The following is a 57671-nucleotide window of genomic DNA, read 5'->3' as shown; positions in this document are numbered from 1 at the left end:
TCCGCCCGAAGGCGCGGACCATGGGCATCCGGGATACGACGCTGGACAGCGTTTTCCCGGGCCTGACCCCCAATCCCCGCGTGGTTCAGCTCGACCAGAACCAGCCTGGCGGCGGCGCCTACGCCCCCATTCCCAATTTCGAGCCATATCGCCGCCAGCATGTCGACGCGGCGCGCATCGGCCGGGGCCGCACGGCCTATCTCGCCAACCGCGCCCGGCTCGCCCGGATCGAGGCGGAGACCGGCGTGCCGGAGGAGGTCATGGTCGCCATTTACGGCCATGAGACAAATTACGGCGCCTATACCGGCGATTTCGACCTGATCCGCTCACTCGCGACCCTTTCCTATGAGGGGCGCCGCCGGACATTGTTCGAACCGGAACTGCTGGCGACGCTCAAAATGCTGGACAATGGCGTGCCGCGCAGTCGCCTGGTGGGCAGTTGGGCGGGCGCGACCGGTTATCCCCAGTTCCTGCCCAGCGTCTATCTGCGGTTGGGCAAGGACGGCGACGGCGACGGACGGGTCGACATCTGGAACAGCGAAGCCGACGCGCTCGCCTCCATCGCCAATTATTTCGTCCATGCCGGATGGCGCCGGGGCCAGCCGTGGGGCATTGCGGTGTCCGTGCCCGCCGGTCTCGACCGCTCCGGCCTTGCCGCCCGCACCAGCCCCGCCCGCTGCCCGCGCGTGTTCAACCGGCATAGCCGCTGGCTCAGCATGGCCGAATGGCGGCGCATGGGGATCGTGCCCAGCGGTGGCGGCTGGCCCGCCGACCGGGTGATGGCGACGCTGCTGGAACCCGATGGGCCGGGCAAGACGGCTTATCTGCTCACCAGCAACTACCGGGCGATCCTCGACTATAATTGTTCGAATTTCTACGCATTGTCGGTCGGCCTGCTCGCCGACGCGGTGAAGCAATAGAGCGCTTTGCTATTGGTCCTGCCATGGCTAATGAATGCGCTAGGCACTCGAAGAATCCACCAGTCCGAAGGCAATCCTGCATGAAGAAGTCCATCGCCGCCCTCCTGTTCGTCGGGTTGCTCTCCACGCCGCTGACCGCCGCCGCGCCGCCCTATAGCAGCGAAGCGCCGATCGCCTATATGAAGGACCTGTCGTCAGGCGCGGTGCTCTATAACAAGGGTGGCGACACGCGGATGCCGCCTGCCTCCATGGCGAAGATGATGACGGCCCATGTCGCCTTCCGCCTGATCCAGAAGGGCGACCTGAAGCTCGACCAGAAATTCACCGTCCGCCCGGAAACCTGGCAGCAATGGCATGGCCCGCAGGCCGGTTCGACCATGTTCCTGTCGCCGGGCGAGCAGGTGTCGGTGGAAAATCTGCTGCACGGCATCGTCACCCTTTCCGGCAATGACGCCTGCGTCGTGCTGGCGGAGGGCATTGCCGGGACCGAGCAGGCCTTCGTCGCGCTGATGAATCAGGAGGCGAAGCGTCTGGGCCTCAAGAACAGCAATTTCGGCACCAGCAATGGCTGGCCGGACGAAGGCGTCACCTATGTCACCGCCGCCGACCTGGCGACGCTGGCCGAAGCGACGATCGAGGAAACGCCCAACCTCTACAAGAAATTCTACGCCACGCGCAGCTTCACCTGGGGCAAGACGATGGGCGGCGCGGACATCGAGCAGGGCAACCGCAATCCCATATTGGGCAAGGTGGCCGGGGCCGACGGGCTCAAGACCGGGCATACCCAGGAAGCGGGTTTCGGCTTCACCGGATCGGCCGAGCAGGAGGGGCGTCGTCTGGTCATGGTCGTCGCGGGCCTCACCAGCTTCAATCAGCGGATTGCTGAATCCGTGCGCTTCATGGACTGGGGCTTCCGCGCATGGAAGGCGCAGCCGCTGTTCAGGAAGGACCAGACCGTCGAGACCGCCGAAGTGCAGCTTGGCAGCGCGACCAGCGTGCCGCTGGTGGCGCCGCAGGACATGGCCGTGACCCTGCCTCGCGCCGCATCGTCCAACATCTCGGTCAAGGTCGCCTATACCGGCCCGATCAAGGCGCCCATCGCCAAGGGGCAGAGGATCGCGCAACTGATCGTTTCGACCCCCGATACCCCGCCGCAGATCCTGCCGCTGGTCGCCGGCGAGGATGTCTCCGAAGCCGGCATTTTCGGCCGCCTGTGGAACGGGCTGAAGTCGTTCTTCGGGTGACCGACGCCCGGACGACAGGGGGGCGCTTCATCTCTCTGGAAGGCGGGGAGGGCGCGGGCAAGTCGACCCAGTTGAGCGCGCTTGCCGCGGCCCTGCGCGCGCGCGGCCTGGAAGTGGTGGAAACCCGCGAACCCGGCGGCAGCGAAGGGGCGGAGGCCATTCGGGCCCTCCTGCTGACCGGTGGCGCGGACCGCTGGAGCCCTCGCGCCGAAGCGCTGCTGTTCGCCGCTGCCCGTGCCGATCATGTCGAAAAGACGATCCGCCCGGCGCTGGAGCGCGGCGCATGGGTGCTTTCCGACCGCTTCCTGGACAGCAGCCGCGCCTATCAGGGCATGGGTTCGCTGACCGACGCGGACATATTGGCGCTTCACCGGATCGGCAGCGACGGTTTCCTGCCCGACCGGACGCTCTTCCTCACCCTGGCGGAGGAGGAGGCGAGCGCTCGCGCCCAATCCCGCGATGGAGATGCTGCGGACAGGATCGGTGGGCGTGACCGGGACTTTCACCGGGCCGTCTCGACCGCCTTCCATCGGTTCGCGCAGCAGGAACCGGCGCGCTTCTTGACCGTCGATGCCTCTGGCGAAGCCGAAGCCGTGACGGCAAGGCTGCTGCATGCCTTGCAGGACCTGCTGCCATGACGCCGCTGCTCGGCCATGACGGGCAGGCCCGCACCCTGCTCGGCGCGGCGCGAAGCGGCCGCCTGCACCATGGCTGGATATTGGCCGGCCCACGCGGCATCGGCAAGGCAAGCTTCGCCCGCGCCATGGCGCTGCGCCTGCTGGCGGAGGCAGCGGGCCCGGCCATCGCGGCCGACGGGCTGGACGTGCCGCACGACCACCCGATCCGCCGTCTGTTCGAAGCCGACGCCCACCCCGACTATGCGGAGCTTTTCTGCCTGGAAAGGGAAAGCGGCACAGCGCGCAACATCACGGTCGATCAGGTCCGGGGCCTGCAGCGCCTGATCCAGTCGGCTCCCTCCATGTCCTCGCGGCGGATCGTCGTCATCGACAGCGCCGACGATCTGGAGCGCGGCGCGGCCAATGCGTTGCTCAAGAATCTGGAAGAGCCGCCAGCCGACATGCTGTTCCTGCTGGTCAGCCATGCGCCCGGCCGCCTGCTGCCGACCATCCGCTCCCGCTGCCGCACCCTGCGCTTCGACAGCTTGGGTGAGGATGCCATGCGGAGCATCCTGCACAAGGCGGACGCACGCCTGTCTCCGGACGAACTGACGGCGCTGGTCCGCGCAGGCGAGGGGTCTCCCGGCAAGGCATTGCGCTATGCCGGCCTCAACATAGCGGACATCGAGCATTCGCTGGCGGCGATCGCCGCCGATGGCGACCCCGGCAATCGCCATCGGCTGATCCTGGCCAAGATGCTTTCATCAAAGAGCGCACGGCCCCGTTATGAGGCCTTTCTGGAGCGTGCCCCGGCCTTCATCGCGGCGGCGGCGCGCCAGCGGCAGGGGGACGATCTCGGCAAGGCGCTGGACCATTGGGAAGCCGCCCGTCAGCTTGCAGGCGGAGCCATCATCCTGTCGCTCGAACCGGGGGCGGTGGTTTTCGAACTGGCGGGGCATGTTGCGGCCCTTGCCCGCTGAAAAGCGGCTTTGCGCAAGGGCTAACACCCGCTAGGGAGGGCCCATGTCCAAGCCCTATACCATCACGACCGCTATCAGCTACCCCAATGGCCGCCCGCATATCGGCCACGCCTATGAAGTGATCGCCACCGATGCGATCGCCCGTTTCCAGCGGATGATGGGCCGCGACGTCTTCTTCCAGACCGGCACGGACGAACATGGCCTGAAAATGGCCCAGACCGCCCGCGGCCGGAACATGGAGCCACGCGCGCTTGCCGATGAAATGTCCGGATATTTCAGGGCTATGAACGACGGTCTGAATATCAGCTATGATCGTTTCATCCGCACCAGCGAGCCGGATCACCATCGCGCCAGCCAGGCGATCTGGCAGGCGATGGAGGCCAATGGCGACCTCTATCTCGGCCGGTATGAAGGCTGGTATTCGGTGCGCGACGAAGCCTTTTACGACGAAAAGGAACTGATCGAAGGGGAGGGCGGGCAGAAGCTCTCGCCCCAGGGCACGCCGGTGGAATGGACGGTGGAGGAAAGCTGGTTCTTCCGCCTGTCCGCCTATCAGCAGAAGCTGCTGGACCTCTACGCCAGCCAGCCTGATTTCATCCAGCCCGACAGCCGCCGCAATGAGATCATGCGCTTCGTCGAAGGCGGACTGTCCGACCTCAGCGTGTCGCGCACCAGCTTCGACTGGGGTGTGAAGGTGCCGGGGAGTGACGGCCATGTCATGTATGTGTGGGTGGACGCGCTCACCAATTACATCACCGGCTGCGGCTATCCCGACGATGCCGAACGCATGGCCCGTTACTGGTCGGAAGGAGGCGACATCACGCATATTATCGGCAAGGATATCGTGCGTTTTCATACCGTTTACTGGCCGGCTTTCTTGATGAGCGCGAAGCTGCCTTTGCCCAAGCAGGTGTTCGGCCACGGCTTCCTCCTCAACCGGGGGGAGAAGATGTCGAAGTCGCTCGGCAATGTGGCCGATCCGATGGAACTGGCGGAGCGCTTCGGCGTGGACCAGCTTCGCTATTTCCTGCTGTCGGAAGTCACCTTCGGCAATGACGGCAGCTACAGCGCGGAGGCGATCGTCGCCCGTTCGAACAGCGACCTCGCCAATAGTTTCGGCAATCTCGCCCAGCGGACGCTGAGCTTCATCGCGAAAAATCTCGAAGGCCGTCTGCCTTGGGGCGGTAGTTCTGAAACGCGCGAAGATATCGAACTGCTTTCAACCGTTCGCAGGGAGATCGTTTCGCTGGAGAGCGAATTTGCAAGTCTTGCTCCTTCGGACGGTATTCAATCTTGGATGCGCGCGGTCTTTGCTTGCAACGCCTACATAGATGCGCAAGCGCCTTGGTCGTTGCGCAAGACTGATCCTGCACGCATGGAAGCAGTTCTAGCTGTCCTCTATGTAGCTATAGGAGAACTTGCTGTAGCCATTTTGCCAGTTATCCCGGCGAGTGCGAACGCGCTACTTGATCAGTTGGGTATCCCGCCGAATATCCGCAACTATCAGGGTCTCCGCTCTCAGTGGTATCAGGCGCTCGTGGAACAAAGCTTTACGCTCACGCCGCCCAAGCCGCTTTTCCCGCGCCTCGAACTGCCCGTCGAAGAGGCATAGGCCATGTTCATCGACAGCCATTGCCACTTGAATTACAAAGGGTTGATCGAGGATCAGCAGAATGTGCTCGAACGGGCGCGTGGCGCCGGCGTAGGCCTGATGCTCAACATCGCCACGCGCGAAAGCGAGTGGGACGATGTGCTGGACACCGCGTTGCGCGAACCCGATGTCTGGGCGACCGTCGGCATCCATCCGCATGAGGCAGACGAGCATCCGCATGTCGATACGGCGAAGCTCGTTGAACGCGCTTCCCACCCGCGCATCGTCGGCATAGGCGAGACCGGCCTCGATTATTATTACGACCATAGCGACCGCGAGCGGCAGCAACGCAGCTTCCGCGCCCACATCGCCGCTTCCCGCGAAACCGGCCTGCCGCTGATCGTCCACACCCGCGATGCGGAGGAGGACACGCTCGCGATCATGCGCGATGAAATGGGGAAGGGAGCCTATGGCGGGGTCATCCACTGTTTCACCGCCAGCGGCGCCTTTGCCGATGCGGCGATGGAACTGGGTTTCCTTATCAGCATTTCGGGTATCGTGACCTTCAGGAACGCCAGGGATTTGCAGGAAACCGCCGCGCGCCTGCCGCTCGAAAGCCTGCTGATCGAGACCGACTCCCCGTTCCTCGCGCCGGTTCCCCATCGCGGCAAGCCCTGCGAACCGGCGTTCGTGGCGGACACTGCCCGTTTCCTGGCGAATTTGCGGGGCGAGAGCGTCGAGCAGTTGGCCGAGGCGACGTCAGCCAATTTCCGCAAGCTGTTCAGCAAGGCGGCATGAGCCTCAAGCTCACCATCCTGGGCAGCGGCACCTCTTCGGGCGTCCCCCGGATCGGCAATGACTGGGGCGCATGCGACCCGCAGGAGCCGAAGAACCGCCGCACCCGGGCGTCGATCCTGATCGAAAGCCCCACGACCCGGCTGCTGATCGACACATCACCGGATATGCGCGCCCAGTTGCTGGCGGCCGATGTCGTGCAGATCGACGCCATATTGTGGACGCATGACCATGCCGACCACAGCCACGGCCTGGACGATGTCCGTCAGCTTTACCATCATCGGGGCACGCCCGTGCCCGGCTATGCGCGCCCTCAGACGCTCCGCCTGCTCCGCGAACGCTTCGGCTATGCCTTCGAAGGGCGTCACGGTTATCATCCGACGATCGAACCCCATGCGCTGCCGGATGGCCTGCGCATCGGGGACATCGGCATCGCCTGCATGGATCAGCCCCATGGCGAGATATTCTCCACCGGCTTCCGCTTCACGCATGATGGTCATTCCATTGGCTATGCCACTGATTTCCATGACATAACGGTCGACATGCTGGCGCTGTACGATGGGCTGGACATCTGGGTTGTCGATGCCCTGCGGGAAAAGCCGCATCCGACCCACGCGCATCTGGCGCTTACCCTGGATGCCGTGCAGGCCGTACGCCCCCGCCGTGCCATATTGATCCATATGGACCAGAGCATGGATTATGCGACGCTCCGCCGGACACTCCCCGAAGGCGTCGAACCGGGCTATGACGGGCTGGTGGCCGAACTGGGCGCGACATAGGGGGCGGGGCAGGGGATGGATGGCGATCAGGCAATGTCCAGTCTCTGGTATGTGCTGGCGCTTGTCCTGGTCGGGTCGGCCTTGATTGCCCGGCGCGCCCCGATGGGCGGGCTCATGCGCATGGCCATGTTCTGGATCGTCATCTTCGCCGTCCTCCTCGGGCTGTTCAAGGCTGGCGAGAAGTTCGGTCTGTTTTCCAGCCGCTTATATGGGGCAGGGGACGAATCCCCTCCATTGTCGACCAATGCCGCGTCGACCAATGCCGCGCCGGCGGCCTTGCCGTCCGCGCATGTGGAGGGACAGGCCTTGCGAATCCCGGTCGCGCCCGACGGTCATTATTGGGTGGAGGGAATGGTCAACGGGAACCCGACGCGCTTTCTGATCGACAGCGGCGCCAGCGTCACCGCCCTGTCGGTGGAGGCGGCCCGCAGTTCCGGCCTGAATTTCGACCTGAACGCGCCCGGCGTCAGCATGATGACCGCCAACGGCAAGATCGACGCCAAGCGCTCGACCATCGCCACGCTGGTGGTCGGCCCGATCCGGGCCAGCGATCTCGACATCGTCGTTTCCCCGGCTTTCGGAGAGGTCAATGTGATCGGCATGAACATGCTGTCGCGCCTGAAAAGCTGGTCCGTGCAAAATGGAGAGATGGTGCTGACCCCATGACGTCATCGACCGCAGCACCCGATCAGCGTCAGCGCCTGAAGGCCATCATCGGCGGCTCCACCGGCAATCTGGTCGAATGGTATGACTGGTATGCCTATTCCGCCTTCACCCTCTATTTCGCCCAGCATTTCTTCCCGAGCGAGGACCGCACGGCGCAATTGCTGAGTGCCGCGGGCATTTTCGCCGTGGGCTTTCTGATGCGACCCATCGGCGCGTGGCTGATGGGCGTCTATGCCGATCGCCATGGCCGGAAAAGCGGCCTGACGCTGTCCGTGGCCCTGATGTGCGCCGGCTCCTTGCTGATCGCCGTCACGCCCTCTTATGATAGCGTCGGCGTCGCCGCGCCCCTGCTGCTGGTGCTTGCGCGCCTGATGCAGGGACTGTCGATCGGCGGCGAATATGGCGCCAGCGCGACCTATCTGTCCGAAATGGCGGGGCGCAACCGCCGCGGCTTTTTCTCCAGCTTCCAATATGTGACCCTGATCGCGGGGCAACTTGTCGCCATCTGCGTCCTGCTGGCGCTCCAGGCCATGCTGACCGAGGCCGAACTGGATGCCTGGGGCTGGCGCATTCCGTTCCTGATCGGCGGAGCGCTGGCGATCATCGTCTTCTGGCTGCGGCGCGGCCTGGCCGAAACCCAGAGCTTTGCCGTGGCCAGGGCGGAGGGCGCCCCCAAATCCGGATTCATGGAACTCGTGACCCGGCATCCGCGCGAGACGCTGACGGTGATGCTGCTGACGGCAGGCGGCACGATCGCCTTTTACGCCTATTCCATCTACATGCAGAAATTCCTGGTCAACACCAGCGGGCTCAGCCGGGAAACAGCATCGCAAATCAATGGTATAACGCTTTTTCTTTTCATGCTGCTTCAGCCTGTCGCAGGGGCGCTTTCCGACCGCATCGGGCGCAAGCCGCTGATGATCGGCTTCGGCCTGCTCGGCGTCCTGTGCACCTATCCCATCTTCGCGACGCTGGCCGTCACCAAGGACCCGTGGGCGGCGGGGGTGCTCGTAATGGCCGGCCTGGTGATCGTGACCGGCTACACTTCGATCAACGCGGTGGTGAAGGCGGAATTGTTTCCCGCCCATATCCGCGCATTGGGAGTGGCTTTGCCTTATGCGCTGGCCAACACCTTGTTCGGCGGCACCGCGGAATTCGTCGCGCTCTGGTTCAAGCAGATCGGCGCAGAACAGGCATTCTACATCTATGTGACGGTGATGATCGGCATCTCCCTGATCGTCTATATCCGCATGCCCGATACGCGGCAGCATAGCCGGATAGTGGAAGATTGAGGATGCAAGGATCATCATATATTTAACATAATCCTTATTATCGAACTCAGATATTCTTGCCGAAAGCTGGCCTTGGCCCATCCGGCACCCTATCATCCTCCCAATCCCACCCACTTGATCCAGAGTCCTGCATGTCATCCAACAGCAAGGCGAGTCCCGCCGACATCATGCCGCTCGCCAAAGTCATGGCACGGCTGCGCGATCCCGACACCGGTTGCCCCTGGGATGTCGAACAGGACTTCGCCAGCATCGCGCCCTATACGATCGAGGAAGCCTATGAGGTTGCCGACGCCATAGAGCGCGACGATATGGCGGCCCTGCGGGACGAACTTGGCGATCTGCTGCTGCAGGTCGCCTTCCATAGCCGCATGGCGGAACAGGCCGGCCATTTCACATTGCAGGAGGTCATCGACGGCATCACGGAAAAGATGATCCGCCGTCATCCCCACGTCTTTGGCGAAGGAACCGGACGCACGGATGGCCATGCCCAATGGGAAGCCATCAAGGCCGCCGAGCGCGCCGAGAAGGAACCCGATCCAAGCGCGCTGGCAGGTGTCGCCATAGCGCTGCCCGCCCTGCTCCGCGCCGAAAAGCTTCAGAAACGCGCAGCCCGCACGGGGTTCGACTGGCCCGACATCGGCGGCGTCATCGACAAGATCGAAGAAGAACTGGGCGAGGTGCAGGCGGCGACTACCCAGGCCGAACGGGAGGAGGAAGTGGGCGACCTTCTCTTTGCCGTGGTCAACCTCGCCCGTCATCTGAAAGTCGATCCGGAAGTCGCCCTGCGCGCCGCCAATGGCAAGTTCGACAAGCGTTTCCGCATCATGGAAGGACTGGCCGGCGAGGACTTTCCCACGCTCCCGCTCGATGAGAAAGAAGGCCTGTGGCAACAGGCGAAGCGGCAGTTGCGACAGGCTTGATAAGGCGACATGGTCCTGGACAGGCCGGAACCCGGTTCCAGCATTTCGTCCAGTAAGGTTAATTTCCCCGGCGCTTGAGGAACCGCGCCAGCGCGGAATCGGACAGCCGGACATCCACCAGCATATCCTCGCCCTCCGCCCTGCTGCCGATCACCTCGCCATGTTCGTGCAGCCATGCCATCGCCGCACCGTCCGCCAGCGGCACATGCAAGTGATGGACCTGCGCCCCCGCGGTCAACCGGGTGCTGATGGCGCGCTGAAGGTCATCGACTCCCTCGCCGGTCAGGGCGGACAGGATCACCACATCGTTCCGCCGCGCCGCCGTCTCCCGCGCCAGCGTCGCCGCATCCTCGTCCAGCAGGTCCAGCTTGTTCCACGCTTCGATGATCGGCGGCGGTTCATCGCCCTCGCCCGCCTCCAGAGCCCCTTCCCCCGCGACGCCAAGCTCGCCCAGCACGTCCATGACGTCGTCGCGCTGGGCGTCGCTGTCGGGATGCGCTATGTCGCGGACGTGGACGATCAGATCGGCCGACAGCACTTCCTCCAACGTCGCGCGGAACGCCGCGATCAACTGCGTCGGCAGGTCCGAAACGAACCCGACGGTGTCGGAAAGAATGGCCTTGTCCAGTCCTGGCAAGGCGATCTGCCGCATCGTGGGATCGAGCGTCGCGAACAGCAAATCCTCCGCCATGACGTCAGCCCCGGTCAGCCGGTTGAACAGCGTGGACTTGCCCGCATTGGTATAGCCCACCAGCGCGATCACCGGCCAGGGTGCCCGCTGCCGCCGCGCCCGGTGCAGGCCGCGCGTCTTCGTCACCTGATCCAGCTCCCGCCTGATCTTCGCCATCCGGTCGCGGATCATCCGCCGGTCAGCCTCGATCTGCGTTTCGCCAGGACCACCCAGGAAACCGAAGCCGCCGCGCTGCCGCTCAAGGTGGGTCCAGCTTCGCACCAGCCGCCCAGCCTGGTAATCCAGATGCGCCAGTTCGACCTGCAGGCGCCCCTCATTGGTCGCGGCGCGCTCACCGAATATCTCCAGGATCAGGCCGGTCCGGTCGATGACCTTGGTTTCGGTCGCCTTTTCCAGATTGCTCTGCTGCACGGGGCTGAGCGCATTGTCGACGATGACCAGTTCCGCCTCTTCGGCCCGCGCCAGCGTTGCGATCTGGTCCACCTGACCGCTGCCGAACAGGGTTGCGGGCTTGCGGTCGCGCACGCGGAAGGCCTGCGCCGCGCGCACGTCGATGCCGATGGCAAGGGCAAGGCCCCTCGCCTCCTCCAGCCGCGCATCGCTGTCGCGACGTTCCGGACCATGGACATCGGCGCGCACGACAATGGCGCGCGCGCCGCGCGACACCTCGTCATCGGAATCTCGGTTGAAGACAGCCATGGTGGCTTAACGCTTCCGGCCCCCGCCGGCTTCATCGGAAACCGGGCGAGGACAAGAAAAAGCGTTCAATCCTCGCCCTCACCCTCGCCGGTGAGGTCCAGCGCGTGCAGCGGCTGCACGGTGGAAATCGCATGCTTGTAGACGAGCTGGACCATGCCGTCCCGCTCCAACAGCATGCAGAAGAGATCGAAGGCGGCGATTTCGCCCTGCAACATGACGCCGTTCACCAGGAACATCGTCACCGGGCTGCCGGACTTGCGCACCGCGCTCAGGAAGATTTCCTGGAGCAGCTTCGACTTGCCATTGCCGTCGCTGGCCTTCCGCAATTCGGTCAGATCCATGGATTGCGCGGGCATGACGGTCGAAATCGCATGCTTGTACACCAGCTGCGACTGTCCGTCCCGCCGCAGCAGCACGGAAAAATTGTCGAACCAGGTGATGATGCCCTGCAGCTTCACACCCTTGACCAGGAACATGGTCACGGGCGTCTTGCTCTTGCGCAGGCTGTTCAGGAAGATGTCTTGAAGGTTGTTCACTTTGTCGGCCATGGTCTTCACCAGTCCTTTATTGGCGGGACGTTACCCGCTCTCGCACCCTTAAGCAGAGTGTCTTGCCCGCCCCCGCCTGTCGGAAGCGAGGCAAGCCTACCGCAATTGCGAAGGGCCGTCCATGCCCTGTTTGGCTGAAGATCGTTCAGTTTACCTCAACCATCCTTGCCATCCGTAATTCCCAGCAGCTTCAACTTCCGGTGCAGGGCCGAACGTTCCATGCCGATGAAGGTGGCTGTACGGGAAATATTGCCCGAAAAGCGGCGGATCTGGATGCGCAGATATTCCCGCTCAAAGCTTTCCCGTGCCTCGCGGAGCGGCGCGCCCATGATCGCTGACTGCCCCATCCCCTCCGAACCGCCGTTGCTCGTCAGTTCGGCCGGCAGCATGTCCAGTTCGATCCGCCCGATCCGCTCGCCCGGCGCCAGGATCATCGTCCGCTCGATGACGTTGCGAAGCTGACGGACGTTGCCCGGCCATTCATTGGCCTGCAAGGCGGCCATGGCGTCACTGGCGATCTCCGGCGGCGGCACCCGGCGCTCCGCCGCGAAACGGGCGAGATAATGTTCGACCAGCGGTGGAATGTCATCCCGGCGCTCGGCCAGCGGCGGGATGATGAGGGGCACGACGTTGAGCCGATAGAAGAGGTCCTCGCGGAAACGCCGCTCCTCGATCTCCGTCGCCAGGTTGAGCGCGGTCGAGGAAATGACGCGGACATCCACCTTTACCTGCCGCTGCCCGCCGACGCGGGTGAAGCTCTGATCCGTCAGCACGCGCAGGATCTTCGCCTGCGTCGTAAGCGGCATGTCCGCGATTTCGTCGAGGTAGAGCGTGCCGCCATGCGCCTGCTCCAGATAGCCGGGACGCACCAGCCCGCTCGGGTCCTCGACGCCGAACAGCTCTTCCTCGACACGATCCGGGTCCATCCGCGCGGCGGCGACGATGATGAAGGGCGCGTCCGCCCGCCCGCTCCAGCTATGCAGCATGCGCGCGGCGACTTCCTTGCCGACGCCCGCCGGACCGGAAATCAGCACCCGGCTGCCCGTCCCCGCCACCTTCTTGATCGTGGCGCGAACGGCATTGATCGCCGCCGAAGTGCCGGTCAGTTCGTCATCCTGCCCGAAACGGGCGCGCAGCACCTGATTTTCGCGCCGCAGCCGCTCCGTCTCGGTCGCCCTGGAAACCAGATGCAGCAGCCGGTCCGCCTCGAACGGCTTTTCGATGAAGTCCGCCGCTCCCTTCCGGATGGCGGCCACGGCGGTATCGATATTGCCATGGCCGGAGATCATGAGCACCGGAATGGTCGCATCCCGCCGCTTGATCTCGTCCAGCAGTTCCAGCCCGTCCAGCTTCGATCCCTGCAACCACACGTCCAGCAACACCAGCGAAGGCCGCCGGGCGTCCAGCGCCTCGATCGCGCTGTCGCTGTTGGCGGCGGTGCGGGTGGTGAAGCCCTCATCCTCCAGGACGCCCGCGACCAGATCGCGAATGTCCTCCTCATCGTCGACTATCAGAATATCAAGCGCCATTGGCTGTCACTTTTCCAGTCGTTTTTCCATGGGGCAAGGCGATGACCTGCCCCTCTTCCAATTTCTCGAGCGCCGCCACCGGGAAGCGCAACGTCACGCGCGCGCCCCCGCCCTCGGCGTCGTCGAAGCGGATTTCGCCCATATGCTCCTCGACAATCTTCTTCACGATGGCGAGGCCCAGGCCCGTGCCCTTGGTCCGGGTGGTCATATAAGGCTCCAATATGCGTTCGCGTTCCGGCGGCAGGCCGATGCCATTGTCCTGCACCGCGATCAGCAGGTTGCCGCCGTCATGCTCCACCGTCATGGACACCTGCCCGCGCCAATGGTCGCCATCGGCGGCGGGCTTGGGCTCGATCGCCTCGACGGCGTTCTTGACGATGTTGGTGAGCGCCTGGCCCAATTGCCGGCGGTCGCAGACCATTTCCGCATCGCCATCCATGGAATGATATTCGAAGCGAATATCGGGATGGGCCACTTCGTGCAGGAACAGCGCGTGGCGGGCGATGTCGTCGATCCGCTCGCGCCGGAACACCGGCTTGGGCATGCGCGCGAAGGAGGAGAATTCGTCGACGATCCGCCGCAGGTCGCCCACCTGCCGCACGATGGTGCCCGTCAGGCGCGTAAAGGTGGCCTTGTCGCTCGTCACCTCCTCGGCGTAGCGGCGTTGCAGCCGTTCGGCGGCAAGCTGGATCGGGGTCAGCGGGTTCTTGATCTCATGCGCGATCCGCCGCGCCACGTCGGACCATGCCGCCCGCCGCTGGTCGGAAAGCTGCTGCGTGATGTCGTCGAAGGTCAGGATGTGGCGCGACGCATCCTCCGAAACCTTGACCGCCAGCGTCCGCACGTCGCCATGGGCGCGGATCTGGACGATGCCCGCATCCTCCTCCGAAGCGATCAGCGCCGCCAGCTCGGGCGACACTTCGGTCAGCGGACAGCCCACCGGATCGTCCCCCTCCCGCACCAATATGGCGGCCGCCGAACTGTTGAGCAGCAGGATGATGCCGTCGCGGTCCACCGACAGCACGCCGGCCGACACGCCCGACAGGATCGCCTCGATGAAGGCGCGGCGTTCATCGAGCTGGCTGTTCGCCGCGACCAGCGCGCCGGTCTGCGCTTCCAGCCTCTGCGTCATCCGGTTGAACGCGGCGGCCAATGTGCCGATCTCATCCCGCGCCTGGGGGCTGGTCACGCGGGCCGACAGGTCGCCCGCCGTGATCCGCCGGGCAGCCATGACCAGTTCGTTCACGGGCCGCACCATCCAGTCGGCGACCTTCAGCGCGATATAGACCGCCACGCCCACCAGCAGCAGCGATCCCACGAACAGCAATATGTTGAAGCGCAACTGCAAGGCGCGGGACTGTGCGGCGAAAATGTCGTAATCCGACAACACCTTCTGCGCCCGCTCGACATTGCTGAACGCCGTCGAACCTGAATCGCGGGTGGCGTAGAGATAGATTTTCGCGTTGGGATAGAGCAGCGTCACCGCCTCGATCTGGTTGGGCTTGGCGGCGACCACCACATCCTCGCCGGCTTCCAGCCGCTTCACCACGTCGGGCGTCAGCATCTCCGACGCCGGCCGGCTTTCCGGATCGACCGTCGCCGCCGTGCGCGCCACGCCGTCCTTGCCAATCTCGATGATCGCGGAACGGTTCAGCTTCCGCGTGACGACCTGATAGATATAACCTTCGGCAAAGCGCGGGCTGGAGACTTTCGACTGGCTCAGATAATCGCGCAGGTCGCTCGCCATGGTGACGGTTTCGTCACGCACGTCGCGCAGGTTCTGCTCATAATAGCCCCGCGCCAGGTCGCTCGCATTTTGCAGCATGCCCCGCGCGCTGTCGGAAAACCAAAACTGCACGCCATATTGGAACAGCAGGGAGGCGAAGATCACCACCAGCAGCATGGGCACGCTGGCGACGATGGAGAATATCGCCACCAGACGGACGTGCAACTGCCCGTCGCTCCCTATGGCGGACTGGGCCGCGCGCCGCTTCGCCACCCGCCGTCCCAGCAGCACCAGCAGCGCAATCGCCGGCACCAGATTGGCGACCAGCAGCAACGCCACGATGGGCGGGGTCAGCAATGTGTAGGATTGCCCCTGTCCCGTCAGCAGGAAATAGGTGATGCCCGCCATGCCCAGGAACAGGACAAGCGTCACCGCCTCCACCACCGCGGCAAGGCGGCGGCGCAGGAAAAGGGGGAAATGCCTTTTCCATGCCCGGCCCCGCGCCGGCAGAGTCACTGCGCCTTCCATAGTGGCTTGGTTACAACATTAATGTGCCCGATCAAACACAGTAATTGATGGGCATGGCGCTTCCGGTCGAAAAGAGCGGTCGGTTCGTCGCCGCCGCCCGGAACGGTCGATCCGAACGCATCGGCTTGACCGATCTTCCCCGCCGAATATTCTAATCGCCGATCCGAAGCTGCAAGGGATCGAGCCCATAGTCGGTCAGCTTCTTGCGCAGCGTGTTGCGGTTGATGCCCAACAGTCCCGCGGCGCGTATCTGGTTTCCGTCGACGCTGGCCAGCGTCTCCTGGAACAGGATCGGCTCCACCACGGCCAGCAGGTCGTCATGCAGGCTGCGGTTCGGCTGGGTCAGGCCGATGCCCAGTTGCCGCTTCGCCCATTCCCGCACCGCCTGGCCCAGCAGGTCGCCGGGGGCGGCATAATCGGCGGGCACGGCTTCCAGCGGCAGGCTGTTGCGCAGCATGTCAGCGGTGATCATGTTCTCACGGCTCAGAACCGCCAGCCGCTGCATCAGATTCTGCAGTTCGCGCACATTGCCGGGCCAGTGATAGGCCATCAGCAATTGCGCCGCATCGTCGGACAGCGACTTGCGCGGCAGCCCCTCCTGCGCCGCGCGGTCCAGGAAATGCCGGGCGAGCAGGATCACGTCCTCCCGCCGCTCGCGCAGCGCCGGAAGCGCAATGGGGACCACGTTCAACCGGTAATAGAGGTCCTGCCGGAAGCGGTTCTCCTCGATCAGCCTGGGCAAATCCTTGTTGGTGGCCGCGATGATGCGGACATTCACCTTGACCGATTTGGAGCCGCCGACGGTCGTGACCTCTCCGGACTGAAGGACGCGCAGCAGCCGCGTCTGCGCTTCCATCGGCATGTCCCCGATCTCGTCCAGGAACAGCGTGCCGCCCTGCGCCTGCTCGAACTTGCCTGCGGTGCGGGCATGGGCGCCGGTGAAGGCCCCTTTTTCATAACCGAACAGTTCCGCCTCGATCAGTTCGCGGGGGATGGCGGCCATGTTGATCGGCACGAACGGCTTGGTCCGCCTCTGTCCCAGGCTATGGATCGCCTCTGCCACCAGTTCCTTGCCGGTCCCGGATTCGCCCAGCACCAATATGCTGAGGTCGTTCGACAGGACCCGGGCGATGGTCCGATACACCTCCTGCATCGCCGGGGAACGACCCACCAGCGGCAATCCGTCATGCGGCAGGCCGGCATCGGCCGCTTCCTCGTCCGCTCCCTTCCCCGATCCCAGCGCATCCGACACGGCCCGCGTCAGCTCATTGAGATCGAAGGGCTTGGGCAGATATTCGAACGCGCCTTTTTCGGTGGCGCGGATCGCCGTATTCAATGTGTTCTGCGCCGACAGGATGATGATGCTGAGCGCCGGGCGCCGTTCCAGAATCTCCGCGACCCCATCCAGCCCGTCGCCGTCCGGCAGCATGACGTCGGTGATCAGGACGTCCGGCGAAAAGCTTTCCAGCAGGGCGCTCCGCTCCCGGATCGATGCGGCCGTCTTGACCCTGTATCCCTGCCGCCGCAGCGCTTCCCCCACGACCACGCAGATCGCCGGATCGTCGTCCACCACCAAAATCGAGCCCGTCACCGCCATCATCTTGCCGCCATCAACCCGTTCCCATCGGCAGCAGGATGCGGAAGGTCGATTCCCCTGCCTCATGATCGCGCGAATATTGCACGAACCCGTTCATGTCGCGCACCAGCTTGTCCACCAGCGCCAGCCCCAGCCCCGTCCCGTCCCGCCTGCCGGTGATGAAGGGATTGAACAGGTGATCCAATATATGCTCCGGCACGCCCGGCCCATTGTCGACCACCAGGATTTCGATGGGCAGCACCGCGCTGCCCTTCCCCTTGCCGACCACTACGGAAACGCCATGGCGAAACGCCGTTTCCACCCTTATCCGGGGCTTCCTGCTATGCTCCAGCGCCTCCGCGGCGTTTTTGAGCAGGTTGATCATCACCTGCACCAGCGCATCCTCGTTGATATTGGCGAATGGCAGGGATGGATCATAACTTTTTACGATCCTAATATCCTTTGCGAAACCGGCGGCGGCGATATTCGCCGCGCGGTCGATCAGCGGATAGATGTTGCCGCTGCGGCACTCCAGGGTCCGGTCCGTCGTGAAGTCCTGCATCCGGTCGATCAGCGCGGCGATCCTGTCCACCTCATTGCAGATGAGTTGCGTCAGCGCGGCGTCCCGTCCGTGATTGCCCGATTCCAGCAACTGGGCCGCGCCCCTGATGCCCGACAGCGGATTCTTGATCTCATGCGCCAGGATCGCCGCCGCGCCGATGGCCGATCGCGCGCCGCCAGCCGTACCGCGATGGCCGATCTTGCGCGCCTGGCTCTGGGTGTGGATCGATACCACGCGCCAGCCTTCATGATCGACGATGGGCGCGATCATCAGGTCGACCTCCATTTCCGCCGTGCGCCCCGCATGCACGCGGATGTCATAGGCGGCGATCGGCTTGTTGCTGTGCCAGATGTCGAAGCGCGCGCCCATTTCCGCCATGCGGATGGTTCGCGCTATGTCGCTGCCGACAATGGCCGATCGCGCCATGTTGAGCAGCGTTTCGGCGCGGACATTCGCATCGGCGATGCTGTTGTCCGGCCGCACCACCAGGGTCGCGACCGGCAACGCCGTCATCAGTTCGGAAAGCGAAGGCCCATCCTGTTGCGGTCGAAGCGACGGGATGGTCGTCATGGCCGCCGTCATGCCGCCTTGCGCGTCTCGACCGGCCCCTCGTCGGCGATCAGCGGTTCGTAGAAGCGCGCCAGCATGTCCAGCACGACATCGCCGTCCGGCTCCTGGTTCACCGCATTGCGGAACTCGGCCGAACCCGGCAGCCCCTTGGTGTACCAGCCGATATGCTTGCGGGCCATGTTGACGCCGGTATGATTGTCATAATGCTCCAGCATCGCGCGATAATGTTCCGTAATCACGCGATATTGTTCCTCCAGCGCAGGATCGGCCAGCCGTTCCCCGGTGCGGAACCAGTGCATCACCTGCCCGATCAGCCAGGGCCGCCCATAGGCGCCCCGCCCGATCATCACGCCGTCGGCGCCGCTCTGCTCCAGCGCCGTCTCGGCATCGTCGATGGAGCAGATGTCGCCATTGACGATGACGGGCAGCGACACCGCATCCTTCACGCTGCGCACGAAGGCCCAGTCGGCCGACCCCTTGTACATCTGGCAGCGCGTGCGGCCATGAACGGTGATCAGCTTCGCGCCCAGATCCTCCGCGATCCGGGCCAGTTCGGGCGCGTTCAGGCTGGCATGATCCCAACCCATGCGCATCTTGACCGTGACGGGCACATCGACGGCCTTCACCGTCGCTTCGATCAGCGAAGCGGCCAGCGGCAGGTCGCGCATCAACGCGCTGCCCGCATCGCCATTCACGACCTTTTTAACCGGGCAGCCCATGTTGATGTCGATGATCGCCGCGCCGCGATCCGCGTTCAGCTTGGCCGCCTCCGCCATTTCCGTGGGCGAACAGCCGGCCAACTGCATCGATACGGGCTCCTCCAGCGGATGCCAGGCCGCCTTCTGCAGCGACTGGCGCGTCTCGCGAATCATCGCCGCCGTGGCGATCATCTCGGTCACGTTGAGGCCGGAGCCATAGCGGCGGACCAGTGTCCGGAACGGCATGTCCGTCACGCCCGTCATCGGCGCCAGCACGACCGGCATGTCAATCGTCACCGGACCTATGGAAATCGGGGAAAGCCTCTGCATCATTCCAACACTGCCTAAAAAACAGGCAGCCCTTAGCGGAAATCCGCATCATCGGCAAGCGAGGCGGGGCTGGCGGTTGGCCCGGCACTGCGATACAGGCGCGGCCATGACAGACAGAACCGTCGCTTTGCTGGTCGCAGCAGGTCAGGGCAGCCGCGCGGGCGGCGACATTCCCAAGCAATTCCGGCGCATCGGCGGCAAGCCGGTCCTCGCCCACGCCGTCGACGCGCTGGCCGGGCATCCCGCCATCGGTTCTGTTGTTCTGGTCGTCGGCGCGGGGCAGGAGGAGGATGCACGCGCCGCACTGGAAAGCCGCACCGTCTCCGCCATCGTTCAGGGCGCCGACAGCCGCCGCGGGTCCGTCCGCGCCGGTCTTGAGCATATAGCGTCCGCTGGCGGCGCGGCGCGCATATTGGTGCACGACGCTGCCCGTCCCTTTCTCCCCGCGACGGTGATCGACCGGCTGCTCGCCGCGCTGGAGGGTGCGCCCGGCGCTATTCCCGCCTTACCGGTTGCAGACACATTGGTCAGAAGCGAACATGACAAGAGCGAACATGACAAGGCCGGGGACGTCGTCGACCGCGATGGCCTGTTCCGGGTCCAGACGCCGCAGGCCTTCCGCTTCGATGCCCTGCTGGCCGCGCACAGAAGCTGGGACGGCAATCGGGAAGCAACCGACGATGCCCAGATATTGCGGCATTCGGGCCATGACGTCACACTGGTCGCTGGCGATGAAAGGCTGGAAAAATTGACCTATGCCGAAGATTTCCTCCGCGTCGAAGCCCGGCTGGGCGCTGCCCGCAGCGTCCGGACCGGCATGGGTTATGACGTCCACCGGCTGGCCCCCGATGAGGAGCTCTGGCTCTGCGGCGTCCGCATTCCGCACGACCGGGGCCTCGCTGGGCACAGCGACGCGGACGTGGCGATCCACGCGCTGGTGGATGCGCTGCTGGGCGCACTGGCGGAGGGCGACATCGGCAGCCATTTCCCGCCCTCCGACCCGCAATGGCGGGGAGTCGCCTCCTCCCGTTTCCTGGAATATGCGGCGGAGCGCGTCGCAAAACGGGACGGCTTTATCGAGCATGTCGACCTGACGCTGATCTGCGAGGCGCCGAAAATCGGCCCGCACAGGGACGCCATGCGCGCCCGGATCGCGGAAATCCTGCACCTTCCTCCCGACCGGGTCAGCATAAAGGCGACCACGACCGAACGGCTGGGCTTTGCCGGTCGGCGGGAGGGTATTGCCGCACAGGCTGTTGCCACGCTCTCCCTCCCCGCGCTAATCTGATCGCCATGCCCGATAGCATCCTTCCCGCGTCGCTTGTCGAACTGGCCGAGCGCGTCGTCGCCGCCAACCGTCGCGCCGGCCGCACCATCGCCGTGGCGGAAAGCTGCACCGGCGGCCTTGTTTCCGCCGCACTGACCGAAATCGCCGGATCGTCCGAGGTGTTCGAAGCTGGTTTCGTGACCTATTCCAATGACATGAAGAGCGAGCTTCTCAAAGTATCGCAGGATGTCATCGAAACCTTCGGCGCGGTTTCCATCGCCACCGCCTGGGCCATGGCGCAGGGTGCGCTGAACAAGAGCCACGCCAATGTCGCCGTCGCCATCACCGGCATAGCCGGCCCCGGCGGCGGATCGGAGCAGAAACCTGTCGGCACCGTCGTCTTCGCCCGCGCCGAACGCGGCGCCAGCCCCGACAAGATCGTGGCCGACATGCATTATTTCGGGGATACGGGCCGGGGCGGCGTCCGCCTTCAGGCGGCGCTGTGCGCGCTCGAACTGCTGCTGCCCGACTCGCCCGCGCCATAAAGCTCCGCCGCCCGGGTTTCGAACGCGCCGATCATCTTGCGCAGCGCCTTGTCGAACACCTGGCCGGCCAGCATCTCGAACAGCTTGCTCTTGAATTCGAACTCGACCTCGAAATCCACCAGAACGCCGCCCTTTCCGTCGTCGCGAAAGCTCCATTCATTGTGGAGGTGCTTCAAGGGCCCATCCAGATAATCGACCCGCACATGGTCCGGCCTATGCTTGTGCACGCGGGACGTGAAGCTCTCCTTGATCCCCTTGAACCCGACGATCATGTCCGCGACCATTTCCGAATCGCTGTCGGACCGCACCCGGATCGCGCTGACCCAGGGCAGGAATTCGGGATAGGCCTCCACATTCGCCACCAGGTCGAACATCTGTTCGGGCGTATAGGGAAGCGGCCTCGTTTCGTTATGCTTGGGCATCGGCTTATTGGCCGGCCTTCGCCAGTTGCGCCTCGCGGGCCGCGCGCATTTCAGCGAAATCCTTGCCCGCATGATAGCTCGAGCGGGTCAGCGGGCTCGACGCCACCTGCAGGAAGCCCTTGGCCCGCGCAATCGCCGCATAGGCGTTGAATGCCGCCGGAGTGACGAACTCCATCACCTTGGCGTGCTTGGGCGTCGGCTGGAGATATTGCCCCATGGTCAGGAAATCGATGTCGGCGGAGCGCATGTCGTCCATCACCTGATGGACCTCCAGCCGCTCCTCCCCCAGACCCAGCATGATGCCCGACTTGGTGAAGATCGACGGATCGAGCTTCTTCACCGTCTCCAGCAGCCGCAGCGACGCATAATAGCGCGCGCCCGGGCGAATGGTCGGATAGAGGCGCGGCACCGTCTCCAGATTATGGTTATAGACGTCCGGCCGCGCCGCGACGATCATCTCGACGGCGCGTTCATGCTTGTTGCGGAAGTCCGGCGTCAGGATTTCGATGGTCGTGTCCGGGGTCGTGCGGCGCAGCGCCTCGATCACCTTCACGAACTGCGACGCGCCGCCATCGGGCAGGTCGTCGCGGTCGACGGAGGTGATGACGATATGCTCCAGCCCCATTTCGGCGCAGGCATCGGCCAGATTCTGCGGCTCGTTGGGATCGACCTTGCGCGGCATGCCGGTCTTGACGTTGCAGAAGGCGCAGGCCCGCGTACAGACATCGCCCAGGATCATCACGGTCGCATGCTTCTTGGTCCAGCACTCCCCGATATTCGGGCAGGCCGCCTCCTCGCACACCGTCGCCAGCCCCTTGGTCCGCATCAGCTTGCGCGTCTCGTGATAGCCGGGGCTGGTCGGCGCCTTCACGCGAATCCAGTCGGGCTTGCGGGCGCGCTCGGGACGAGTGGCGGGCGCGGGGATCGGGACGATGTCGGTCATGCGCCCCAGATAGCGATGCGAGAGCGCTCTTGCCAGCCCCATCATTGTTCGGCACAGACCGGCGCATGACCGATTTCGCTGATATGCTCGCCGGCTATCGCCGCTTCCGCAACACCGGTTGGACCCAGCAGCGGGAACGATGGGATGAACTGAGCGAGGGGCAGAGCCCCCGCGTCATGGTCATCGCCTGTTCCGACAGCCGAGTCGATCCCGCACAGATATTCGACACCAGCCCCGGCGAGATCTTCGTGGTCCGCAATGTCGCGGCGCTAGTGCCCCCCTTCGAAACCAATCCCGGCCGCCACGGCGTCTCCGCGGCGCTGGAATTCGCGGTCCAGGTGCTGAAGGTGGGCGAGATCGTCGTCATGGGCCATGGCAAATGCGGCGGCTGCAAGGCGGCGCTCAGCCATTCGCTGAAAGACGCGCCTCCCGGCGAGGGCGGCTTCATCCACAACTGGATCGAACTGCTGGACGAAGCGCGGGAAAAGGTGGTCGAACGCTTTGGCGCGGATGACGGCCGCGACGCCGAACGCGCCATGGAGCAGGAAGGCGTCAAGGTCAGCCTGGCCAATCTGCGCACCTTCCCCTGCGTCCGCACGAAGGAACGGAGCGGCGAGATCAGGCTGATCGGCGCCTTCTTCGCCATTGCCGACGGCCAGCTCCACCTGCTGGACGAGGCGAGCGGCCAGTTCAGCCCGGCGGCGCTGGAAGCCTGATGACCGCGCCGGTCCCCAGCGGCAATATCGCCCTGCTGATCGATGCCGACAATGTCTCCGCCGACCATTTCGACCCGGTGCTGACGGTCCTGGCGGAACTGGGCACCGTCAATATCCGGCGCGCCTATGGCAATTGGAGCAAGCCCGCGCTCAAGGGATGGGCGCGGCAGGCCGTGACGCAGGCCATCGAAACGCAGCAGCAGTTCGACCTCACCCGGGGCAAGAACGCCACCGACATGAAGATGACGATCGACGCCATGGACCTGATGGCGTCGGGCCGGGTCACCGGCTTCGGCCTGATGTCGAGCGACAGCGATTTCACGCCGCTCGTCACCCGCATCCGGCAGGAAGGCCTGCCGGTCTATGGCTTCGGAACGGACAAGACGCCGCAGGCCTTCCGCAGCGCCTGCACCCGCTTCATCGACGTCGGGGCGCTCGCCAGCGCAAGAACGGCGCCCGTTGAACTGGAGGAGTCGGCGGCGGAACCCGCCTCCCCCGACGCGCCCGAAGTCGCGCCCGATCTCGTCAAGCTGTTGATCGACGCCTATAATGCCGTCAAACGCGACGATCAGGGCTTCGCCCGCCTCAGCGAAGTGGGCCAGCTCGCCGGGAACCGCTCCAGTTTCGACACGCGCAACTATGGGTTCAAGCGGCTGTCCGACCTTGTCCGCTCGATCAATAATTTCAAGGTGGAGAGCCGCGACGGCCAGACCTGGATCAAGCGGGTGCACTGATGACCATCCTCGCCCGCCACCTGACGATCCTCGGCCGGGTGCAGGGCGTGTTCTACCGCAACTGGGCCGTCGAAACGGCCCGGGGTCTCAACCTGGCGGGCTGGGTACGCAACCGCATGGACGGCAGCGTGGAGGCGCTGGTGGAAGGACCGCGGGATGCCGTGGAGCGGTTCGTCCTGCTGGCGCGACAAGGCCCGCCCGCCGCGCAGGTCGCGCGGATAGAGGCCGAGGATGTCGCGGTCGGGGGCCATGAATCATTTCAGAAGCGGCCGACCGCCTGACTTCGCCGGGCGGGCGAACGGGCGGAAAGGAAAATCGCATCCTTGAGCAGAGGCGGGCGGCCCCGTCCGCTTTTCCGGCCCGCCTGTCTCAGCGGGCAACCCCATCGGCCGATATTCCCATGAACGACGAAAAGCCCCGCTTGTGCGTTGGAGCGCTTCCCACTAAATCGCCCGCATGACATCGACCAACGACATTCGCCGCTCCTTCCTCGACTATTTCGGGGCCAACGGCCACACCATCGTTCCGTCCGCGCCTCTGGTGCCGCACAACGACCCGACGCTGATGTTCGTCAATGCGGGCATGGTGCCGTTCAAGAATGTCTTCACCGGCCTTGAATCCCGCCCCTACACCAAGGCGACGAGCAGCCAGAAGTCGGTCCGCGCCGGCGGCAAGCATAACGACCTCGACAATGTCGGCTATACCGCGCGCCACCATACCTTCTTCGAAATGCTGGGCAATTTCAGCTTCGGGGATTATTTCAAGGAACAGGCGATCACCCATGCCTGGACCCTGCTGACGAAGGAATGGGGCCTTTCGCCCGAAAAGCTGACGGCGACGGTCTATCACACCGACGACGAAGCCTTCGACCTGTGGAAGAAGATCGCCGGCCTGCCGGAGGAGCGGATCATCCGCATCCCCACCAAGGATAATTTCTGGGCCATGGGTGACAGTGGCCCCTGCGGCCCCTGTTCGGAAATCTTCTACGACCATGGCGACCATATCTGGGGCGGTCCTCCCGGCAGCCCGGAGGAAGATGGCGACCGTTTCGTCGAGATCTGGAACCTCGTCTTCATGCAATATGAGCAGGAAGCGAACGAGATCGTCTCCGAACTGCCCAAGCCCAGCATCGACACCGGCATGGGTCTGGAACGCATCGCCGCAGTCCTGCAGGGCGTCCACGACAATTACGACACCGATACCTTCAAGGCGCTGATAGAGGAATCGGGCGCACTGACGAAAACCGCCACCGATGGCGAGTATAAGGCCAGCCACCGCGTCATCGCGGATCACCTCCGCTCCACCAGCTTCCTGATCGCGGACGGCGTGCTGCCCGCCAATGAAGGCCGCGGCTATGTGCTGCGCCGCATCATGCGCCGCGCCATGCGCCACGCCCATATCATCGGCGCCAAGGAGCCGTTGATGCACCGTCTGGTCGGCAGCCTCGTCTCCGAAATGGGCGGCGCCTATCAGGAACTGGTCCGCGCCCAGCCGCTGATCGAGGAAACCCTCCTGCGCGAGGAAACCCGGTTCCGCCAGACGCTGGAAAAGGGACTGAAGCTGCTCGACGAAGCGACCGGCGACCTGTCGGAAGGCGGCACGCTCCCCGGCGAAACCGCGTTCAAGCTCTACGACACCTATGGCTTCCCCTATGACCTGACCGAAGACGCGCTGCGCTCGCGCGGCCTCAGCGTCGACCGCGAAGGCTTCGACAAGGCGATGGCCGAACAGAAGGCCGCCGCCCGCGCCGCGTGGAAGGGCTCAGGCGAAAAGGCCTCGGACGAAATCTGGTTCGACATTGCCGAAAAGGCCGGCAATACGGAGTTCATCGGCTATAGCTCGACCGAGGGCGAGGGCGAGGTGCTGGCGATCGTCAAGGACGGTGTGAACTTCGACAGCGCGAGCGCTGGCGAGACGGTCACGATCATCACCAACCAGACGCCGTTCTACGGCGAAAGCGGCGGCCAGATGGGCGATGCGGGCACGATCAGCGCGCAGTCCGGCCTGGTCGCGGATGTCGAGGACACCGCGAAGCCGCTGGGCCGCCTCCATGCGCACCGGGCGAAGGTCGGCGCGGGCAGCGTCAAGCTGGGTGACACGGTTCACCTCCGCGTCGACGTCAGCCGCCGCGACCGCATCCGCGCCAATCACAGCGCCACCCATTTGCTCCATGCCGCGCTCCGCAACCAGCTCGGCGCCCACGTCACGCAGAAGGGCAGCCTCGTCGCACCGGATCGTCTGCGCTTCGACTTCTCCCATCCCGAGGCGCTGACCCACAGCCAGATCGCCGCCATCGAAGCCGATGTGAACGAACAGATCCGCCACAATGAAGCGGTGACGACGCGACTGATGACGCCGGACGACGCCATCGCCGCCGGCGCCATGGCCCTGTTCGGTGAGAAATATGGGGACGAGGTCCGCGTCCTCTCCATGGGCAAGGGCGATGCGAACAGCTATTCGGTCGAATTGTGCGGCGGCACCCATGTCCGCGCAACCGGCGACATCGCGATCTTCAAGATCATCTCGGAAAGCGCCGTTTCGTCTGGCGTCCGCCGCATCGAAGCGCTGACCGGCGAAGCCGCGCGCCTTTGGCTCTCCGATCGCGAAGACCGGCTGCGCCAGTCCGCCGCCGCGCTCAAGACGACGCCGGAGGAAGTTCCTGCCCGCATCGCCGCTCTGGTCGAACAGAGCCGCAAGCTGGAACGCGAACTCGCCGAAGCGAAGAAGGCGCTGGCGCTGGGCGGCGGGGGTTCCGCACAGGCGGCCGGTCCGGAGAAGGTCGGCTCGGTCAACTTCATCGGTCAGGTGATCGAAGGGCTCGATCCCAAGGAACTGCGCGGATTGGTCGATCAGAACAAGGCAACGCTCGGCAGCGGCGTCTCCGCCGTCCTGGCGGTGGTCGATGGCCGCGCCAGCATTGCCGTCGGCGTCACCGACGACCTTGTGAACACGATCAGCGCCGTGGACCTCGTCCGCGCAGGCGTCGAAGCCTTGGGCGGCAAGGGCGGCGGAGGCCGTCCCGACATGGCCCAGGGCGGCGGTCCGGAAGGGGGCAAGGCGCAGGCGGCGATCGAAGCGGTCAGGGCAGCCCTCGCCAGCGGGCCTGCATAACCGCGCGGCCGGCCCGATATTCGACCGCAGGCCATGCACCGCGGGGTGAGCGGCGCCTTCCTTCCACCCGGAAGGACGGAGTCGCTCTCCCACCCGTTCAGCTTGCGCCTGTCGAAGCCCCGCTTCTTTCTCGAAGAGAAGTGCTCCAAGGCAAGCCCAAAGAGACGGATATTGGGTGATCCGGTCCAGACCCGACAGCAACAGGGCTGAGTGCCTGGCTCTCTGCAAAAGGGAATGGAACTGCACGACCGGCTCGCGGGAACCTGACCCGGCACAAACGCACGTACCGCCCAAGCCCAAAAAAAAGGGGAGGCTCGATGCCTCCCCTTCCCATCCCGCTCAGTAGCGGTAATGATCCGGCTTGAATGGCCCTTCCTGGGTCACGCCGATATAGGCGGCCTGCTTGGGCGTCAGCTTCGACAGCTTCACGCCCAGCTTCTCCAGGTGGAGCGCCGCCACCTTCTCGTCCAGATGCTTGGGCAGCACATAGACGTCGTTCTTATACTCATCCGACTTGGTCCAAAGCTCGATCTGCGCCAGCACCTGGTTGGTGAAGGACGATGACATGACAAAGCTCGGATGGCCGGTGGCGCAGCCCAGGTTCACCAGCCGGCCCTTCGCCAGCACGATGATCTTCTTGCCGTCGGGGAACTCGACCTCGTCGACCTGCGGCTTGATCTCGGTCCACTTCATGTTGTTGAGGCCCGCGATCTGGATCTCGCTGTCGAAATGGCCGATATTGCACACGATCGCCATGTTCTTCATGGCGCGCATATGGTCGACGGTGATGACGTCCTCATTGCCGGTCGCGGTGACGAAGATGTCGGCGCGGGTGGCCGCCTCTTCCATGGTGACGACTTCATAGCCCTCCATCGCCGCCTGCAACGCGCAGATCGGATCGATCTCCGTCACCAGCACGCGCGCACCGCCATTGCGGAGCGAAGCGGCCGAACCCTTGCCCACGTCACCGAAGCCGGCGACCACGGCGACCTTGCCGGCCAGCATGACGTCGGTGGCGCGACGGATGGCGTCGACCAGCGATTCCTTGCAGCCATAGAGATTGTCGAACTTCGACTTGGTGACGCTGTCGTTGACGTTGATCGCCGGGAAGGGCAGCTTGCCCTTCTTCGCCAGTTCATAGAGGCGGTGAACGCCGGTTGTGGTCTCTTCCGACACGCCCTTGATGGCCTTGACCGTCTCAGTCAGATAGCCCGGACGCTCGGCCAGGAAGCGCTTCAGCGTCGCGACGAAGATTTCCTCTTCCTCGTTGCCGGGGGTGAACAGTTCTTCCCCGGCCTCGACGCGGGCGCCCCACAGCGCGAACATGGTGGCGTCGCCGCCATCGTCCAGGATCATGTTGCAGACCGTATCGCCCCAGTCGAAGATGCGGATGACATAGTCCCAATATTCCTCCAGCGTCTCGCCCTTGACGGCGAACACCGGGATGCCCCGCGCGGCGATGGCGGCGGCGGCATGATCCTGGGTCGAGAAGATGTTGCACGACGCCCAGCGGATTTCGGCGCCCAGTTCCGCCAGCGTCTCGATCAGCACGGCGGTCTGGATCGTCATGTGCAGCGATCCGGTGATGCGCGCGCCCTTCAGCGGCTTGGCGGCGCCGAATTCGGCGCGCAGGGCCATCAGGCCCGGCATTTCGGTTTCCGCGATTTCGATTTCCTTGCGGCCGAAAGCGGCAAGGCCGATGTCGCGGATCACATAATCCTGCGCCTGGGTGGCGGGTGCGGTGGCCACGAGCCTGTCTCCATATCGTTAAGATTGAGGCCGCCGCCCGAATGAACGAACGGCGACGATGGGCTGGGCTTTACCAATCGCCGCCATCCAAGGCAACTCAATATAAAGTTTTCTTTATGTCTTATTCGGCAGGACCGCGCACCGCGACCTTCACCGGCTCGCCGGATGAGGTCCCGTCCGTTTTCCGCACCTTCTCCGCCACCGCCGTGACGATGTCGCACCGCGCGCCGGACAGATGCGGGCTGATCGCCGCCGCATCGGCCAGTTCCAACAAGGCCGACCGGCTGGGCGGCAGGGCGTTGGCGGCGTCCGTGATCGACTGGAGGTCGCGGCAGCCCAGCCCATCCGCGCCCGCGCCATAGACATTGGCGAGGCCCGTGACGTAATTGTCATAAGCCCCCAGCGCGCCGACCGGCCCGGCGGCCGAGCGGAAATGCTCGCGCAGCTCGTCATTCACCTGCGTCAGCGTCTCGCGCTTTTCCCGGATGAAGCGGTTATAGCTGGCAAGGAAGTCATGTCCCGTCGCCCGGCACCGCAGCGCAGATACCATCAGCATCATCTCGAAATCGCGGATTTGCGCTGCTTCCACGGCGGTCTGCTTCCAGCAGGTCGCCGCCGTGGCCGGCGCAAGCGGCATCGTCGCGGCAAGCGCCGCTGCGATCAATATCCTCATGAGTTGAACCCCCGTCCAATTGCCCGAGGATCAGGGTGCGCTCATCCGGTTGCCGGACTCTCAACGGCGAAGGTTAGCCGGATTTTACCGTAAACGGTTCAGTTACGCCAAGGCAACAAGCCTCCAATGCAGCCATGCTTACGGTGACGTTCCGAAAGGCCGGTCAGGCCGATCCTGCGCCGCTGACCAGATGGGAGGCATCGACTCCGGCCGCGGCATAGGCGGCCGACCATTTCCGCGCCGCCGCCACGTCGAACAGAAGCTCAGGGGTGCAGTCGGTCGGAAACCAGCTTTCCCCGTTCATTTCCTCATCCAGTTGCCCCGCGCCCCACCCGGCATAGCCAAGCGCGACCAGATAGCGACTCGGCCCCTTCCCTTCCGCAATCGCCTTCAGTATCTCCAGCGAGCCGGACAGGCCCCATCCTTCGCCCACGGCGACCATGTCATGACCGCTCCAGTCCAGGGAATGCAGGACGAAGCCGCGCCGGGGTTCGACCGGCCCGCCGCGCAGCACGGGAGAATCCGGAACATCGCCGGGTTCGATGTCGAAGCTCTCCAGCAGGTCGTGCAGGCTGACCCCGTCGATCTCATCGCTGACCGCGATCCCCAGCGATCCATTCTCGTCATGCACGCACATGGCGATGACGGAATGATCGAACCGCATGTCCTCCATTCCCGGCAGGGCAAGCAGGAACTGTCCGGCATAGGAGCGTGCTGTGGTCATGGCGCGACTATACGCCCCTTGTCGCCTTTGCCAATGGCGGGCCGTCGCTTGGGCGGGGCAGCGCGCCATATTCCATGGCTCCCCCTTGACAGACAGGGCGGCAGGGCCAACGTGCCGCGAACCCCAACAAGGCCAGGAGGCAGACGATGACCATTTCGAAGGGCGAACGCATCCCCAGCACCACTTTCGTCAAGATGACCGAAAACGGTCCCGAGCAGGTTGCTTCGGACGATTTCTTCGCGGGCCGCACCGTCGCGCTCTTCTCCGTGCCGGGGGCCTTCACCCCCACCTGCTCCGCGCGCCATCTGCCCGGCTTCGTCGATAAGGCGGAGGAACTGAAGGGCAAGGGCGTGGATGAAATCGCCTGCACCGCGGTCAACGACGCCTTCGTCATGGGCGCCTGGGGCAAGTCCGCCAGCGCCGACGGCAAGGTGACGATGCTGGCCGACGGCAATGGCGACTTCGCGCAGGCCGTCGGCCTTACCATGGACGGCAGCAAGTTCGGCATGGGCACGCGCGGGCAGCGCTTCTCCATGATCGTCAAGGACGGCGTCGTTGCGGAGCTGAATGTCGAGGCGCCGGGTGATTTCAAGGTGTCGTCAGCCGAATATCTGCTCGACCAGATCTGATTTCCGGGGGATGCGCGCCCGCTATCCGGGCGCGCATCTTCCTTCGGTCATATAAGTGCGTTACCAAGGCTCGATGACAAGAAGCATCGGAAGTGCGATCGTCGCTGAACTCGACGACATCTATCGGAACTCCATCGAAAATCTTCGCGAGGCGATGCGCGCCTACGCCCGCGACGGCAGCGTACCGCCACCGGAAGCCAGGACGGACCGGCGTTTCTGCTATCCGGAATTGCGGATCACCCATCATGGCGAGTCGGACGCGCCGCCCCCCGGCCGCTCCTTCGCGCGGCTGTCCAAGCCCGGACGCTATGTGACCACCGTCACCCGCCCCGCCATGTTCGGGGACTATCTGGCCGAGCAGGTCGACCTTCTCGTCCGCGACTATGGCGTGATGGTGGAAACCGGCATCAGCGACCAGCCCATTCCCTTCCCCTATGTTCTGGACGGGCTGGACATGAGCGCGCTCGATGGCACCCCGCCAACCGAACTGGCCCGCCACTTCCCGGCCACCGAACTGGCGGAAATCGGGGACGAGATCGCGGACGGCCTGTTCATGCAGGATGCGGAGGGCGAAAGGCCGCTCGCGCTGTTCGACGGCCTTCGTACCGATTTTTCACTGGCGCGCCTGAAGCATTACACCGGCACCCCGGCAGAGCATGTGCAGCGCTACATCCTGTTCACTAATTATCACCGCTATGTCGACGAGTTCGTGGCATGGGCCTGCGCCGAATTGCAGCGGGAGGGCAGTCGCTACACCGCGCTGTCAGGGGCCGGTGGGGTCTATGTAACGCCGGAAACCGCCGACCCGGCGCAGATGATCGCGGACAGCGCCTGGCGCAGGCATCAGATGCCCGCCTATCACCTGATCGCTCCGGACCGCAGTGGGATCACGCTGGTCAACATCGGCGTCGGGCCCTCCAACGCCAAGACGATCTGCGACCATCTGGCCGTCGTGCGGCCGGAAGCCTGGCTGATGATCGGCCATTGCGGCGGCCTGCGCCCCAGCCAGCGGATAGGCGACTATGTGCTGGCCCACGCCTATCTGCGCGACGATCATGTTCTGGATGAAATGCTGCCGCCCGAAATCCCGGTACCCGCCATCGCGGAAGTACAGGTGGCGCTGGCGAAGGCGGCGGAGGCCGTGCTGGGCGGCGACGATCGGGAGGATTTCAAGCGCCGCCTGCGCACGGGCACGGTCGTGACGACCGACGACCGCAACTGGGAACTGCGCTATTCCAGTTCGGCGCTGCGGTTCAGCCTGTCCCGCGCCGTCGGCATCGACATGGAGTCGGCCACCATCGCCGCGCAGGGCTATCGCTTCCGCGTGCCTTATGGAACGCTGCTCTGCGTTTCGGACAAGCCGATCCACGGCGAACTGAAATTGCCGGGACAGGCCAATCGCTTCTATGAGGAAGCCATTGCGGGGCATCTGCGCGTGGGTCTTATGACCTGCGAACTGCTGCGGCAGGAGGGGCCGAAGCTCCACAGCCGCAAACTGCGCGCCTTCAACGAGCCGCCGTTCCGCTGAAGCTTGCCATGCTCCTGCATGGGCAGGAGCATGCGCATGGCTCAATCCGTCAGGAAATCCACCATCGCCTGCCCCAGCTCCTTCCGCGTCACCGCATTCATGTGGTTCCCCGGAACTTCGACATAGCGGCCGTGGGGCAGCAGTTCCGCCAGTTCCTGCGCGACGCCATTGTCCCGGTCATCGGCTCCGCAAATCACCTCTATGGGCTGCTGGAACCCGGCGATGACCTCCCTGGGCGTATCGACGAAGGTGTTGAGGATGTGCAGCATCGCGACCGGATCGCCCTTGGTGGTCTTCAGGAAGGCTTCCGTCATCCATTCCGACGTCCCCCGCTCGAACGTGCCGAGGTTGGTGAGGACATTGCGATAATAGCCGCCATTGTCGAGCGTCTGGACCAGACCGCGCAGCCCCATGCCGGCCAGGATCACCCTGCGCGGCGTCGCGCCCCGCGCCAGCATCCGCACCGTCGTCCGCGCCCCCAGCGAATAGCCGCCCAGATCATAGTCGGTCAGGCCAAGCTGCTCGACCAGCGCCAGCCCGTCCTCGGTCAGCGCGTCGGGCGGATAAGCGGCGGCATCATGGGGCTTGCCGCTTTCGCCATGCCCCCGAAGGTCGGGCAGGATGAGGCGAAATCCCGCCTCCACCAGCTTCGCGGCATGGCCGTAACGTATCCAGTTGGTGTAGGCATTGGAGAAATAGCCATGGATCAGAACCAGATCGCGGCCCTCCCCCACCACATGCACGGCAAGGGGAAGCCCGCCCAACCCCTTGATCTCCAGCTTCTCGATGGGCAGGTCGGACGTGGGGCCGGACATGAGCGGGCTACTCCTTGGATGAATGCGCGTGCGGCGATATGGCCTTGCCCTCTCCTTGTCGAGTAGAGAGAAGCCAGACAAGTGCGAGGACGCTCCCGATCTGCGCGGCCGCCATGTCCTTTTGCGGGTCCCACATGTCGCCCTGCTGGCCATTATACCAGTCCGCCGTCTGGCCGGCGGCCACCACGCTCAGCAGCCATTCGAAAATCTCGTAGACAGCGCCCACGAACCCGACGGAGACAAAGGCGAAAACAAGGCTCCAGCCCGTCCGCATGACGCCATGACGCCGCGCCGCTTCCGCGAAGGGCGCGGTCAGGAGGGCGCCGAAGGCGAAATGCACCAGCCGGTCATAGCCGTTGCGCGCCAAGCCGAAAGTGCCGGAAATATCATGGCCGCTGATCGCCCGCGCCCAGATGTCATAAGGTACATAGGAATAGATGTACCGCCCGCCCAGCGTATGCAGCAACAGGAACAGCAGGACGCACGCCACCGATCCGTTCGACAGCGGCCATCGGCGTAACAGCCAAGGCGAGACAAGGATGAGCAGCGCCGTCGGCCCATGCTGAAGCGGCGCCAGTTCGGGATAGGGCTGATCGACATTCGCGGCGACAATGGCCGCGACCAGCAGAACGATCATCCGGCGCTGCGCGGCTGGAACGTCTTTCCAGACAGCAGCGCCGGAGATCATTTAAAAGGCCTCAGCCTTTCTTCAGGTGACGGCGGCCCAGCAGTTCCGCGATCTGCACGGCGTTCAGAGCCGCGCCCTTGCGGAGATTGTCGCTGACGCACCAGAGGTTCAGGCCATTGTCGATGGTCGAATCCTCACGCACGCGGCTGATGAAGGTGGCATAGTCGCCCACGCACTCGACGGGGGTGACGTAACCGCCGTCCTCGCGCTTGTCGACCAGCATCACGCCGGGCGCCTCCCGCAGGATATTCTGGGCCTGCTCCGCCGAAATCTCATTCTCGAACTCGAGATTGATCGCCTCGGAATGCCCGACGAACACCGGCACGCGCACGCAGGTCGCCGTAACCTTCACCTTGGGATCGAGGATCTTCTTGGTTTCCGCAACCATCTTCCACTCTTCCTTGGTCGAGCCGTCGTCCAGGAAGACGTCGATATGCGGGATCACGTTGAAGGCGATCTGCTTGGTGAACTTCTTCGGTTCGGCCGGATCGCCGACGAAGATGTTGCGCGACTGCTCGAACAGCTCGTCCATGCCCGCCTTGCCCGCGCCGGAAACCGACTGGTAGGTGGCGACGACGACGCGCTTGATCGTCGCGGCATCGTGCAAGGGCTTGAGCGCCACGACCATCTGCGCGGTCGAGCAGTTGGGGTTCGCGATGATGTTCTTCTTCTTGTATCCGTCAATCGCATCCGGATTCACTTCCGGCACGATCAGCGGCACGTCCGGGTCCATGCGGTAGAGCGACGAATTGTCGATCACGACGCAGCCCGCCGCCGCCGCCTTGGGCGCATATTCCGCCGTCGGGCCGGAGCCTGCGGCAAACAGGGCGATGTCCCAGCCGGTGAAGTCGAAATGCTCGATATTCTTGCATTTGAGCGTCTTGCCGGTGTCACCGAAATCGATTTCGGTGCCCTGCGACCGGGGCGAGGCGACCGCCGCGATCTCGTCAATAGGGAACTCGCGCTCGGCGAGAATGGTCAGCATCTCGCGGCCCACATTACCGGTGGCACCAACGACGACGACCTTGTAGCCCATGACTTAACACTCCACTCCATGCAAAATTGCGGAGTGGGCGCCATAGCGGCATTGCGCCGTTTGTCCAGTGACAAGCCGTTTATTGCGTCAAAGCTTGGCTTGCATGGCGGACCTTGCCCTGCCCCCTTTCCTTACGCCCTCCCTCCGTTCGGGCTGAGCCTGTCGAAGCCCTTCACTTTCTTCTCAGAGAAAGCCCTTCGACAGGCTTGGAGCGAACGAAGGACAGGGTTCAGGATTATCGAGATTGGGGCCCCGTCCCATGCCGCGCCAGGAAATCCTCGATGGTCCGCCATAGATGCACGCTGATCCCCGGCCCGCCGACGCGGTGCGTCTGGCCCGGATAGACCATCATCTCGAACGGCACGGCGGCGCCCTGCATCTTCGCCACCAGCGCCATCGAATTGTCGAACACCACATTGTCGTCCGACATGCCGTGGATCAGCAGCAGCGGGTCCCTGATCTTCACCGCCTCATCCACCGCGCCGGAACCGGGATAGGCGCTGGGCTTCTCCTGCGGCCGGCCCAGATAGCGCTCGGTATAATGGGTGTCGTACAGTTCCCATTTCGTGACCGGCGCGCCCGCCACCGCCGCAGAGAACACCCCCGGCGCCTTCTCCAGCAGCTTGAGCGACATATAGCCGCCATAGGACCAGCCATAGGTCGCGATCCGCTTGGGATCGACATAGGGCTGGGTCTTGAGCCAGTTCACGCCCGCAAGCTGATCCTCCACCTCGACCGTACCCATGGCATGGTAGATCTGGTCCTCGAACGCCTTGCCGCGATCGGGCGTGCCCCGATTGTCGACGGCAAAGACGATCCAGCCCCTGTCCACCAGATATTGGTAGATGGGCGATCCCCATGAATTGGTGACCTGCCGTCCGGCGCCGGGCCCGCCATAATGGAGCATGAAGACCGGATAGCGCTTCCCCGCCTCCAGCGGCGGCGTCATGATCCGGGTGTAGAGCGTCGAGCCGTCCGCCGCCTTGATCGTGCCGAACCGGGTCTTCACATGGCTGGCCCAATAGGGCGCATAGGGGTGGCTGCCCCGAACCGCATTCTCCGACAGCCAGTTCAACTGCTTGCCCCCGCTGTCGGCCAGATAGACCTGCCTGGGCTGGTCGCTATTGCTGCGCGCGACCACGATGCGGCTCGCCGCGCCGTCCATCACGGCGTCGTTCCACCAGCCCGCCGAGGTCAGCTGCCGCAGCGGCCCCGCCTTGGCGAGCGGCGCGGCATAAAGCTGCTGCTCCAGCGGCGTTTCCCTGTTGCCGGTGAAATAGACAAGGCCTTTGCCCTCATCCACGCTCACCACATCGCGCACTTCCCATTCACCGCTGGTGAGCGGCGTCCACCGGCCGCCCCGCACATGGTAGAGATGTCCATGGCCGGTCTTTTCCGACCACCAGAGGAAGCTGCCATCCTTGAGCGGCGTGAAATTGTTGCTGAGGTTGATCCAGCTCTTCGCCCTTTCGGTCAGGATCACCCGCGCCTTGCCGGTCGCCGGATCGACGGCGAGCAGGTCGAGCGTCTTCTGGTCCCGGCTCTCGCGCTGGACGTAAAGTGTTCTGCCATCCTTGGACCAGTCGACGCGGGCGAGATAAACATCCTTCTCCGTGCCGAGATCGACCTTGACGGGCTCCCCGCCCTCCGGCTTCATCACATACAGCTCGATCAGCGCATTGGGCGTTCCGGCCGCCGGATAGCGCTGCTCATAGACCTTGGTGCCCTCGCCGCCGATGGCCGTGCGCGTGACGATACCGACCGGGCTTTCGTCCACGCGCGCAACCGCGATCAGCCTGTCGTCGGGCGACCACCAATAGCCGGTGCGCCGGTCCATTTCCTCCTGCGCGACGAACTCCGCCACGCCCCAGCTCACCGTGTCGCTGGCGCCCTGGGTCAACTGCTTCTCCGCGCCGCCCATCGGCTGAACGAAGAAATTGCCGCCGCGCACGAAGGACACATAGCCGCCCCTGGGGCTGACCACGCCGTTCAACTCGCCATCGGGCGTGTCGGTGAGACGCGTGGCCTTCCCATCCAGCGCGGCCAGATAAAGGTCGCCATCGACCGGCACGAGGATGGACTTGCCGTCCGGCGCCCAGTCATAGCTGACGATGCCGGTGCTGCCCGCGACGGAACGATCCCGCTCCCGCTGCATCTTCTCCGCCTCGGAAAGCGCCGCGCCGCTGCCGGTCTTCTTAGAATCGACCAGCATCCGCTCCGCGCCCGTGGACGTGTCCACCGCCCAAAGGTCGAGCCGTTCCTTCTCGTCCATCCGTGGCTTCAGCAGCGTCACCAGCTTGCCGTCCGGCGACAGCTTCAATGCCCTTGGTTGCGGGCCGGAGAGGTCCGGACTGGCGAACACCCGCTCCAGGGTCAGCTTTTCCTGCGCCTGGGCGGACATCACGGAAAGCAACAGCGCGCCGACAGCCGCGCCGCTTTTCAGATATGGCGACATTTTCATCCCTTGCCTCGCGGCGAAACCGCCGCATCACATGGCGCAGAGAATTAGCGCCAAGCAGATGAAAAGATCAATGTTGGGAAATAATATTTCTCCGCCATGATCGCCCGGATCATGGTGGGCGCGACAGGGATTGAACCTGTGACCCCACCCGTGTGAAGGGTGTGCTCTACCGCTGAGCTACGCGCCCCCTGTAAGGAGGAGGCGGCCATTGGCATCCACCGCGCCGCCTGTCAAGCATATCGAACAAGCTATTTTCCGAAAATGGACTTATCCGCTTCATCCGCGTTATAGTCGATACGCTTTCAGAAGGAGTGCATATTCATGCGTCAAACCGTCGCCCTGGTCATTGCTGGGCTGCTTCTCACCTCTTTGGCCGCCTGCAACACCGTGAAGGGTGCGGGCCGGGACATCGAATCCGTCGGCCGCGCCGGGGAAAAAGCCATCAACTGATCCGGCGGGACCGCCGGTTACTGGAGGATGCGGCCCGCAACGGCCGCATCCTTCTCCAGGCGGACGCCGTCGCATTCCGGCTCGCCACAATCGCAGGCGGCGATCGTATAGCGCACGCCGCACATCACCAGCACGTCCTGGTCGAAGGAATAGTTCGATATTCCCGCACGTTCGACCTTTTCCTGCGCTCTGGCCTTGAGGGTCATGATCCTGCCTCTCTGCAACATGCCCGAATGATTGTTGCTGCGTTGCACAATGTCAATTGCGCCAGATCGGTTCCTGAACGAATTGAAATAAATCTGTCCAGAAAATGACACGATCCGGCGCTTATGCAGCGGATGCTTGCGCGCCGTCACCATCGCTCCCATATGCCGGCCATGAACGACCAACGCTCCCATTCCATGCCGGTCTGGCATGGCACGACCATCATGTCGGTACGCAAGAACGGGAAGGTGATCGTGGCCGGCGACGGCCAGGTCTCGATGGGCCAGACGGTGATGAAGCCCAACGCCCGCAAGGTCCGCCGTCTCCACGACGGATCGGTCATCGGCGGCTTCGCCGGCGCCACGGCGGACGCCTTCACCCTGTTCGAACGGCTGGAGGCCAAGCTGGAGCGCCACAACGGCCAGTTGATGCGCGCCGCCGTGGAACTCGCCAAGGACTGGCGGACCGACAAATATCTCCGCAACCTGGAGGCGATGATGATCGTCGCGGACAGGGAAGTGACGCTGATCCTGACCGGCAATGGCGACGTGCTGGAACCGGTTGGCGGCGTCGCGGCCATCGGTTCGGGCGGCAACTTCGCCCTCGCCGCGGCGCGGGCGCTGGTGGAATATGAGGAAGATGCCGAAACCCTGGCCCGCAAGGCGATGAAGGTGGCGGCGGACATCTGCGTCTACACCAATGACCAGCTCGTGGTCGAAGAGCTGGAATCTGTAGCTTGAACCCCGTTCGGGCTGAGCCTGTCGAAGCCCCCTCCTTTCTTCAGAAGCAACGCCCTTTGACATTTGAATGAGCCAGGCGGCTCATGAAGACAGGGCGAACGGATTTTTAGAGATCCCATGAACGACAACCTGACCCCCAAAGCCATCGTCTCCGCGCTGGACGCGCACATCATCGGCCAGTCCGACGCCAAGCGCGCCGTAGCCGTCGCCCTGCGTAATCGTTGGCGCCGTCAACGCCTCTCCGCCGACCTGCGCGACGAGGTGACGCCGAAGAACATCCTGATGATCGGCCCCACCGGCTGCGGCAAGACGGAGATCAGCCGCCGTCTCGCCAAGCTGGCCGACGCGCCCTTCGTCAAGGTGGAAGCGACCAAATTCACCGAGGTCGGCTATGTCGGCCGCGACGTGGAGCAGATCGTCCGCGATCTGGTCGAGGAAGCCGTCCGTCTGGAACGCGACCGCCGCCGCGAAGCCGTGCGCGAAGCCGCGTCCGAAGCCGCCATGGCCCGCCTGCTCGACGCGCTCACCGGCAAGGAAGCGAGCGAGGCGACCCGCCTCTCCTTCCGCCAGCGGATCGAGAACAACCAGATGAACGATGTCGAGGTGGAGGTGGAAGTCACCGACAGCCCCTCCATGCCGATGGAAATCCCCGGCATGGGCGGCCAGATCGGCATGATCAACCTCAGCGACATGATGTCCAAGGCCTTCGGCCAGCAACAGAAGAAGCGCCGCAAGCTGCGCGTCGCGGAAGCCTGGGACAAGCTGGTCGAGGAGGAGCAGGACAAGAGGCTGGACCAGGACGATGTCGCCCGCGTCGCCATCTCCAGCGCGGAGCAGAACGGCATCGTCTTCCTCGATGAGATCGACAAGATCGCGGTGAGCGACGTGCGCGGCGGCTCCGTCAGCCGCGAAGGCGTGCAGCGCGACCTGCTGCCGCTGATCGAGGGCACGACGGTCTCGACCAAATATGGCCCGCTCAAGACGGACCATATATTGTTCATCGCATCCGGCGCTTTTCATGTGGCGAAGCCCAGCGACCTGCTGCCGGAATTGCAGGGCCGCCTGCCGATCCGCGTCGAACTGAAGGCGCTGACCGAGGATGATTTCGTCTCGATCCTCTCCGACACCAAGGCGAGCCTTGTTGCGCAATATCGCGCGCTGCTGGCGACCGAGGGCGTGACCATCGACCTGACGCCCGATGGCATCCGCGCCGTCGCGAAGATCGCGGCGGAGGTGAACAGCGAGGTCGAGAATATCGGCGCCCGCCGCCTCCAGACGGTTATGGAAAAGCTGCTGGAGGATGTGAGCTTCGACGCCGAGGATCGCCAAGGCGAAACGCTGGTGATCGATGCGGCCTATGTGGAGAAGCAGTTGAGCGCAGTGGCGCGCAACACCGACCTCAGCAAATATGTGCTGTAAGGGCGAAGCTAGCCCTTATTAACGCCGTGTTCCTGCCTGCGCAGGAACACGGCGTATTTACAGACGCCTCTGTCAATCAAGCGAAGTCAGAAGCGGTTCCGACTCCACCTACTGATTAAAAGTCAGTAGCTCCGCCCCACCAGCACACGCTCCACCGCCTTCTCGCCGGTGAACACGCACAGCCCATCCGCCGCTTCCGCATCGGATGGAATATTGCGCAACGTCAGCTTCTCACCCTTCAACCACTCAACCACCTTGTCGAGCGCAGCCCCAGTCGGCTTGGCCCACTGCACCAGCGCCCAACCCGGCTTCTTGCTAGCCCCGAAATAAGCCTTCAGCCCATCCAGCGACGTCACCGACCTGTCGATATTCCCCAGCAGCCGCGCCTGCGCATCCGCAAACAAAGCCTGCTGAATATCCTCCAGCATCCCCGTAGCCGCGCCAAGGAAGTCCGCCTTCGCCACAATCCGGCTATCGAGCTTCCCGTCCTCACGATAAAGCCGATCACGCCGGATTATGGACACATTGCCCCCGGCCACGTCGCGCCCGCCGACTTCGATCACGACCGGCGCCCCCTTCTTGACCCAGCCCCAGCGCTTGTTCGCCGCCTTGGCCGGCCGCCGGTCCAGCAAGGCGCGCACCGGCTCCCGGAACACATCCTGCCTGTTCAGCTCCGCCACCAGCTCGCCGCAATAATCCAGGATCGCCGCATCCTCATCCGTATCGCGCAGCATCGGCACGAGGACCACCTGATAAGGCGCGACCCGCGGCGGCACGCGCAGCCCGTCATCATCGCCATGCACCATGATCAGCCCGCCGATCATCCGCGTCGACACGCCCCAACTGGTCGTCTGCGCCAGTTCCTGCTGCCCCTCGGCATTCTGGAACTTGATGTTCTGCGCCTGCGAGAAGGTGGTCCCCAGGAAATGCGAAGTGCCCGCCTGCAACGCCTTCCCATCCTGCATCATCGCCTCGATGGAATAGGTCGCGACGGCCCCCGGAAAGCGCTCATTCTCCGGCTTCTCGCCCGCGATCACCGGCAGCGCCACGCACTCCTCGGCAAAGCTGCGATAGACTTCCAGCATCTTGAGCGTCTCTTCCATCGCCTCATCGACGCTGGCGTGAGCAGTATGCCCCTCCTGCCAGAGAAATTCCGCCGTGCGCAGGAACATCCGCGTGCGCATTTCCCAACGCACGACATTCGCCCACTGGTTGATCAGCACCGGCAGGTCGCGCCAGCTCTGCACCCAGCGGGAGAAGGCCGCGCCGATCACCGTCTCCGACGTCGGACGAACCACCAACGGCTCCTCCAGCTTCGCTTCGGGATCGGGGATCATCTTCCCGTCCTTCTGGATCAGCCGGTGATGCGTGACGACCGCCATTTCCTTGGCAAAGCCGTCGACATGCTCCGCCTCCTTCTCGAAATAGGAAAGCGGAATGAACAGCGGGAAATAGCAATTCTCATGGCCGGTCGCCTTGATGCGCTCGTCCAGCAGCTTCTGCATCCGTTCCCAGATGCCGTAACCCCATGGACGGATGACCATGCACCCGCGCACACCGCTTTCCTCGGCCATGTCGGCTTCGGAAATGACGGCCTGATACCAGGCGGCGAAATCCTGTTCGCGGGTAACGGAAAGGGCGTGCTTCACGGGATTGACCTTAAAATTCGAGTGGATGGCGCGCCATAGGCCAAGCGCGCCGCCCCTGTCGACCCCAAAGGGCCGTCGCCCCAATGAGCAACCAGCCCAAGTAAAGGGCGAACATCGACAATATCGTCATCCCAGCGAAAGCTGGGATCTCGTAAGGCCAGGCTGTGTCGTACCGCCTGAGATCCCAGCTTACGCTGGGATGACGGAAATCAGGAAAGCTTGTCGATCTTCGCGTTGAGCGCGGCAAGCTGGGCCTTGAGTTCCGCGATCTCATCGTCCTTCGCCTCTTCGGCAGCGGACGGCGTGGGCGAAGATGTCGGCGCCGCCATGCCAGCTATTCCGGGCATCCCCGGCATCCCCGTGCCGAAGGCGCTCGCCGCCGCCTCGAACATCTGCATGTTGCGCTTGGCGATCTCGGCCAGCGGGCCGCCGCCAAAGGCGCCCTTCATGGCTTCCTGGAACTGCTGCTGGTTCTTGCGAAAGGCGTCCATCGACGCTTCCAGATATTGCGGCACCATGGACTGCATGGAATCGCCGTACATGGCGATCAACTGACGCAGGAAGTTGACGGGCAGCATGTTCTTGCCCCGCTGCTCCTCCTCCATGATGATTTGGGTCAGGACATTATGCGTGATGTCCTCTCCGGTCTTCGCATCGACGACGACGAACTCGCGCCCCTCACGAGTCATCTGCGACAAAAGATCCAGCGTGATGTAGCTCGACGTTTCTGTGTTATAGAGCCGCCTGTTAGCGTACTTCTTGATGACGACCGGTTCGGATTCGTTCGCGGTCTTAGATTTGGCCATGGATACCTCTCCCACACCTGCATTTTCCGCATTAGCACAAGGGAATGCCGCGCCGCAACATGGGCCGCGGCCCCTGCCCCTTTTTCTTAATATTTTATGGCGCGAGACGGAGGATGATCCCGAACTGCGCAAACGGGCGTTCCGGGGTTTGCGGAAATATCAGGAGGCTATTCGCCCCGCCCCGCCCCCCGCCGTTCCCGTCGTGGCTCGCGAAGGCAGCGCCAGGCTGCTCCGATATGGGACGGAAAACGGCCGTCATCCCGTGGTTTTCGTGCCCTCGCTGATCAACCCGCCGCAAGTGCTGGACCTGTCCGGCAGCCGGTCCATGCTGCGCCACATGCGCGCAGCAGGACATGACGCCTATCTGGTCGACTGGGGCACGCCCGCGGCGGACGACGGCGCGCTGGGGCTCGACCGGCATGTAACGGACCGCCTGCTGCCGATGCTGGCAGCCCTGCCCCGGCCACCCATATTGGTGGGATATTGCCTCGGCGGAAATCTGGCCATCGGCGCCGCAGCGCTGCAACCCGCAAGGGCGTTGGCGACGATTGCCGCGCCCTGGAACTTCGACGGGTTCCCTGCGGCAGACCGGGAACAGATCGGCGCGCTCTGGCGCAGTTCCAGGCCCATGTGCCAACGGTTGGACTATGTCCCGATGGAGGTGCTGCAATCGGGCTTCTGGGCGATGGACCCCGCCCGGACGATTCGCAAATATGCGGCCTTTGCCGGCATGGAGCCGGGTTCCGACGAAGAGCATGCCTTTCTGGCGGTCGAGGATTGGGCCAATGGCGGCCCACCGCTCAGCTATGCTGCGGGGCGTGACCTTTTCGAGCAATTCTATGCCGCAAATGCGAGCGGACGGGGGGAATGGCATATCGACGGACGAACGGTCGATCCCCGCCGGCTGACTTGTCCAACGCTTTCAATCCGTTCCGCAACGGACCGCATCGTTCCCGCCGCCGCCGCCCCGGAAATGGGCGAGAACACGACCTTGAGCCTTGGCCATGTCGGCATGATCGTGGGCGGCAACGGACGGGCGATGCTGTGGGAGCCTTTGTCCCAATGGCTTTCCAGTCATGGCGGATGATGATATGTGCGCCTGCGAAAACAATCACCCCGGAACTGAGGATCAAGGCTTTGTCAGACATCGTCATCACCGCTGCCAAGCGTACCGCCGTCGGCAGCTTCATGGGCGCCTTCGGGTCGACCCCCGCGCATGAGCTGGGCCGCACCGCCATTGTCGCCGCTCTCGCCCAGGCCGGCGTCGCGCCGGAGGAAGTGGACGAAGTCATATTGGGCCAGGTCCTGACCGCGGCGCAGGGCCAGAACCCCGCCCGTCAGGCCGCCGTCAACGCCGGCATTCCGGTGGAGCGCACCGCCATCGGCCTCAACCAGCTTTGCGGCTCTGGCCTGCGCGCGGTCGCTCTGGCGGCTCAGGCGATCCGCGCGGGCGACGCCCGCATCATGGTCGCGGGCGGTCAGGAAAGCATGTCGATGGCGCCCCATGCGCAATATCTGCGCGGCGGCGCGAAGATGGGGCCGATTTCCTTCATCGACACGATGACGCATGATGGCCTGACCGACGCCTTCAACAATTATCACATGGGCATCACGGCGGAAAATCTGGCCGAGAAGTACCAGATCAGCCGCGAGGCGCAGGATGAATTCGCCGTCGGCAGCCAGAACAAGGCCGAAGCCGCCCGCGCATCGGGCCGCTTCAAGGACGAGATCGTTCCCGTGACGATCAAGGGCCGCAAGGGCGACACCGTCGTCGACGCCGACGAATATATCCGCGCCGGCGCCACGCTGGAGGCGATGCAGGGCCTGCGTCCGGCCTTCAAGAAGGACGGCACCGTCACCGCCGCCAATGCCAGCGGCATCAACGACGGCGCCGCCGCCCTCGTGCTGATGAGCGCCGATGAGGCCGCCAGGCGCAACGCGACCGTGCTGGCGCGCATCGCCGGCTTCGCGACCTGCGGCGTCGATCCGTCGATCATGGGCATCGGCCCGGCTCCGGCGAGCCGTCAGGCGCTGGCCAAGGCGGGCTGGTCGCTGGCCGATCTCGACCTGATCGAAGCCAATGAAGCCTTCGCCGCGCAGGCGCTGGCGGTGGGTCAGGAACTGGGCTGGGACCCGGAGAAGGTCAATGTGAACGGCGGCGCGATCGCCATCGGCCATCCGATCGGCGCTTCGGGCGCCCGCGTCCTCACCACCCTGCTCTACGAAATGCAGAAGCGCGACGCCAGGAAGGGCCTCGCGACCCTCTGCATCGGCGGCGGCATGGGCGTCGCCATGTGCGTCGAGCGCTAAGCCGGCGGTAAGCAACGAAAAGGCCGCCGACCCAATCCGGATCGGCGGCCTTCTGCTGTCAGCGCCAGATGCGGTCGAAACGCGCGCCCAGCCCTGTCAGCAACTCATATTGCGACAGTCCGGAAACCGCCGCCGCCTCCGCCAGCGCATAGTCGACGCGCAGCCAATCCCCCTCCGCGACCTCGGGCAGACCCGACACGTCGACAGCGGTCAAATCCATTGAGACCCGTCCCACCACCGGCAGGTGCCGGTCCCCGACAGCCATGGACCCCCGCCCGGAAAAGCCGCGCAAATAACCGTCGGCATAGCCCAGATTCACCACGGCGATCTCCATGTCCGCCGCTGCGCGATGGGTCGCATTATAACCGATCGTGTCGCCCGCCCGGACACGGCGGCGTTGCAGCACCTGCGCCTCCGGAAAGACGACCTGCCCGATCCGCCCCGCCGCTTCCGTGCGCGGCACGCCGCCGTAAAGCGCGATCCCCGGCCGCGTCATGTCGAAGGCATAGGCAGCGCCCAGGCAAATCCCCGCACTGTTCGCCAGGCTGTAACGCGCCGCCCTGACTGCGCCCCGCAGCGCCGAAAACCGCTCCAACTGCACTTGGCTGAGCGGCACATCCTCGTCGGCGGAAGCCAGATGGCTGAGCAATGTCGCCACCTCCAGCCCCGCAACCTGCGCCGAAACATCGCCCCGCCAATCCAGCCCCAGGCGGTTCATGCCGGTATCGACCATGACGTCGCAAAGCCCGCCGCCCGCCTCCTTCCAGCGCGCAACCTGCCCTTCCGTGCACAGCACCGGCCTTGCGCGGGAGGCGAGCGCCACCGCCATGTCCTCCTCCCGCACGCCATGCAGCACGGAAAGCGACACGCCCTCGCCGATCAAAGGCTCCAGCGCCATCGCCTCGGCCCAGTTGGACACGAAGAAGTCCCGGCATCCCGCAGCCAGCAAGCGCCGCATCACCTCCGCGCTGCCCAGCCCATAGCCATTGGCCTTGATCGCCGCCCCGCATGCCGCCGCGCCGCCCTGCCGCTTCAACCAGCGCCAGTTGGCGAGCAAAGCGCCTCCATCCAGACGCAGGCGCAAAGGTGCGGAAAAATCAGCCATCGCCTGTCCGATAGCGCTCCGCGACGCAAGCGTCGAGGGATCAGGCATCCATCGCGGCCCCGCGCGTCTCCGGCAGGGCGACGATGCAGGTCAGCAGGGCGACCGCCACCACCGCGATGGTGTACCACAGCCCCGCATAGGGATCGCCCGTCCGCGCCACGATATATTGGCTGACCAGCGGCAGGAACCCGCCGAAATAACCGGTCCCGATATGATAGGGGATCGACAGCGAGCTATAGCGGATCCGCGCCGGGAAATATTCCGACAGCAGCGCCGCGACGGGACCATAGGTCGCCCCCGACAGCGTCCAGAGCAGCAGCAGCGCCAGGAACAACAACAAAGCGCGCGGCCAGTCCGGCGTGACGGGGGCCGATTCATATCCCGCCGCATGCAGCGCCGCATCCAGCCCTTCCGCGCTCAGATCCGCGACCGCCACGGAACCGACGCTGACCGAAGGCGTCGCCGCCTCCCGCTTTTCATAGGCGATGCCGCGCTTGGAAAAATGGTCGAGCAGCTTGCCGCAGACGGTCGGCTGCACCTTGGCGAAGGGATCGAAGCTGCAATCGGGGCCGCTGACGATCACCGGCGCGCGCTCCGCCGCCCGGTAGAGGGCCGGGTTCGCCACGCTCCCCATGAACTGATAGAGCGGCATGAGCAGCAGCAGCACCAGCGCATAGCCGATGACGATGGGCTTCTTCCGCCCCACCCGGTCGGACAGCCAGCCGAAGAAGATGAAGGCCGCCACGCCCGCAAAGGCGCTGCCGCCCACCAGCAACTGCGCGATGCCCGGCGCGACATGCAGGCCGTTCTGCAGGAAATAGAGCGCCTGGAACATCACCGTATAAGCGATGACGGTGAAGCCCGCCGCGATGCCGATCATCGCCACCAGCATCCGCCGCTTGTTGCCGGGATAGGTGAACGCCTCCTTCAGCGGATTGCGCGATTGCTCGCCCGCCGCCTTCATCGCCGCGAAGATCGGGCTTTCGCGCAGCATCAGCCGCATCCAGAGCGAAATCGCCAGCAACGCCAGCGAGAAGATGAAGGGCAGGCGCCAGCCCCAATCGTCCCACACCGCCTTGCCGACGATCCATTGCGTGCCGACCACGACGATCAGCGACAGGATGAAGCCGCCGATCACCCCCGCCTGGATGAAGCTGGTGAAGAAACCCCTCCGCCCCGGCGGCGCATGTTCCGCGACATAGATCGCCGCCCCGCCATATTCCCCGCCCAGCGCCAGTCCCTGCGCGATCCGCAACAGGATCAGGATGACCGGCGCGGCGATGCCGATGCTCGCGGCGGACGGGGTCAGCCCGACGCCCGCCGTCGCCGCTCCCATCAGCACGATGGTCGCCAGAAAGGTATATTTGCGCCCCAGCCTGTCGCCCAGATAGCCGAACAACGCCGCGCCGAGCGGCCTGAACCCGAAACCGATGGCGAAGCCTGCCAGCGAATAGAGGAGTTCCACGGTCGGATTGTCCGTCGGGAAGAATGACGCCCGATGATCGGGGCGAGGACGCCGTAGATGTAGAAGTCATACCATTCGAACAATGTGCCGAGTGCCGAAGCGGTGATGACCAGCCGGTCACGCCTCGCATCCATCACATAGTCGGTGCCGACCGCACTTCCACCCATTCCGCCCCCGCTTGCCTGACTGATTGTTCGCCTACGTTCTAATGAAGTGCCGAACTCCGGCAAGCGCGACGTGCGAATGGACGCGATATGCGTGGGAAGCGGACACCCGCTTTATCCCTCTCCCTTGAGGGAGAGGGCTGCGCAGACTTGGCAGCTTGCTGCCTTAGTCGTAGCTGGGTGAGGGGGTTGCGATCCAGGGGATCGCACGGGCCGCAGGCCCGCTCCTCCTTCATCCAGATCAGCCCCTTCAAAACAGCCGCGCCCCATTCGGCACTGCCCGATCCGGCGCAAACAGCACCACGGCCCCGACCTCATCGGCAAAGCCAAGCGTCAGCACCTCGGACAGGAACTTCCCGATCTGCCGCGGCGGAAAATTGACGACGGCCGCAACCTGTCGGCCCGGCAGGTCCTCCACCGCATAATGTTCAGTGATCTGCGCGCTCGATCTCTTCTGGCCGATGCCCGGACCGAAATCGATCACCAGCTTATAGGCTGGCTTGCGCGCCTCCGGATATGGCTCCGCTGAAAGGATCGTGCCGACGCGAATGTCGACCTTCAGAAAATCGTCGAAACCGATGACGTCGGCGGCGGCCGAAGCGGAATCATGATTCAGATGCATGGCGGCATGCTAGAGAGTTTTCCAAGCAGATGGAATCATCTGCTGAATCGGAAAACGCGAGAGCGATTTTCAGGCGATCGGAACCGACCGCCGGTCCAGAATCACGGAAAAACAAGGAATCTGGAACGGCGATCCGATTCAATTTCAAAGCAGCCCGCTCAAGAACCGGTCCCATGGCAAGGTCGGGAAGGCCGTTCCCCGACCTCGCCCCAGGCAAGCGCTTATTCCAGTTCCAGAATGATCGCGTCGACCGGCAGGCTTTCCCCTTGCGCGGCGGACACGCTCTTCACCACGCCCGCCTTCTGCGCGCGCAGGATATTCTCCATCTTCATCGCCTCGATCACGGCCAGCGGCTGGCCGATCTCGACCTTGTCGCCTTCCTTCACATTCAGCGCCACCAGCAGGCCCGGCATCGGGCAGATCAGGAAGCGCGACAGGTCTGGCGGAATCTTCTCGATCATATGCCTGGCATGCACCGCCGCATGGGCGGGCAGGATGCGCAGCTTGTGGCTGGCGCCATGGGCGGTCAGCACGAAGCCCGAACGCACCGGCGCGATCTTCACCGCCAGTTGCTCCTCACCGAACTCCGCCTCGATCAGCCGGTCGCCGGGCGTATATTCCAGCGCCAGTTCGATGGCTTTGCCATCCACCGTGACGTCATCGCCATTGATCACGACATCATGGACCGCATCGCCGATCTTCACCTGCCAGTCGGTCGGCGGAGCGAGGCGCTTGCCAAGCTGCCCGTCGATGCGGCGCGCCCGGTCCGCCTGCGCCATGGCTGCAAAGGCGCCGATGGCCGACAGACGCTTCAGCAGCGTCTCCGAAGCCGGCGCGCCGGTGAAGCCCTCCGGATATTCCTCCGCGATGAAGCCGGTGGTGATGTTGCCCGAACGGAATCGCGCATGCTGCATCAGCGCGGAAACGAAATCGATATTATGCCCCGGCCCCTCGATCTCGAACTGGTCGAGCGCCGCGATCTGCTTGTCTATGGCTTCCAGCCGGGTCGGCGCCCAGGTGATCAGCTTGGCGATCATCGGGTCGTAGAACATGCTGACCTCGCCGCCTTCGACCACGCCGTCGTCGACGCGCACCAGCGCCCCCGTTTCATCAGCGCCGGTTTCGGGCGGATTGTAACGGATCAGGCGGCCCGTGGAGGGCAGGAAGCCGCGATAGGGGTCCTCGGCATAGACGCGGTTCTCGATCGCCCAGCCGTTGATCTTCACATCTTCCTGGGCGAAGCCCAGTTCCTCGCCATTGGCGACGCGGATCATCTGCTCGACCAGATCGAGGCCAGTGATCTCTTCCGTAACCGGATGCTCCACCTGCAGACGGGTGTTCATCTCCAGGAAGTAGAAACCGTCGCCCGTCCTGTCCGCGCCCGATACGATCAACTCGACCGTGCCCGCGCTGAAATAGCCGACCGCCCGCGCCAGGGCGACGCACTGCTCGCCCATCTTCCTGCGCATTTCGGGAGATACGAAGGGCGACGGCGCTTCCTCCACCACCTTCTGGTGGCGGCGCTGGATCGAACATTCACGCTCATTGAGATAGACGATGTTGCCGTGCTGATCGCCCAGTATCTGGATTTCGATATGGCGCGGGCTTTCGATGAACTTCTCGATGAACACGCGGTCATCGCCGAAGCTGTTCAGCCCCTCGCGCTTGGTCGCCTCGAAGCCTTCGCGAACGTCCTGCTCGGAATAGGCAAGGCGCATCCCCTTGCCGCCGCCGCCGGCCGATGCCTTCATCATCACCGGATAGCCGATCTCGTTCGAGATGCGGACGGCATGTTCGGTATCCTCGATCACACCGACATAGCCGGGAACCACATTGACGCCGGCCGCCTTGGCGAGCTTCTTCGATTCGATCTTGTCGCCCATGGCGGCGATTGCGTTGGCGGGAGGACCGACGAAGACGATGCCCGCTTCGTCCAGCGCCTTGCGGAAGCTCTCCCGCTCCGAGAGGAAGCCGTAGCCGGGGTGAACCGCGTCGGCGCCGGTCGCCCTGCACGCCTCGATGATCTTGTCGGCCAGCAGATAGGACTGGGCGGCAGGCGGCGGGCCCAGATGCACGGCCTCGTCCGCCATCAGCACATGGGGGCTGCGCGCATCCGCATCGGAATAGACCGCAACGGTCTTGATGCCCATCTTCCGCGCGGTGCGGATGACGCGGCACGCAATTTCGCCACGGTTCGCGATCAGGATCTTGGTGATTGCCATTATCTATCCTTGCCCCAGTCCTTATTCAGTTCCTCTCACCCCGTTCGGGCTGAGCTTGTCGAAGCCCCCTCCTTCCCTTTCGAAGAGAAGTGCAGCCCTTCGACAAGCTCAGGGCGAACGGAGGTGGTGGTTGATGCTAATCGCCGTGCATGAAGGCGCCCGACGAGAACAAACCCCAGAAGATCACGGCCAGCACAACGACGATCACCGCCATCATTCGGCCGAATTTCACTCAGCCGCCTCCAGATGCCCATGCGGCTGAGCCATCATCGGCGTCAGCCCGAGCTTCCCGAGCAACGCGCTATCCTTGTCGTCCCCGGCATTGGCCGCGGTCAGCAGCTTGTCGCCGGTGAAGATGCTGTTCGCCCCCGCCATGAAGCAGAGCGCCTGACAGGCCTCGCTCATGCTCTCGCGCCCGGCGGAAAGCCGCACCATCGACTGCGGCATGACGATCCGCGCCACGGCGACCGTGCGGACGAACTCAACCTCATCGATCTTCGCGAGCGGCGTGTCCTTCAGCATGTCGCCCAGCACCGTGCCCTCGACCGGCACCAGCGCGTTGATCGGCACGCTTTCGGGATGCGGCATGGTGGCGAGCGCATGCAGGAAACCGATGCGATCCGATCGCGTCTCCCCCATGCCGACGATTCCGCCGCAGCACACATTGATGCCCGCGTCCCGGACATTTTCCAGCGTCTCGATCCGGTCCGCGAAGGTCCGGGTGGTGATGACGTTGGCGTAATTTTCCGGCGAGGTGTCGATATTGTGGTTGTAATAATCCAGCCCCGCATCGGCCAACTGCTTGGCCTGACCAGCCGACAGCATGCCCAGCGTCATGCAGGTTTCCATGCCCATCTGGCGAACGCCCTTCACCATTTCGATGAGCTTGGGCATGTCCCGTTCCTTGGGATTGCGCCACGCCGCACCCATGCAGAAACGGCCCGAACCATGGTCCTTCGCCTGCGCCGCCGCCTGAAGCACCGCCTGCACGTCCATCAGCTTAGTGGCCTTGAGGCCGCTTTCCGCCTCGGTCGACTGGCTGCAATAGCCGCAATCCTCCGGACACCCCCCCGTCTTGATCGACAGCAGGGTGGAAAGCTGCACTTCATTGCGCGGGAAGTTCGCACGATGGATCGACTGCGCCTCGAACATCAGGTCGTTGAAGGGCAGGTCGAACAGCGCGGCAATCTCGTCGCGGGTCCAGTCAGTGCGAGGCGTCTTAGTCATTATGCGGCTTCCTCCAGCCCCGCCGGGGGCATGTTGTGGCCGAGGAGGCGCAGCACATCGGCGGCGCATTCCACGACGTTGGAGCCCGGTCCATAAATCCCTTGGACGCCTGCGTCACGGAGGAAGTCGTAATCCTGCGGCGGAATGACCCCACCCGCCACCACCTTGACGTCGTTGCGGCCCTGTTCCCGAAGCTGCCTGATGAGTTCGGGAATAAGCGTCTTGTGCCCGGCGGCCAGCGACGAGGCGCCGACCACGTCCGCGCCGCTGTCGAGCGCCAGCACCACCGTTTCCTCCGGCGTCTGGAACAGCGGACCCGACACGATGTCGAAACCCATGTCCCCGAACGCGGACGCGATCACGTTGGCGCCCCGGTCGTGGCCGTCCTGCCCCATCTTGGCGATAAGGATCTTCGGCTTGCGACCGAGGCGCCGCTCGACGGCCTGCACCCCGTCAAGAACCTGTTGCCAGCGGGCATCCCGCGCATAGGGCTTGGAATAGACGCCCTTCACCGGCGTCGGCACCGTGCCGTATCGGTTGAAGCTGTCCTCCATGGCGGAGGAGATTTCGCCCAGCGTGGCGCGGGCGCGCGCCGCTTCGACCGCATGGGCGAGAAGATTGTTCTCGATCGACTGCTCGCCCGCCGCCGCCCGGCGCAGCGCATCCAGCGCGGCCTGACAGGCGGCCTCGTCACGCTCCGCCTTCACCTTGTTGATGCGGGCGATCTGCGCTTCACGGACCTTGCTGTTGTCGACTTCCAGCGTCTCGAGCAGGTCCTCGTTCGCCAGACGATATTTGTTCACGCCGACGATCACGTCCTCGCCCCGGTCGACCCGCGCCTGACGGGCGGCGGCGGCGGTCTCGATCATCGCCTTGGGCCAGCCGGCGGCCACCGCCTTCGCCATGCCGCCTTCGGCCTCGACGCGGTCGATGATCTCCTGCGCGGCGTCGACCAGTTGCTGGGTCAGCGCCTCGATATAATAGCTGCCGCCCAGCGGATCGACGACATTGCACATGCCCGTCTCTTCCTGGATGACGATCTGCGTGTTGCGCGCGATACGGGCGGAGAAATCGGTTGGGAGCGCGATTGCCTCGTCCAGCGCGTTGGTGTGCAGCGACTGCGTGCCGCCCAGCATCGCCGCCATCGCCTCGATGGTGGTGCGCATGACATTGTTATAGGGGTCCTGCTCGGTCAGCGACACGCCCGACGTCTGGCAATGGGTGCGCAGCATCTTGGAGCGCTCATCCTTGGCGCCGAGCCTCGTCATCACCCGATGCCAGAGCACGCGGGCAGCGCGCAGCTTGGCGATCTCCATGAAGAAGTTCATGCCGATGGCGAAGAAGAAGCTCAAACGCCCGGCGAACCTGTCGATGTCTAGGCCGCTCGCCACGCCATAGCGCACATATTCCGCGCCGTCCGCGATGGTGAAGGCCAGTTCCTGCACCTGCGTCGCCCCGGCTTCCTGCATATGATAGCCGGAGATGGAGATGCTGTTGAACTTGGGCATCTCCCGGCTGGTATAGCCGAAAATGTCGCTGATGATCCGCATCGAGGGTTCGGGCGGGTAGATATAGGTGTTGCGGACCATGAACTCCTTGAGGATGTCGTTCTGGATGGTCCCGTCGAGCAGCCTGCGCTCGACCCCCTGCTCCTCGCCCGCGACGATGAAGAAGGCGAGGATCGGGATCACCGCGCCGTTCATGGTCATGGAAACCGACATCTGGTCGAGCGGAATGCCGTCGAACAGGATCTTCATGTCCTCGATGGTGTCGATGGCGACGCCCGCCTTGCCGACGTCGCCCACGACACGCGGATGGTCGCTGTCATAACCGCGATGGGTGGCGAGATCGAAGGCAACGCTCAGCCCCTTCTGTCCCGCCGCCAGATTGCGGCGATAGAAGGCGTTGGATTCCTCCGCGGTCGAAAAGCCCGCATATTGCCGGATGGTCCAGGGACGCCCCGCATACATGGATGCGCGTACGCCCCGCGTGAACGGCGCGAAGCCGGGCAGGCCCGGATCGCCAACTTTATCCGGGGTGACATCCTCCGCCGTGTAGAGCGGCTTGACCGTGATCCCTTCCGGGGTTTCCCAGTTCAGGTCCTTGCCCTTCACCTCCTTGGCGGCGGCGGCGGCCCACTGGTCCAGCGTCGGCTTCTCTGTCATATCAATGCGCGCCTTCCTTGGGCGTTTCCATGATTTCGGTCAGCACCCCATTCATGTCCCTGGGATGGACGAAGAAGATCAGCGTCCCATGCGCCCCGATGCGGGGCTCGCCCAGCACCTTCTTGCCCAGCCCCTCGAACCACGCCTTGGCTTCATGAATGTCGGGCACTTCATAGCACATATGATGCTGCCCGCCCGCCGGGTTCTTGGCGATGAAGCCGTGAATGGGCGAGTTTTCGCCCAAGGGTTCGATCAGTTCGATCTGCGTGCCCGCGGTGCCGTTCTCGCCCGGCGTATCCACGAAGCAGACCTTCACCCCCTGCGCCGGCAGGTCGAACGGCTCATGCGCGATGGTCGCGCCCATGACGTCGCGATAATAGGCAATCGATGCTTCCAGCGAAGGCGTCGCCACGCCGATATGATTGAGACGGCCGAGTTTCATAACGTCATTCCCAACTTCGTCATTCCCGCGACGGCGGGAATCCATCTCCCGCCCTCTCCCCGGATATAATGTCCGGAAAGGGTTCCCCGCCCGCGCGGGGATGACGGATTCACCTTAGAGCGGAATATTGTCGTGCTTCTTCCAGGGGTTCTCCAACGCCTTGTTCCGCAGCTTGCGCAGTCCCAGGGCGATCCGCTTCCGGGTCGAATGCGGCTGGATCACCTCGTCGATGAAGCCCTTGCCCGCTGCCACGAAGGGGTTGGCGAAGCGGTCCTCATATTCCTTGGTCTTTTCCGCGATCTCTTCGGGCGTCTTGCCCCGGAAGATGATCTCCACCGCGCCCTTGGCCCCCATCACCGCGATTTCGGCGGTGGGCCAGGCATAGTTGAGGTCGCCCCGCAGATGCTTGGAGGACATGACGTCATAGGCCCCGCCATAGGCCTTGCGCGTGATCACGGTGATCTTCGGCACGGTCGCCTCGGCATAGGCGAACAGCAGCTTCGCGCCATGCTTGATGATGCCCGAATGCTCCTGCGCCGTCCCGGGAAGGAAGCCGGGCACGTCGACGAAGGTCACGATCGGAATCTCGAACGCATCGCAGAAGCGCACGAAGCGCCCGGCCTTCTTGGACGAGTTGATGTCCAGCACCCCGGCAAGCACCATCGGCTGGTTCGCGATGACGCCCACCGTCTTGCCCTCGACCCGGCCGAAGCCGCAGATGATGTTGCCCGCATGGGCGGGCTGCACCTCGAAGAAGTCGCCCTCGTCCACTACCTTGCGGATCAGCTCATGCATGTCATAGGGCTGGTTCGCATTGGCGGGGACCAAAGTGTCCAGGCTGTCCTCGATCCGGTCCCACGGATCGGCGCTCGGCCGCTCCGGCACCGGCTCCTTGTTGGACGCCGGCAGGAAGTCCACGAAATCGCGCACCGCCAGCAGCGCCTCGATGTCGTTCTCGAACGCAAGGTCGGCCACGCCCGATTTGGTGGTATGCGTCACCGCCCCGCCCAGTTCCTCCTGCGTCACGACCTCGTTGGTGACGGTCTTCACCACGTCCGGGCCGGTCACGAACATGAAGCTCGAATCCTTCACCATGAAGATGAAGTCGGTCATCGCCGGCGAATAGACCGCGCCGCCCGCGCACGGCCCCATGATCACGCTGATCTGCGGCACCACGCCCGACGCCAGCACATTGCGCTGGAAAATCTCGGCATAGCCCGCCAGCGAAGCCACGCCTTCCTGGATGCGCGCGCCCCCCGAGTCATTGAGGCCGATCACGGGAGCGCCCACCTTCAGCGCCATGTCCATGATCTTGCAGATTTTCATCGCGTGCCGTTCCGACACCGCGCCGCCATAGACGGTGAAGTCCTGGCTGAAGACATAGACCAGCCGGCCGTTGATGGTGCCCGATCCGGTGACGACGCCATCGCCGGGGATATGCTGCCCGTCCATGCCGAAGTCGATGCAGTTGTGCTCGACATACATGTCCAGCTCCTCGAAGCTGTCCTCGTCCAGCAGCACGTCCAGCCGCTCCCGCGCGGTCAGCTTGCCCTTGGCATGCTGCGCGTCGATGCGGCGCTGTCCGCCGCCCAGACGCGCGGCCTCCCGCTTGGCTTCGAGCTGTTCGATGATGGCGAGCTTCGACATATCAGGCTTTTCTCCGGCTTGTCGCGGACGTCTATGTCCGCCCCTTCCCAATCTTTCCGCATTTTCGCAAATGCAATTTTGCCAATTTGCAAATCGCGATTTTGCAAATTATGGACGATCCATGGCTCGTGGCAATCGAATCTTCGCAGGACCGCGCCTGCGCCAACTCCGTCTCGACCATCGCATGGACCAGGCGACCATGGCCCAGGCCCTTGGCATATCGGTATCCTATCTCAGCCAGCTTGAGAATGACGATCGCCCCCTGACGGCCAAGGTAAAGGCGGCCGTCGCCAGCGCCTTTCCCACCGACTGGGCCAGCTTCGACAGCCGGGAGGAGGAACAGCTTCTGGGCGCCTTCACCTTCGCCCTCGCCCATCCCGAACTGCCCGGCGTGCCGATGGAGCCGGAACGGATCGAGAAGCTTCACCTGCATTTCCCCGAATTCGCGGCGCGCTATGTCGACCTCTACAATGCCCATATGCGCGCCAATGAACGCATCAACATGATCGAGGAGGCCATTGCCAACGATCATGCGGTGCAGGCCCGCCTGCCCTGGGAAGCGGCGCGCGACTGGTTCCACGAAGCGGGCAATTACGTCCATGTCCTTGACTGCCTGGCGGAGGACATGGCCGCCAGCTTCACCGCCGGCCAGACGCTGGACGAAGGCATGCTGGTGGAGGCGCTGGCCCGCCGCCACGGCATCGAAACGCTGATCGCGGAAACGCCGGATTCCGCGCTCCGCTCCTATACCAGCAGCGAAAAGCGCCTGTTCGTGAACGCGGCCCTGCCCACCGAAAGCCGCAAATTCATGCTCGCCCATCAGTTGATGATGCTGGAGGGGCAGGCCGTGATCGCGGACGTGGTCAACAGGGCGGCGCTGCCCGTGCCCGGCGCGGACCGGCTGCTCGCCATCGGCCTCGCCAATTATGCGGCGGGGGCGCTGCTGATGCCCTATGCCCCCTTCCGCGAAGCCGCCCGTGAAGTCCGCCATGACATAGACCGTCTCGCGCGCCGCTTCGGCGTCAGCTTCGAACAGGCCTGCCATCGCCTCTCGACGCTGCAAAGGCCCGGCCTGCGGGGCATCCCCTTCTTCTTCTGCCGCGTCGACATGGCGGGCAACATCACCAAGCGTCACAGCGCCACGCGCCTGCAATTCGCCCGCTTCGGCGGCGCCTGCCCCTTATGGAACGTCCATGAAGCGGTCGCCGTCCCCGACCGGATCAACGTGCAACTGGGCGAAACGCCCGACGGCGTCCGCTATGTGTCCATGGCGAAGGGTCTGGTTAAACCCTCCGGCAGCTACAGCCGCACGCCGCGCCGCTTCGCCGTCGTGCTGGGCTGCGAAATCGCGCATGCCGCCAATTTCGTCTATGCCGACGGCCTGCAACTGGAGGTGGAGGGCGCGGCGACCCCGATCGGCATCACCTGCCGCCTCTGCCCCCGCCAGAGCTGCGACCAACGCGCCTTCCCGCCCGCGGACCGCCCGATCCGCGTCGATCCCGACAATCGCCAGATCGTGCCCTATTGGATCGGCTAGGCAAACCGCTTTCCTCGCAGCGCCCGCGCCCGCTAGAGCCAATCGACATTCAGATGATGACGAGCCGAAAATTGGTGGTTTTCCGTGACCCGGAGCGCAGCCTACTCAAAGTAGGTGAGCACCGGAAGCACGGAAAAGCGTCATTTGCAGGCCGTCAGGGCTGAATGTCGATTGGCTCTAGGCTAATCCGGCAAT

General features: G+C 64.2%; 50 protein-coding genes, 1 tRNA gene and 1 pseudogene (1 of these 52 running past the window's edge). 24 read left to right on the top strand and 28 right to left on the bottom strand.

Annotation, left to right across the window (positions count from 1 at the left end):
• The 10 genes from A8G00_RS04205 to mazG form a co-directional block, all read left to right on the top strand.
• Positions 1-920, top strand: the 3' portion of a protein-coding gene (locus A8G00_RS04205; protein ID WP_103000128.1) for a lytic transglycosylase domain-containing protein. Its footprint begins 118 nt before the window's first position; only the last 920 of its 1038 coding nucleotides appear in the window; its start codon lies off the left edge, out of view; the stop codon is at positions 918-920.
• Between the two features lie 80 nt (positions 921-1000).
• On the top strand, positions 1001-2164 hold the full coding sequence (locus A8G00_RS04200; protein ID WP_103000127.1) for a D-alanyl-D-alanine carboxypeptidase family protein: 1164 nt from the start codon (positions 1001-1003) through the stop codon (positions 2162-2164).
• The gene (gene tmk, locus A8G00_RS04195) at positions 2134-2802 is read left to right on the top strand and encodes a dTMP kinase (RefSeq protein WP_244309737.1); all 669 of its coding nucleotides are present in this window, start codon (positions 2134-2136) and stop codon (positions 2800-2802) included. Before A8G00_RS04200 ends, tmk begins: the two co-directional genes overlap by 31 nt.
• A complete protein-coding gene (locus A8G00_RS04190) occupies positions 2799-3761 on the top strand; it encodes an AAA family ATPase (RefSeq protein WP_103000126.1) in 963 nt (320 codons plus the stop codon). The genes tmk and A8G00_RS04190 overlap by 4 nt, the downstream gene beginning before the upstream one ends.
• A gap of 43 nt (positions 3762-3804) precedes the next feature.
• Positions 3805-5373, top strand: a complete 1569-nt coding sequence (gene metG / locus A8G00_RS04185; protein ID WP_103000125.1) for a methionine--tRNA ligase — start codon at positions 3805-3807, stop codon at positions 5371-5373.
• Positions 5374-5376: 3 nt separating this feature from the next.
• Positions 5377-6150, top strand: coding sequence for a TatD family hydrolase (locus A8G00_RS04180; protein ID WP_048578549.1), 774 nt, complete (start codon positions 5377-5379; stop codon positions 6148-6150).
• Complete coding sequence (locus A8G00_RS04175) at positions 6147-6926, top strand: MBL fold metallo-hydrolase (protein WP_103000124.1); 780 nt, start codon at positions 6147-6149, stop codon at positions 6924-6926. The genes A8G00_RS04180 and A8G00_RS04175 overlap by 4 nt, the downstream gene beginning before the upstream one ends.
• A 15-nt stretch (positions 6927-6941) precedes the next feature.
• A complete protein-coding gene (locus A8G00_RS04170) occupies positions 6942-7592 on the top strand; it encodes a TIGR02281 family clan AA aspartic protease (RefSeq protein ID WP_103000123.1) in 651 nt (216 codons plus the stop codon).
• Positions 7589-8884, top strand: coding sequence for an MFS transporter (locus tag A8G00_RS04165; protein WP_103000122.1), 1296 nt, complete (start codon positions 7589-7591; stop codon positions 8882-8884). The genes A8G00_RS04170 and A8G00_RS04165 overlap by 4 nt, the downstream gene beginning before the upstream one ends.
• A gap of 131 nt (positions 8885-9015) precedes the next feature.
• Positions 9016-9804 carry a nucleoside triphosphate pyrophosphohydrolase gene (gene mazG, locus A8G00_RS04160; RefSeq protein WP_103000121.1) on the top strand — a complete coding sequence of 263 codons (789 nt, stop codon included), beginning with the start codon at positions 9016-9018 and terminating at the stop codon, positions 9802-9804.
• A gap of 58 nt (positions 9805-9862) precedes the next feature.
• Here the strand turns inward: mazG and hflX are convergent, their stop codons facing one another.
• The 7 genes from hflX to dusB form a co-directional block, all read right to left on the bottom strand.
• Positions 9863-11194 (bottom strand): GTPase HflX, encoded by a 1332-nt coding sequence (gene hflX, locus A8G00_RS04155; RefSeq protein ID WP_103000120.1) that lies wholly within the window; start codon positions 11192-11194, stop codon positions 9863-9865.
• A 65-nt stretch (positions 11195-11259) separates the two neighbouring features.
• Positions 11260-11742 (bottom strand): RNA chaperone Hfq, encoded by a 483-nt coding sequence (hfq, locus tag A8G00_RS04150; RefSeq protein WP_025548924.1) that lies wholly within the window; start codon positions 11740-11742, stop codon positions 11260-11262.
• Between the two features lie 155 nt (positions 11743-11897).
• A complete protein-coding gene (locus tag A8G00_RS04145) occupies positions 11898-13271 on the bottom strand; it encodes a sigma-54 dependent transcriptional regulator (RefSeq protein ID WP_044662332.1) in 1374 nt (457 codons plus the stop codon).
• Positions 13261-15525 (bottom strand): ATP-binding protein, encoded by a 2265-nt coding sequence (locus A8G00_RS04140; protein WP_103000119.1) that lies wholly within the window; start codon positions 15523-15525, stop codon positions 13261-13263. The genes A8G00_RS04145 and A8G00_RS04140 overlap by 11 nt, the downstream gene beginning before the upstream one ends.
• Before the next feature lie 151 nt (positions 15526-15676).
• Positions 15677-17122, bottom strand: coding sequence for a nitrogen regulation protein NR(I) (ntrC, locus tag A8G00_RS04135; protein WP_044663153.1), 1446 nt, complete (start codon positions 17120-17122; stop codon positions 15677-15679).
• Between the two features lie 13 nt (positions 17123-17135).
• The gene (locus tag A8G00_RS04130) at positions 17136-18245 is read right to left on the bottom strand and encodes a nitrogen regulation protein NR(II) (protein WP_061934191.1); all 1110 of its coding nucleotides are present in this window, start codon (positions 18243-18245) and stop codon (positions 17136-17138) included.
• Positions 18242-19261, bottom strand: a complete 1020-nt coding sequence (dusB, locus tag A8G00_RS04125) for a tRNA dihydrouridine synthase DusB (RefSeq protein WP_025548918.1) — start codon at positions 19259-19261, stop codon at positions 18242-18244. The genes A8G00_RS04130 and dusB overlap by 4 nt, the downstream gene beginning before the upstream one ends.
• 106 nt (positions 19262-19367) lie before the next feature.
• On the opposite strand from dusB, the gene A8G00_RS04120 reads away from it, so the two are divergent.
• Entirely contained in the window at positions 19368-20549 is a 1182-nt protein-coding gene (locus tag A8G00_RS04120) for a bifunctional 2-C-methyl-D-erythritol 4-phosphate cytidylyltransferase/2-C-methyl-D-erythritol 2,4-cyclodiphosphate synthase (RefSeq protein WP_103000118.1), read from the top strand.
• Positions 20550-20554: 5 nt separating this feature from the next.
• Positions 20555-21073 (top strand): CinA family protein, encoded by a 519-nt coding sequence (locus A8G00_RS04115; RefSeq protein WP_025548915.1) that lies wholly within the window; start codon positions 20555-20557, stop codon positions 21071-21073.
• Here the strand turns inward: A8G00_RS04115 and A8G00_RS04110 are convergent.
• Both A8G00_RS04110 and lipA read right to left on the bottom strand, forming a co-directional pair.
• Positions 21019-21495 (bottom strand): type II toxin-antitoxin system RatA family toxin, encoded by a 477-nt coding sequence (locus A8G00_RS04110; protein WP_025548914.1) that lies wholly within the window; start codon positions 21493-21495, stop codon positions 21019-21021. The genes A8G00_RS04115 and A8G00_RS04110 overlap by 55 nt on opposite strands.
• Before the next feature lie 4 nt (positions 21496-21499).
• Positions 21500-22483, bottom strand: a complete 984-nt coding sequence (gene lipA / locus A8G00_RS04105; RefSeq protein WP_044662335.1) for a lipoyl synthase — start codon at positions 22481-22483, stop codon at positions 21500-21502.
• A 20-nt stretch (positions 22484-22503) separates the two neighbouring features.
• Here lipA and A8G00_RS04100 point away from each other — a divergent pair, with 20 nt between their 5' ends.
• The 4 genes from A8G00_RS04100 to alaS all read left to right on the top strand — a co-directional run bounded on the left by A8G00_RS04100 (position 22504) and on the right by alaS (position 26999).
• Complete coding sequence (locus A8G00_RS04100; protein WP_025548912.1) at positions 22504-23154, top strand: carbonic anhydrase; 651 nt, start codon at positions 22504-22506, stop codon at positions 23152-23154.
• The gene (locus A8G00_RS04095) at positions 23154-23888 is read left to right on the top strand and encodes an NYN domain-containing protein (protein WP_103000117.1); all 735 of its coding nucleotides are present in this window, start codon (positions 23154-23156) and stop codon (positions 23886-23888) included. Before A8G00_RS04100 ends, A8G00_RS04095 begins: the two co-directional genes overlap by 1 nt.
• Positions 23888-24169, top strand: coding sequence for an acylphosphatase (locus tag A8G00_RS04090; protein ID WP_103000116.1), 282 nt, complete (start codon positions 23888-23890; stop codon positions 24167-24169). The genes A8G00_RS04095 and A8G00_RS04090 overlap by 1 nt, the downstream gene beginning before the upstream one ends.
• A gap of 175 nt (positions 24170-24344) precedes the next feature.
• Entirely contained in the window at positions 24345-26999 is a 2655-nt protein-coding gene (gene alaS / locus A8G00_RS04085) for an alanine--tRNA ligase (RefSeq protein ID WP_103000115.1), read from the top strand.
• Between the two features lie 339 nt (positions 27000-27338).
• Here alaS and ahcY read toward each other — a convergent pair whose 3' ends face one another.
• The 3 genes from ahcY to A8G00_RS04070 form a co-directional block, all read right to left on the bottom strand.
• Complete coding sequence (gene ahcY, locus A8G00_RS04080; protein WP_044662340.1) at positions 27339-28748, bottom strand: adenosylhomocysteinase; 1410 nt, start codon at positions 28746-28748, stop codon at positions 27339-27341.
• Positions 28749-28869: 121 nt separating this feature from the next.
• Positions 28870-29421, bottom strand: coding sequence for a hypothetical protein (locus tag A8G00_RS04075; RefSeq protein WP_172451766.1), 552 nt, complete (start codon positions 29419-29421; stop codon positions 28870-28872).
• A gap of 163 nt (positions 29422-29584) precedes the next feature.
• Positions 29585-30145 carry a YqgE/AlgH family protein gene (locus tag A8G00_RS04070; RefSeq protein ID WP_103000113.1) on the bottom strand — a complete coding sequence of 187 codons (561 nt, stop codon included), beginning with the start codon at positions 30143-30145 and terminating at the stop codon, positions 29585-29587.
• Between the two features lie 146 nt (positions 30146-30291).
• Between A8G00_RS04070 and A8G00_RS04065 the strand changes: the two genes are divergently transcribed.
• Together A8G00_RS04065 and A8G00_RS04060 are read left to right on the top strand one after the other, a co-directional pair.
• Entirely contained in the window at positions 30292-30774 is a 483-nt protein-coding gene (locus A8G00_RS04065; protein WP_103000112.1) for a peroxiredoxin, read from the top strand.
• Between the two features lie 73 nt (positions 30775-30847).
• Positions 30848-32302, top strand: a complete 1455-nt coding sequence (locus A8G00_RS04060; RefSeq protein ID WP_025550878.1) for an AMP nucleosidase — start codon at positions 30848-30850, stop codon at positions 32300-32302.
• Positions 32303-32343: 41 nt separating this feature from the next.
• Here A8G00_RS04060 and A8G00_RS04055 read toward each other — a convergent pair whose 3' ends face one another.
• From A8G00_RS04055 to A8G00_RS04035, 5 genes are all read right to left on the bottom strand, one after another.
• Positions 32344-33117 (bottom strand): alpha/beta fold hydrolase, encoded by a 774-nt coding sequence (locus A8G00_RS04055; RefSeq protein ID WP_048577741.1) that lies wholly within the window; start codon positions 33115-33117, stop codon positions 32344-32346.
• Positions 33118-33124: 7 nt separating this feature from the next.
• On the bottom strand, positions 33125-33805 hold the full coding sequence (locus A8G00_RS04050) for a DUF2238 domain-containing protein (RefSeq protein ID WP_103000111.1): 681 nt from the start codon (positions 33803-33805) through the stop codon (positions 33125-33127).
• A 10-nt stretch (positions 33806-33815) separates the two neighbouring features.
• On the bottom strand, positions 33816-34841 hold the full coding sequence (locus A8G00_RS04045) for an aspartate-semialdehyde dehydrogenase (protein ID WP_025550873.1): 1026 nt from the start codon (positions 34839-34841) through the stop codon (positions 33816-33818).
• Between the two features lie 235 nt (positions 34842-35076).
• The gene (locus tag A8G00_RS04040) at positions 35077-37296 is read right to left on the bottom strand and encodes a S9 family peptidase (RefSeq protein ID WP_103000110.1); all 2220 of its coding nucleotides are present in this window, start codon (positions 37294-37296) and stop codon (positions 35077-35079) included.
• Between the two features lie 118 nt (positions 37297-37414).
• Positions 37415-37489 (bottom strand) — tRNA-Val (locus tag A8G00_RS04035).
• A gap of 134 nt (positions 37490-37623) precedes the next feature.
• Between A8G00_RS04035 and A8G00_RS04030 the strand changes: the two genes are divergently transcribed.
• The gene (locus A8G00_RS04030; RefSeq protein WP_007685859.1) at positions 37624-37752 is read left to right on the top strand and encodes an entericidin A/B family lipoprotein; all 129 of its coding nucleotides are present in this window, start codon (positions 37624-37626) and stop codon (positions 37750-37752) included.
• A 17-nt stretch (positions 37753-37769) separates the two neighbouring features.
• On the opposite strand, the gene A8G00_RS04025 is transcribed toward A8G00_RS04030, so the two are convergent.
• Complete coding sequence (locus A8G00_RS04025; protein ID WP_025550870.1) at positions 37770-37958, bottom strand: hypothetical protein; 189 nt, start codon at positions 37956-37958, stop codon at positions 37770-37772.
• Between the two features lie 195 nt (positions 37959-38153).
• Here A8G00_RS04025 and hslV point away from each other — a divergent pair, with 195 nt between their 5' ends.
• Positions 38154-38696: an ATP-dependent protease subunit HslV gene (hslV, locus tag A8G00_RS04020; protein WP_099185983.1), complete on the top strand. Its 543-nt coding sequence runs from the start codon at positions 38154-38156 to the stop codon at positions 38694-38696.
• Between the two features lie 117 nt (positions 38697-38813).
• Positions 38814-40115, top strand: a complete 1302-nt coding sequence (gene hslU / locus A8G00_RS04015) for an ATP-dependent protease ATPase subunit HslU (protein ID WP_103000109.1) — start codon at positions 38814-38816, stop codon at positions 40113-40115.
• 122 nt (positions 40116-40237) lie between these two features.
• On the opposite strand, the gene A8G00_RS04010 is transcribed toward hslU, so the two are convergent.
• Both A8G00_RS04010 and phaR read right to left on the bottom strand, forming a co-directional pair.
• Positions 40238-41764: an aminoacyl--tRNA ligase-related protein gene (locus tag A8G00_RS04010; protein ID WP_103000108.1), complete on the bottom strand. Its 1527-nt coding sequence runs from the start codon at positions 41762-41764 to the stop codon at positions 40238-40240.
• Positions 41765-41973: 209 nt separating this feature from the next.
• Entirely contained in the window at positions 41974-42570 is a 597-nt protein-coding gene (phaR, locus tag A8G00_RS04005; protein WP_025550863.1) for a polyhydroxyalkanoate synthesis repressor PhaR, read from the bottom strand.
• Between phaR and A8G00_RS04000 the strand changes: the two genes are divergently transcribed.
• Positions 42569-43657, top strand: coding sequence for an alpha/beta hydrolase (locus tag A8G00_RS04000; protein ID WP_103000107.1), 1089 nt, complete (start codon positions 42569-42571; stop codon positions 43655-43657). The two genes, phaR and A8G00_RS04000, sit on opposite strands and share 2 nt — an antisense overlap.
• Positions 43658-43707: 50 nt before the next feature.
• Entirely contained in the window at positions 43708-44880 is a 1173-nt protein-coding gene (locus tag A8G00_RS03995) for an acetyl-CoA C-acetyltransferase (protein WP_044663157.1), read from the top strand.
• A 58-nt stretch (positions 44881-44938) separates the two neighbouring features.
• On the opposite strand, the gene alr is transcribed toward A8G00_RS03995, so the two are convergent.
• The 8 genes and pseudogenes from alr to A8G00_RS03955 form a co-directional block, all read right to left on the bottom strand.
• Positions 44939-45985, bottom strand: a complete 1047-nt coding sequence (gene alr, locus A8G00_RS03990; RefSeq protein ID WP_103000106.1) for an alanine racemase — start codon at positions 45983-45985, stop codon at positions 44939-44941.
• A gap of 40 nt (positions 45986-46025) precedes the next feature.
• Positions 46026-47617 (bottom strand): annotated as a pseudogene (locus A8G00_RS03985) (MFS transporter).
• A gap of 247 nt (positions 47618-47864) precedes the next feature.
• On the bottom strand, positions 47865-48236 hold the full coding sequence (locus A8G00_RS03980) for a tRNA-binding protein (RefSeq protein WP_103000105.1): 372 nt from the start codon (positions 48234-48236) through the stop codon (positions 47865-47867).
• A gap of 221 nt (positions 48237-48457) precedes the next feature.
• Entirely contained in the window at positions 48458-50458 is a 2001-nt protein-coding gene (locus A8G00_RS03975) for an acetyl/propionyl/methylcrotonyl-CoA carboxylase subunit alpha (protein ID WP_103000104.1), read from the bottom strand.
• A gap of 228 nt (positions 50459-50686) precedes the next feature.
• On the bottom strand, positions 50687-51685 hold the full coding sequence (bioB, locus tag A8G00_RS03970; RefSeq protein WP_025547353.1) for a biotin synthase BioB: 999 nt from the start codon (positions 51683-51685) through the stop codon (positions 50687-50689).
• Positions 51685-53850, bottom strand: coding sequence for a methylmalonyl-CoA mutase (scpA, locus tag A8G00_RS03965; protein WP_103000103.1), 2166 nt, complete (start codon positions 53848-53850; stop codon positions 51685-51687). The genes bioB and scpA overlap by 1 nt, the downstream gene beginning before the upstream one ends.
• Position 53851: 1 nt before the next feature.
• Positions 53852-54292: a methylmalonyl-CoA epimerase gene (gene mce, locus A8G00_RS03960; RefSeq protein WP_025547355.1), complete on the bottom strand. Its 441-nt coding sequence runs from the start codon at positions 54290-54292 to the stop codon at positions 53852-53854.
• Between the two features lie 114 nt (positions 54293-54406).
• A complete protein-coding gene (locus tag A8G00_RS03955; protein WP_025547356.1) occupies positions 54407-55939 on the bottom strand; it encodes an acyl-CoA carboxylase subunit beta in 1533 nt (510 codons plus the stop codon).
• A 121-nt stretch (positions 55940-56060) separates the two neighbouring features.
• Here A8G00_RS03955 and A8G00_RS03950 point away from each other — a divergent pair, with 121 nt between their 5' ends.
• Positions 56061-57476, top strand: coding sequence for a short-chain fatty acyl-CoA regulator family protein (locus A8G00_RS03950; RefSeq protein WP_025547357.1), 1416 nt, complete (start codon positions 56061-56063; stop codon positions 57474-57476).
• The last annotated feature ends 195 nt before the right edge of the window (positions 57477-57671 follow it).

This window comes from Sphingobium sp. SA916, assembly GCF_002894065.1.
In the GTDB taxonomy this organism is placed as follows: Bacteria; Pseudomonadota; Alphaproteobacteria; order Sphingomonadales; family Sphingomonadaceae; genus Sphingobium; species Sphingobium fuliginis.
This window is presented reverse-complemented; position numbering and strand designations above follow the sequence as displayed.

Coding starts and splice junctions, on each gene's coding strand:
- A8G00_RS04070 (WP_103000113.1), bottom strand. CDS start 30,145: ATGACCACAGCACGCTCCTATGCCGGACAGTTCCTGCTTGCCCTGCCG.
- A8G00_RS04165 (WP_103000122.1), top strand. CDS start 7,589: ATGACGTCATCGACCGCAGCACCCGATCAGCGTCAGCGCCTGAAGGCC.
- hfq (WP_025548924.1), bottom strand. CDS start 11,742: ATGGCCGACAAAGTGAACAACCTTCAAGACATCTTCCTGAACAGCCTG.
- A8G00_RS04045 (WP_025550873.1), bottom strand. CDS start 34,841: ATGGGCTACAAGGTCGTCGTCGTTGGTGCCACCGGTAATGTGGGCCGC.
- A8G00_RS04115 (WP_025548915.1), top strand. CDS start 20,555: ATGCCCGATAGCATCCTTCCCGCGTCGCTTGTCGAACTGGCCGAGCGC.
- mce (WP_025547355.1), bottom strand. CDS start 54,292: ATGAAACTCGGCCGTCTCAATCATATCGGCGTGGCGACGCCTTCGCTG.
- phaR (WP_025550863.1), bottom strand. CDS start 42,570: ATGGCCAAATCTAAGACCGCGAACGAATCCGAACCGGTCGTCATCAAG.
- A8G00_RS03950 (WP_025547357.1), top strand. CDS start 56,061: ATGGCTCGTGGCAATCGAATCTTCGCAGGACCGCGCCTGCGCCAACTC.
- A8G00_RS04120 (WP_103000118.1), top strand. CDS start 19,368: ATGACAGACAGAACCGTCGCTTTGCTGGTCGCAGCAGGTCAGGGCAGC.
- A8G00_RS04090 (WP_103000116.1), top strand. CDS start 23,888: ATGACCATCCTCGCCCGCCACCTGACGATCCTCGGCCGGGTGCAGGGC.
- A8G00_RS04180 (WP_048578549.1), top strand. CDS start 5,377: ATGTTCATCGACAGCCATTGCCACTTGAATTACAAAGGGTTGATCGAG.
- A8G00_RS04100 (WP_025548912.1), top strand. CDS start 22,504: ATGACCGATTTCGCTGATATGCTCGCCGGCTATCGCCGCTTCCGCAAC.
- bioB (WP_025547353.1), bottom strand. CDS start 51,685: ATGACTAAGACGCCTCGCACTGACTGGACCCGCGACGAGATTGCCGCG.
- A8G00_RS03980 (WP_103000105.1), bottom strand. CDS start 48,236: ATGCATCTGAATCATGATTCCGCTTCGGCCGCCGCCGACGTCATCGGT.
- dusB (WP_025548918.1), bottom strand. CDS start 19,261: ATGCAGAGGCTTTCCCCGATTTCCATAGGTCCGGTGACGATTGACATG.
- A8G00_RS04145 (WP_044662332.1), bottom strand. CDS start 13,271: ATGGCGCTTGATATTCTGATAGTCGACGATGAGGAGGACATTCGCGAT.
- A8G00_RS04040 (WP_103000110.1), bottom strand. CDS start 37,296: ATGTCGCCATATCTGAAAAGCGGCGCGGCTGTCGGCGCGCTGTTGCTT.
- hslU (WP_103000109.1), top strand. CDS start 38,814: ATGAACGACAACCTGACCCCCAAAGCCATCGTCTCCGCGCTGGACGCG.
- hflX (WP_103000120.1), bottom strand. CDS start 11,194: ATGGCTGTCTTCAACCGAGATTCCGATGACGAGGTGTCGCGCGGCGCG.
- A8G00_RS04140 (WP_103000119.1), bottom strand. CDS start 15,525: ATGGAAGGCGCAGTGACTCTGCCGGCGCGGGGCCGGGCATGGAAAAGG.
- A8G00_RS04200 (WP_103000127.1), top strand. CDS start 1,001: ATGAAGAAGTCCATCGCCGCCCTCCTGTTCGTCGGGTTGCTCTCCACG.
- A8G00_RS04050 (WP_103000111.1), bottom strand. CDS start 33,805: ATGATCTCCGGCGCTGCTGTCTGGAAAGACGTTCCAGCCGCGCAGCGC.
- A8G00_RS04190 (WP_103000126.1), top strand. CDS start 2,799: ATGACGCCGCTGCTCGGCCATGACGGGCAGGCCCGCACCCTGCTCGGC.
- A8G00_RS03955 (WP_025547356.1), bottom strand. CDS start 55,939: ATGTCGAAGCTCGCCATCATCGAACAGCTCGAAGCCAAGCGGGAGGCC.
- A8G00_RS04030 (WP_007685859.1), top strand. CDS start 37,624: ATGCGTCAAACCGTCGCCCTGGTCATTGCTGGGCTGCTTCTCACCTCT.
- A8G00_RS04170 (WP_103000123.1), top strand. CDS start 6,942: ATGGATGGCGATCAGGCAATGTCCAGTCTCTGGTATGTGCTGGCGCTT.
- A8G00_RS03975 (WP_103000104.1), bottom strand. CDS start 50,458: ATGGCAATCACCAAGATCCTGATCGCGAACCGTGGCGAAATTGCGTGC.
- scpA (WP_103000103.1), bottom strand. CDS start 53,850: ATGACAGAGAAGCCGACGCTGGACCAGTGGGCCGCCGCCGCCGCCAAG.
- A8G00_RS04075 (WP_172451766.1), bottom strand. CDS start 29,421: ATGAGGATATTGATCGCAGCGGCGCTTGCCGCGACGATGCCGCTTGCG.
- A8G00_RS04060 (WP_025550878.1), top strand. CDS start 30,848: ATGACAAGAAGCATCGGAAGTGCGATCGTCGCTGAACTCGACGACATC.
- A8G00_RS04065 (WP_103000112.1), top strand. CDS start 30,292: ATGACCATTTCGAAGGGCGAACGCATCCCCAGCACCACTTTCGTCAAG.
- mazG (WP_103000121.1), top strand. CDS start 9,016: ATGTCATCCAACAGCAAGGCGAGTCCCGCCGACATCATGCCGCTCGCC.
- A8G00_RS04095 (WP_103000117.1), top strand. CDS start 23,154: ATGACCGCGCCGGTCCCCAGCGGCAATATCGCCCTGCTGATCGATGCC.
- alr (WP_103000106.1), bottom strand. CDS start 45,985: ATGGCTGATTTTTCCGCACCTTTGCGCCTGCGTCTGGATGGAGGCGCT.
- A8G00_RS04025 (WP_025550870.1), bottom strand. CDS start 37,958: ATGACCCTCAAGGCCAGAGCGCAGGAAAAGGTCGAACGTGCGGGAATA.
- alaS (WP_103000115.1), top strand. CDS start 24,345: ATGACATCGACCAACGACATTCGCCGCTCCTTCCTCGACTATTTCGGG.
- A8G00_RS04175 (WP_103000124.1), top strand. CDS start 6,147: ATGAGCCTCAAGCTCACCATCCTGGGCAGCGGCACCTCTTCGGGCGTC.
- A8G00_RS04110 (WP_025548914.1), bottom strand. CDS start 21,495: ATGCCCAAGCATAACGAAACGAGGCCGCTTCCCTATACGCCCGAACAG.
- hslV (WP_099185983.1), top strand. CDS start 38,154: ATGCCGGTCTGGCATGGCACGACCATCATGTCGGTACGCAAGAACGGG.
- A8G00_RS04130 (WP_061934191.1), bottom strand. CDS start 18,245: ATGACGGCGGCCATGACGACCATCCCGTCGCTTCGACCGCAACAGGAT.
- ntrC (WP_044663153.1), bottom strand. CDS start 17,122: ATGGCGGTGACGGGCTCGATTTTGGTGGTGGACGACGATCCGGCGATC.
- metG (WP_103000125.1), top strand. CDS start 3,805: ATGTCCAAGCCCTATACCATCACGACCGCTATCAGCTACCCCAATGGC.
- lipA (WP_044662335.1), bottom strand. CDS start 22,483: ATGATGGGGCTGGCAAGAGCGCTCTCGCATCGCTATCTGGGGCGCATG.
- A8G00_RS04055 (WP_048577741.1), bottom strand. CDS start 33,117: ATGTCCGGCCCCACGTCCGACCTGCCCATCGAGAAGCTGGAGATCAAG.
- A8G00_RS04000 (WP_103000107.1), top strand. CDS start 42,569: ATGGATACCTCTCCCACACCTGCATTTTCCGCATTAGCACAAGGGAAT.